This window comes from Pseudoalteromonas arabiensis (genome assembly GCF_001550155.1).
Taxonomy (GTDB): Bacteria; Pseudomonadota; Gammaproteobacteria; order Enterobacterales; family Alteromonadaceae; genus Pseudoalteromonas; species Pseudoalteromonas arabiensis.
Genome location: NZ_LRUF01000007.1, coordinates 57,672 through 115,342 on the forward strand (window position 1 = coordinate 57,672; position 57,671 = coordinate 115,342).

45 protein-coding genes and 1 riboswitch (2 of these 46 cut by a window edge) are annotated in these 57,671 nt (G+C 41.8%); of the genes, 26 read left to right on the forward strand and 19 right to left on the reverse strand.

Annotated elements, in window-relative coordinates; genetic code table 11:
* The 4 genes from PAARA_RS02395 to PAARA_RS02410 all read left to right on the forward strand — a co-directional run.
* On the forward strand, positions 1-391 hold the final stretch of the coding sequence (locus PAARA_RS02395; protein WP_157066157.1) for a PH domain-containing protein. It extends 1,142 nt beyond the left edge of the window; only the last 391 of its 1,533 coding nucleotides appear in the window; its start codon lies off the left edge, out of view; the stop codon is at positions 389-391.
* 78 nt (positions 392-469) lie between these two features.
* Complete coding sequence (locus tag PAARA_RS02400; RefSeq protein WP_062567485.1) at positions 470-712, forward strand: hypothetical protein; 243 nt, start codon at positions 470-472, stop codon at positions 710-712.
* A gap of 77 nt (positions 713-789) precedes the next feature.
* Entirely contained in the window at positions 790-3,612 is a 2,823-nt protein-coding gene (locus PAARA_RS02405) for a TolB family protein (RefSeq protein ID WP_062567486.1), read from the forward strand.
* A gap of 297 nt (positions 3,613-3,909) precedes the next feature.
* Positions 3,910-4,524, forward strand: a complete 615-nt coding sequence (locus tag PAARA_RS02410; RefSeq protein ID WP_062567487.1) for a hypothetical protein — start codon at positions 3,910-3,912, stop codon at positions 4,522-4,524.
* A 50-nt stretch (positions 4,525-4,574) separates the two neighbouring features.
* Here PAARA_RS02410 and PAARA_RS02415 read toward each other — a convergent pair whose 3' ends face one another.
* Positions 4,575-7,085, reverse strand: coding sequence for a zinc-dependent metalloprotease (locus PAARA_RS02415; protein ID WP_062567488.1), 2,511 nt, complete (start codon positions 7,083-7,085; stop codon positions 4,575-4,577).
* Positions 7,086-7,339: 254 nt separating this feature from the next.
* Here PAARA_RS02415 and PAARA_RS02420 point away from each other — a divergent pair, with 254 nt between their 5' ends.
* The 5 genes from PAARA_RS02420 to PAARA_RS02440 all read left to right on the forward strand — a co-directional run bounded on the left by PAARA_RS02420 (position 7,340) and on the right by PAARA_RS02440 (position 15,211).
* Complete coding sequence (locus PAARA_RS02420) at positions 7,340-8,515, forward strand: efflux RND transporter periplasmic adaptor subunit (RefSeq protein WP_062567489.1); 1,176 nt, start codon at positions 7,340-7,342, stop codon at positions 8,513-8,515.
* Between the two features lie 9 nt (positions 8,516-8,524).
* Positions 8,525-11,662: an efflux RND transporter permease subunit gene (locus PAARA_RS02425; RefSeq protein ID WP_062567490.1), complete on the forward strand. Its 3,138-nt coding sequence runs from the start codon at positions 8,525-8,527 to the stop codon at positions 11,660-11,662.
* 123 nt (positions 11,663-11,785) lie between these two features.
* A riboswitch (cyclic di-GMP riboswitch) is annotated at positions 11,786-11,876 on the forward strand.
* 113 nt (positions 11,877-11,989) lie between these two features.
* On the forward strand, positions 11,990-12,559 hold the full coding sequence (locus PAARA_RS02430; RefSeq protein ID WP_062567491.1) for a hypothetical protein: 570 nt from the start codon (positions 11,990-11,992) through the stop codon (positions 12,557-12,559).
* Between the two features lie 109 nt (positions 12,560-12,668).
* Complete coding sequence (locus PAARA_RS02435) at positions 12,669-14,744, forward strand: S9 family peptidase (RefSeq protein ID WP_062567549.1); 2,076 nt, start codon at positions 12,669-12,671, stop codon at positions 14,742-14,744.
* Positions 14,745-14,800: 56 nt separating this feature from the next.
* Positions 14,801-15,211 carry a hypothetical protein gene (locus PAARA_RS02440; RefSeq protein ID WP_062567492.1) on the forward strand — a complete coding sequence of 137 codons (411 nt, stop codon included), beginning with the start codon at positions 14,801-14,803 and terminating at the stop codon, positions 15,209-15,211.
* Between the two features lie 64 nt (positions 15,212-15,275).
* Here PAARA_RS02440 and PAARA_RS02445 read toward each other — a convergent pair whose 3' ends face one another.
* Entirely contained in the window at positions 15,276-16,007 is a 732-nt protein-coding gene (locus PAARA_RS02445) for a LytR/AlgR family response regulator transcription factor (protein ID WP_083515237.1), read from the reverse strand.
* Between the two features lie 216 nt (positions 16,008-16,223).
* Here PAARA_RS02445 and PAARA_RS02450 point away from each other — a divergent pair, with 216 nt between their 5' ends.
* Entirely contained in the window at positions 16,224-19,154 is a 2,931-nt protein-coding gene (locus PAARA_RS02450; RefSeq protein WP_062567493.1) for a TonB-dependent receptor domain-containing protein, read from the forward strand.
* 434 nt (positions 19,155-19,588) lie between these two features.
* Here PAARA_RS02450 and PAARA_RS02455 read toward each other — a convergent pair whose 3' ends face one another.
* Entirely contained in the window at positions 19,589-20,062 is a 474-nt protein-coding gene (locus tag PAARA_RS02455; RefSeq protein WP_062567494.1) for a Dps family protein, read from the reverse strand.
* 371 nt (positions 20,063-20,433) lie between these two features.
* Here PAARA_RS02455 and PAARA_RS02460 point away from each other — a divergent pair, with 371 nt between their 5' ends.
* Entirely contained in the window at positions 20,434-20,643 is a 210-nt protein-coding gene (locus PAARA_RS02460; protein WP_062567495.1) for a hypothetical protein, read from the forward strand.
* 7 nt (positions 20,644-20,650) lie between these two features.
* Here PAARA_RS02460 and PAARA_RS02465 read toward each other — a convergent pair whose 3' ends face one another.
* Both PAARA_RS02465 and PAARA_RS02470 read right to left on the reverse strand, forming a co-directional pair.
* On the reverse strand, positions 20,651-21,253 hold the full coding sequence (locus tag PAARA_RS02465; RefSeq protein ID WP_062567496.1) for a PGAP1-like alpha/beta domain-containing protein: 603 nt from the start codon (positions 21,251-21,253) through the stop codon (positions 20,651-20,653).
* 8 nt (positions 21,254-21,261) lie between these two features.
* Entirely contained in the window at positions 21,262-21,798 is a 537-nt protein-coding gene (locus PAARA_RS02470) for a YaeQ family protein (protein ID WP_062567497.1), read from the reverse strand.
* A 92-nt stretch (positions 21,799-21,890) separates the two neighbouring features.
* Here PAARA_RS02470 and ylqF point away from each other — a divergent pair, with 92 nt between their 5' ends.
* Both ylqF and PAARA_RS02480 read left to right on the forward strand, forming a co-directional pair.
* Positions 21,891-22,835, forward strand: coding sequence for a ribosome biogenesis GTPase YlqF (gene ylqF / locus PAARA_RS02475; RefSeq protein WP_062567498.1), 945 nt, complete (start codon positions 21,891-21,893; stop codon positions 22,833-22,835).
* Positions 22,836-23,571: 736 nt separating this feature from the next.
* Positions 23,572-27,024, forward strand: coding sequence for a PAS domain-containing hybrid sensor histidine kinase/response regulator (locus PAARA_RS02480; protein ID WP_062567499.1), 3,453 nt, complete (start codon positions 23,572-23,574; stop codon positions 27,022-27,024).
* Here PAARA_RS02480 and PAARA_RS02485 read toward each other — a convergent pair.
* From PAARA_RS02485 to PAARA_RS02495, 3 genes are all read right to left on the reverse strand, one after another.
* Positions 27,021-29,993, reverse strand: coding sequence for a DUF3857 domain-containing transglutaminase family protein (locus tag PAARA_RS02485; protein ID WP_062567500.1), 2,973 nt, complete (start codon positions 29,991-29,993; stop codon positions 27,021-27,023). The genes PAARA_RS02480 and PAARA_RS02485 overlap by 4 nt on opposite strands.
* 118 nt (positions 29,994-30,111) lie before the next feature.
* On the reverse strand, positions 30,112-30,768 hold the full coding sequence (locus PAARA_RS02490; protein ID WP_062567501.1) for a response regulator transcription factor: 657 nt from the start codon (positions 30,766-30,768) through the stop codon (positions 30,112-30,114).
* Positions 30,769-30,879: 111 nt separating this feature from the next.
* The gene (locus PAARA_RS02495; protein ID WP_062567502.1) at positions 30,880-33,171 is read right to left on the reverse strand and encodes a TonB-dependent receptor; all 2,292 of its coding nucleotides are present in this window, start codon (positions 33,169-33,171) and stop codon (positions 30,880-30,882) included.
* A 295-nt stretch (positions 33,172-33,466) separates the two neighbouring features.
* On the opposite strand from PAARA_RS02495, the gene PAARA_RS02500 reads away from it, so the two are divergent.
* The 12 genes from PAARA_RS02500 (at position 33,467) to fusA (ending at position 47,284) form a co-directional block, all read left to right on the forward strand.
* Positions 33,467-34,768, forward strand: a complete 1,302-nt coding sequence (locus tag PAARA_RS02500; protein ID WP_062567503.1) for a GntP family permease — start codon at positions 33,467-33,469, stop codon at positions 34,766-34,768.
* Between the two features lie 9 nt (positions 34,769-34,777).
* Positions 34,778-35,965 carry an E22 family MetX-like putative esterase gene (locus PAARA_RS02505; RefSeq protein ID WP_062567504.1) on the forward strand — a complete coding sequence of 396 codons (1,188 nt, stop codon included), beginning with the start codon at positions 34,778-34,780 and terminating at the stop codon, positions 35,963-35,965.
* A 4-nt stretch (positions 35,966-35,969) separates the two neighbouring features.
* A complete protein-coding gene (locus PAARA_RS02510) occupies positions 35,970-36,731 on the forward strand; it encodes a 3-hydroxybutyrate dehydrogenase (RefSeq protein ID WP_062567505.1) in 762 nt (253 codons plus the stop codon).
* Positions 36,732-36,740: 9 nt separating this feature from the next.
* Positions 36,741-37,448 carry a CoA transferase subunit A gene (locus PAARA_RS02515; protein ID WP_062567506.1) on the forward strand — a complete coding sequence of 236 codons (708 nt, stop codon included), beginning with the start codon at positions 36,741-36,743 and terminating at the stop codon, positions 37,446-37,448.
* 11 nt (positions 37,449-37,459) lie between these two features.
* Positions 37,460-38,119: a CoA transferase subunit B gene (locus PAARA_RS02520; RefSeq protein ID WP_062567507.1), complete on the forward strand. Its 660-nt coding sequence runs from the start codon at positions 37,460-37,462 to the stop codon at positions 38,117-38,119.
* Between the two features lie 219 nt (positions 38,120-38,338).
* Entirely contained in the window at positions 38,339-39,580 is a 1,242-nt protein-coding gene (locus PAARA_RS02525) for an OprO/OprP family phosphate-selective porin (protein WP_062567508.1), read from the forward strand.
* Positions 39,581-39,598: 18 nt separating this feature from the next.
* On the forward strand, positions 39,599-40,564 hold the full coding sequence (locus PAARA_RS02530) for a Bug family tripartite tricarboxylate transporter substrate binding protein (protein WP_062567551.1): 966 nt from the start codon (positions 39,599-39,601) through the stop codon (positions 40,562-40,564).
* Between the two features lie 13 nt (positions 40,565-40,577).
* Positions 40,578-41,042: a tripartite tricarboxylate transporter TctB family protein gene (locus PAARA_RS02535; RefSeq protein ID WP_062567509.1), complete on the forward strand. Its 465-nt coding sequence runs from the start codon at positions 40,578-40,580 to the stop codon at positions 41,040-41,042.
* 3 nt (positions 41,043-41,045) lie between these two features.
* A complete protein-coding gene (locus tag PAARA_RS02540; protein WP_062567510.1) occupies positions 41,046-42,584 on the forward strand; it encodes a tripartite tricarboxylate transporter permease in 1,539 nt (512 codons plus the stop codon).
* A gap of 14 nt (positions 42,585-42,598) precedes the next feature.
* Entirely contained in the window at positions 42,599-44,221 is a 1,623-nt protein-coding gene (locus PAARA_RS02545) for an ATP-binding protein (protein WP_062567511.1), read from the forward strand.
* A gap of 36 nt (positions 44,222-44,257) precedes the next feature.
* The gene (locus PAARA_RS02550) at positions 44,258-44,986 is read left to right on the forward strand and encodes a response regulator (protein ID WP_062567512.1); all 729 of its coding nucleotides are present in this window, start codon (positions 44,258-44,260) and stop codon (positions 44,984-44,986) included.
* Positions 44,987-45,196: 210 nt separating this feature from the next.
* On the forward strand, positions 45,197-47,284 hold the full coding sequence (fusA, locus tag PAARA_RS02555; protein ID WP_062567513.1) for an elongation factor G: 2,088 nt from the start codon (positions 45,197-45,199) through the stop codon (positions 47,282-47,284).
* 76 nt (positions 47,285-47,360) lie between these two features.
* Here fusA and hemB read toward each other — a convergent pair whose 3' ends face one another.
* The 11 genes from hemB to PAARA_RS02610 all read right to left on the reverse strand — a co-directional run bounded on the left by hemB (position 47,361) and on the right by PAARA_RS02610 (position 57,099).
* Positions 47,361-48,374 carry a porphobilinogen synthase gene (gene hemB, locus PAARA_RS02560; protein WP_062567514.1) on the reverse strand — a complete coding sequence of 338 codons (1,014 nt, stop codon included), beginning with the start codon at positions 48,372-48,374 and terminating at the stop codon, positions 47,361-47,363.
* 12 nt (positions 48,375-48,386) lie between these two features.
* Complete coding sequence (locus PAARA_RS02565; protein ID WP_062567515.1) at positions 48,387-50,234, reverse strand: sensor domain-containing diguanylate cyclase; 1,848 nt, start codon at positions 50,232-50,234, stop codon at positions 48,387-48,389.
* 1 nt (position 50,235) lies between these two features.
* The gene (locus PAARA_RS02570; RefSeq protein ID WP_062567516.1) at positions 50,236-51,018 is read right to left on the reverse strand and encodes a TatD family hydrolase; all 783 of its coding nucleotides are present in this window, start codon (positions 51,016-51,018) and stop codon (positions 50,236-50,238) included.
* On the reverse strand, positions 51,018-51,554 hold the full coding sequence (locus PAARA_RS02575; RefSeq protein WP_062567517.1) for a hypothetical protein: 537 nt from the start codon (positions 51,552-51,554) through the stop codon (positions 51,018-51,020). The genes PAARA_RS02570 and PAARA_RS02575 overlap by 1 nt, the downstream gene beginning before the upstream one ends.
* Before the next feature lies 1 nt (position 51,555).
* Positions 51,556-52,296 carry a twin-arginine translocase subunit TatC gene (gene tatC, locus PAARA_RS02580; protein ID WP_062567518.1) on the reverse strand — a complete coding sequence of 247 codons (741 nt, stop codon included), beginning with the start codon at positions 52,294-52,296 and terminating at the stop codon, positions 51,556-51,558.
* A 50-nt stretch (positions 52,297-52,346) separates the two neighbouring features.
* The gene (gene tatB, locus PAARA_RS02585) at positions 52,347-52,679 is read right to left on the reverse strand and encodes a Sec-independent protein translocase protein TatB (RefSeq protein ID WP_062567519.1); all 333 of its coding nucleotides are present in this window, start codon (positions 52,677-52,679) and stop codon (positions 52,347-52,349) included.
* Between the two features lie 5 nt (positions 52,680-52,684).
* Positions 52,685-52,927, reverse strand: coding sequence for a Sec-independent protein translocase subunit TatA (gene tatA / locus PAARA_RS02590; RefSeq protein ID WP_062567520.1), 243 nt, complete (start codon positions 52,925-52,927; stop codon positions 52,685-52,687).
* A 78-nt stretch (positions 52,928-53,005) separates the two neighbouring features.
* Positions 53,006-54,607 (reverse strand): ubiquinone biosynthesis regulatory protein kinase UbiB, encoded by a 1,602-nt coding sequence (ubiB, locus tag PAARA_RS02595; protein WP_062567521.1) that lies wholly within the window; start codon positions 54,605-54,607, stop codon positions 53,006-53,008.
* 17 nt (positions 54,608-54,624) lie between these two features.
* A complete protein-coding gene (locus PAARA_RS02600; RefSeq protein WP_062567522.1) occupies positions 54,625-55,230 on the reverse strand; it encodes a ubiquinone biosynthesis accessory factor UbiJ in 606 nt (201 codons plus the stop codon).
* A gap of 12 nt (positions 55,231-55,242) precedes the next feature.
* A complete protein-coding gene (gene ubiE, locus PAARA_RS02605; RefSeq protein WP_062567523.1) occupies positions 55,243-55,998 on the reverse strand; it encodes a bifunctional demethylmenaquinone methyltransferase/2-methoxy-6-polyprenyl-1,4-benzoquinol methylase UbiE in 756 nt (251 codons plus the stop codon).
* A 114-nt stretch (positions 55,999-56,112) separates the two neighbouring features.
* Positions 56,113-57,099 (reverse strand): GGDEF domain-containing protein, encoded by a 987-nt coding sequence (locus PAARA_RS02610; protein ID WP_062567552.1) that lies wholly within the window; start codon positions 57,097-57,099, stop codon positions 56,113-56,115.
* A gap of 401 nt (positions 57,100-57,500) precedes the next feature.
* Between PAARA_RS02610 and PAARA_RS02615 the strand changes: the two genes are divergently transcribed.
* Positions 57,501-57,671, forward strand: partial view of a DUF885 domain-containing protein gene (locus PAARA_RS02615; RefSeq protein ID WP_062567524.1) — the 5' portion only. It continues 1,605 nt past the right edge of the window; the window shows 171 of its 1,776 coding nt (coding positions 1-171); its start codon is at positions 57,501-57,503; its stop codon lies beyond the right edge, outside the window.

Here is a 57,671-nt window from a genome sequence, read left to right on the forward strand (position 1 = left end):
ACTGCCCACCTGCGTGGCTGTTGTATTTCTTCATTCTATGTTTGATTTGCTCGTTGTTCTTTGGGGTCTATTGCTTTTACCAGCTTTAGTATCGATGGTGTATCTTAGCTATCAGAAAACAGGAATTGCCTTGTATCACCATGAAAATCGATATTTTGCTGTTTTCAAAACCGGCATGCTAGGTAGTCAATATCGTGTTTTTGAAGTATATAAAGCGCAAAGTGCTACCACTACGAGTACTTATTTAATGCGCAGATCCGAGCTTAAAAGCTTGTATATACAACTGGCTTCTGGTTCCGTCACAATGCCTTACCTTAAGTGTAATCAGGCTAATCAGTTTGTGGACTTTGTGTTACACGAAATAGAAGCAACACAACGCAGTTGGTTTTAAATGAAAATAATTCTCAATATCATTGACCTGTTTGTGTTTTTGAGTATACTTTCTCAAAGCTACAGAAGGAGGTACGCGATGATATATTTTCTGCCTATTTTAGCCATTACAGGTATTGTCGGCTTACTTTGCTATGCGCGTAATAAGAGGGAGTGTAAAGGTCTTTGCGTAAGCTGTGCAGTGACTTGTATTGCTTTGCTTGTAACAGGTGCAATGGCTCTCGCGGGTCTTGGTGCACTTAGAAGCAGTATTATGTTTGCAGCGACAATATTTATTGTTTACCAATTATTAGGCTTGGTTCGCCCGATTAAAATTGAATAGTTTTTTACATTTTTTAACTACCCACTTGCCAAAAAGCCACGCATACTAATCCTGAAATAACACAGTCAGGGATTAAGATGATAAAAGCATTGTTGATTGGTACTTTACTTGTTGCTGGGCAAGCGTTTAGTCAAGAAGTATGGCAAACAATTCATACTGAGCATTTCAATGTCCATTTTAGTACAGAAAATCAGCAATGGGCTCAATCAGCGGCAACCGAGCTGGAAATTGTTCGCAATAAGGTGTTAAAACAACAAAACCGCGCGTTGGATGAAGTGATTGATGTTGTTGTTTTTGATCCATTTAACGCATCTAATGGCTTTGCTTTACCGGTTACAATCAAGCCTTTAATGGCTTTATTTACGACACCTCCACAATCAGATTCGATGATTGCCAATACAGATAGCTGGCAGCAATTACTCATTTTGCATGAGTACATTCATTTGGTTCATTTGGCTCAGCCTACACGCAGCTTGCCTCGACAAGCAATTAGAAATATTTGGGATCTCTACGATTTATCACAAAGCGATATGCCCCGCTGGGTCGCAGAGGGTTATGCAACGCTATTAGAATCAAAAATGACGGGGCGTGGCCGTTTATACGATAATCTTTCCGAAGCCATACTGGTTGAATTTGCACAGCAAGGCGCACTGCCAAGCTATGGCCAATTAAATCGTACTGAAGACAGTTATATGGCCGGATCAATGGCGTATTTAATGGGCGCTCGTTTTCTCGCTTGGTTAGAAGATAACTATTCTCCAAAGACCCTTGATGCTGTGTGGACACGTATGCAAGCGGTTAAATCGCGCGATTTTAATGACGCTTTTAGCGGTGTATTTGGCGACTCACCTGAGCGGCTTTATCGTCGCTTTATTGCTGAATATACTTATAGAGCAATGGCTAAAGAGGTGAGTGAGCAAACACTTACAAGTGAGCTTTGGTTAGAGCTTGATTTATATGCATCAAACCCCGTTTTAAGTTTAGATAATAGTAAACTCGCTATTGTAGAGCGAAACAAAGATGATGAAACGCGGCTAGTTATTTATAGCACAGCCGATAATCAACAAGCAGCAGATGATTTTGCAAAGCAGCAACAACAGCTGCTTGATAACGATCCTGTTGATATTGCCGATAAAGCACCGAGTGTGTTTAAACGTAAACAAAAGCACGTGCTTCATCAAATCAATAAGCAGGGTATAAAGAATCCGCAGTGGCTAGACGAAAATACACTGTTTTTTAGCGCTACAACAACCGTTGGTAAAGGCTCAATTCAGGGTATCTCGGACTTATATCGCTATGATATTGAAACTGGTGAGATAAGTGCATTAACCCATCATGCGGGGCTGCGTCGCTTTACAATTAGCGATAACGGACAAACTGTTTACGCCGAGCAAACTAGGCATGGCTTCTCGGAGTTGGTGCATTTTGATCTCAATACGGGTGTCTCTACGCCTTTATTTGAGAAGAGCCTAGAAACGGTTTATGACTATCCATTACTAAGTCCTAATAACACTAAGCTTGCATATTTAAAAGTGGCATTGAATGCAAATTGGCAGTTGTATATACAAGATCTAAACTCCCAGCAATCAATAGCTGTGCCTATGCCTGTGGGCTATCAGTATGTGTCACAACCTAATTGGCAAGCAGATGGCAAAGGGCTTTATTTTGTCGCTGGTAAGAATGCCGCTCTCGATTTGTATCATTATGATCTTAATAGCTACTCACTACGCCAATTAACACAAGGGCAAGAAGCCGTCGCACACCCAATGGCAATGAATAATGGTGAACTTTTGTATTTATCGATCACTGCTGAGGGGCCGAATATCAAGCATTTTGCAGAGCAACCACAAGGATCAGAGGTTACTAAATTTGCTAAAAGCGCAGCGCCACCACGAGGGCAGTTAACGAGCGAAGTATTACCTGAGGCGAAGATTTACCAGCAAAGTCCAACCCAGCCAGCCAATTATGATATATGGCAACAAAAACCAACCTTTTCGTTAGCATCTCAATATTATTCGGCTTCATCTTCGCTTCTTACCCTTGGGGTAAAAAGTAGTGATTTCTTGAAGCAGCTCGATTTACAAGCAGGCTTTAGTGTTGATTTACATGATAAAGCACTAGAGGGAGTGTTCGCGGCAGCTAAATACTCAGCGTTTGATTTAAAATTTAAAGCGCTGTTATTTGATTACGACCTTGAATCAGCAAAACAGTACCATTCACAAACGCCGCTAAATATTAGTAACACAGGTGCACATGTTGCCATGAGTTACCCGATGCAGTTTCAGCAGTTAAATATCACACCGACATTAAGTTACAACTACAGTAACTATGCCCAAGGTGACGATCAATGGCTAAAGCTAGGACTTAAGCAACAATGGCAACATGATAGACAGCGTTATGGTGTTAGTCAGTCCTTGAGAGCTGAATGGTTATCCGGTGATGCTGACTCAAATAATTGGCAGGGTTATAACTTTGCGACCGTACTGAGTGGTTATGCCTTTGATATTCCTGTTTATGTCAATTTTGCTCAGCAATATCGTGATGACCATACACTTGCTTTAGGTGGCTATGAGTCAAATTTAATTAATAAAGACACGCAAAGCGGTTTTGTTAGTGCACCTGAATTGCCACTTTTTAGCCAGCTTGGTAACCGTTATAAAGGTTATGGCGGGGGCATTAGTTACAAAGATTCATTACCTTGGCTTTACTACCAACAGCATCAAGTTGATAACCGAGTCTATGCGCAAAGCTACGGTCTCAAGTGGCGAGGAGACTTTAGCTTTGGTCTGGGACCTGCGGGTTTAAATGATGTAAATATTGACTTTGGCGTCGCCCGAGTAGAAAGCGACGACTTTGAAAATGATTTACGCGCTTGGCTAAGCTTTTACTACTCGTTGTAATACTAACAAGATGCGCAGTTAAATACTGCTTGTCCATACGCTAAATATCTCAAGTCTTATTTTATTCTAAATAGACTGTAAACGAAGGCGGCAGTATGCTGCTTTAACTTTACAGTCTGTATGTGTTTCTTGCCACTTACAGCTTGGCAGTTTTTTCTACCTCATTGCTTTCTCTGTGGGCCTCATTAAAATGCCGCGCTCTTTTAAATCACTTAAAAAACAGTTGTTTACATGTTTAGTGACGGTGATTGATAAATTGCTAACTTATTAACTAAATTGTAACGAGAGGGGGTTGTTTTGGCGCACTTTTTGCCGATTATTTCATGTTTTATTCTAGCGTTTAGCTTTTATCCGCTATTAAATAAGATTCGTAAAAATCGTAGTGTGTCGGGCGTATCACTGTTGATGATGAGTTTTGGTGTCGCACAGAGCATCTACTTCATTACTTACAATTTATATTTTCAACGTTTTTACATGGTACTGCCGTTTATTGTAACGGGCATGCTCAGCGGTTTAATTCTCTATTACTTTGTTCGATATAACGCAGCTCGCCAGCAGCGACTGCAGTTAGCAGGATTGTTGGTGCTATGTGTTGTACCGTTTACTTTGTTGCTCAGTCCGACGCTTGATATGGCCACTGTACTTAACTGGTTAACTTATGTTGGCTTGGTGATGAGTTCGATTCGTGTTATGCCGCAAACTTATAAAACCATTAAAAGTGGTGATATTAGTAATTTAAGTGCTCGTTATTTTAGTCTGCAATTTATTGCTGGTAGTTGTGGCCTTGGCGCTGAGCTGTCGATGGTGGCACCGAGTGTATCGCATATTTTAACGTTTGTGATGATCTTACTAACAAATGCGGCACAACTTGGCTGTATCCAATATTATAAATCACGCCCTGCAATGGCATAGGCGAAACAATGAGTAAAAAGGCTGCCAATTGGCAGCCTTTTTACTGTTGGTTAAGCGTCTAATGCTTTGCTAATTAAGCGATTAATATATTGTTTATGCGCTTTAGCAGCAGTATCTGCTCCCCAAGGAGTGCTGATATCAGCAATTTGGTTAAGTTGATAAAGAGCCGCAGCTTTAGCGAGATTATCGTGCTTACTGGCTTTAGTTAAACCGGCAATGGCAATCAGTTGATTCACATACTCAACTTGTAAGTTATGACTTAACGTATTTGCTTTTTTGCCGTCGACAAAAATGCTTGCTGTTAAGTCATTCATAAATTGGTTAAGTGAATACTCATTACCATATATAGCACTGTCTGAAATACGCAGCATCACAGCAGGGTGTAATAGCTGGGCAAGTACCAGCTTTTGCATGCCTAAAATCATACCATGTGGTTTAGGATCTTCATTTTTACCATAGTGATTAAAACCGCGGCGCTGTTGTAGCAGGTAGTTATAAAGTGGTTGCATGCTAGCAAGTACATGTGGAGAGAACACTTTGTCGGCTAAAATCTGCATTGCCTGTTGTTGGCGTTCAAGTGACACAGGAGTCAATGGCGCGCCATTTTTATCATCACCTACGACATTGCGTTCTACATAAACACCACCTATTTGACGCGACACCACGCCTGCTTGTGTTCTATAGCTAGCAAATAAAATATTAGCTGAGGTAACAAGCTGTTGGTATGACTCACCTTCAACGGTGGCTTTATCTTTCAATTCAGAAAACAGCGTATTGATAAGTGCCATGCGATCATCTGCATAAGCTGCAGGGTTAGATGACATATCGCCAATCATTACACGAGGGTCGATATGGCGACCCGGAGCACGCATGTCGTCAGCATCATTACCAAATGCGAGTGCATGCTCTGATGAGCGAGCAAGAATTTTTTCAAGGCGCTGTTGCTCAGCATCTGCATCGGCTAGTGCTTGGCTGTAGCCATATTCAATCGCCCAGTCATCATAAGGGCCTGGCTTAGTTTGGAATATATCGCCTTGTTGCATGCCAATAGGCGCAATGTTGGCTGGCGCATAATCCATCACCGAGCCTGTCACGATACCTTGCGTTTTACTCTTGTCGTGAACTTCTTTTTCATCCCATAAAATCGATGACTTCATGTTGTGGTTTAACCCCAGTGTGTGACCTACTTCATGGAGAATAAGCTGGGTTAAGCCTTGACGTAAAATTTCTTTATCTTCAATACTTGCTCTAGTCCCTAAGCCTTTTGCAAGTAGCATGTTTTCTTGAATAGTGTGACCTAATGAACAGTGTAAGTTAGGATTATTTTCGTCAGAGGTTAATGAGGCTGCGCCTTGCGTATATAAGGTCTCGTACATCCAGCGATTTTTCATAAAAACATACTCTAACATGATGTCAGAGCCTAAGATCTCGCCGGTTATTGGATTAGCAAGGGCAGGTCCATAACCACCAAAAGGTGGGCGTGGAGAGGCTGTCCAGCGTAATACGTTGTAGTTTATATCGCCAGCATCCCAATCTGCATCGTCAGGTTGAATTTTTACTTGAATAGCGTTTTTAATGCCTGCTTTTTCAAATGAGGGGTTCCATGCAAGCACGGCGTCGCGAATCGTGTCACGCCACTCAATAGGGGTGGTGTTTTCAATCCACCAAGTAATTGGTTTGACTGGCTCAGAAAGTGCAGCTGTAGGGTCTTTCTTTTGTAAATCCCAACGTTTGATAACGTCCTCGTAAGGTGCCCAGTCAGCAGAAGTCATATTATCAAATTGGTTTGTAAAGTAACCGATACGCGCATCATCATGGCGTGGCTGATAATTATTTTTTGGTAAAGCAACAAAGGAGTGTTGTACTTTAATCGATACATTACGAGGATCACTTATTGCTGTAGAGCCACGCACGCTTGGATTGGCATTGGTAAACACATAATCGACAGTGATATCTAAATTGTTGGGGTAAGGACGATGCTGAACAATGCGCGATTTTTTATCGTCTAATTTTCCTAATTTGAAACGCTTTTTAGCATTTTTATCGTCTGGATTTGGCCAAGGAGATACCTTATGTAGTGCTTCACTTATAAGCAGTTTATCAACATTAAATGCTATTTTATCGTCTTCTTCTTTCTCAATTTTGATGCTAGCGAGCACTGCTTCACTGATATTTGCATCAGCAGAGCGAGCCAGAGCGGAGTGTTGATCAAATTTATAACGAGGGGTTTTGCTTATAATATCAATACGGTCAAAATACTTTCTAAATTCAATGAGTTTTGTTTCACGGTACGCGCCTCTGAAGTGACCCGCATCGGTCACACCATCTACGGTATGTGCAAAATAGACAAAGGGTGTATCAAGTTGTGATTGGTCTATGACCATTAGGTTTTCACCTGTTTTTTCATCTTGATAAAGAGTAAAAATACCGGAGTATTCGGTTTTATCTTTAATCATCTCAGCCAGTGTTTCAGGCTTTTTGTCCTCTTTTTTGGCTGCAAGTGCATGGCCATTTATGGCAAAAGCAATGCTTAACGCCACAGCAATATTGGTTGTTTTCATTTTTAGTCGTTCCATTTGTTTTTTTCAGGCACGAGTTTAATGAAATTGCTAATTGATAGAAGTTTGTTTGTTAACAAGTGTAAAGCGCTCTCTCTAATGTCATGAAAAGTTGAGAGTTTTATTTAGTAACAAATTATTTTTAGCTGTTGTAGGTGTATTAGGCTCTTTTTGTAACAGTTACTTACAAATGTCACATTAATGTTTCTGTCAGCTTTGGTATGATAGAGGCAGTAAAAATTTAAAAGGTGTAAGTTATGCGCACGAATGTATTGAAATGGATGTTACCATTTGCTGCTTTAGCCCTTGGTATTGCTGGTTTTGTAGGTATTAATGCTATTGCCCAAGAGCCACAAGATAAAGAGGTGGTTGACTCTAGACCCCTTGTTCGAGTGGAAGCTATCTCAAGTGATGACCATCAAGTTATTATTAACAGTTATGGTGAAGTTAGACCGCTTGAAAGTACTCTGCTTGCATCTCAAGTCGCAGGTGAAGTCACAAGCTGGCATCCAAACTTTGTTGCAGGTGGCATTGTTGCTCGTGGTGAAGTGTTATTCACGATTGAAAAAGACAATTACGAGGCCGCTGTATTACAAGCCGAAGCATCATTGGCGAGTGCTCAAGCTGCATTAATTGAAGAGCAAGCACAAGCAAAGGTCGCGCTCGATGAAGCTAAGCGTTATCCAGAACGTGAGCGTACGGACTTATTTTTACGTAAGCCACAAGTTCTAAGTGCGCAAGCTGCGGTTAAATCGGCTCAAGCTGCACTGAAACGTGCAGAGCGAGATTTAGCACGATGTGAAGTTAAAGCTCCTTATGATGCGTTGGTGATAAGTCGTGAAATTGGTGTGGGTCAATATATTAATGTAGGCAGTCAGGTTGCTGAGTTAAACAATATTGAAAGTGCTGAAATTATTGTCCCTATCGCAGGATTCGACAGCGTATTTTTACCTAAACGAATTAAAGGCATTAAGGCTACGATTATCAATAAAGGCCTAAATAGCTTTACCCGTGAAGCGGTGGTGGACCGTGACTTGGGTGTCGTTGATAACGCAACACGTATGAGCAACTTGGTCGTTCGTGTCGATGACCCATATGGTTTAAAGCATGATGTACAACCCATTAAATTTGGCGCTTATGTGCAAGTTAATTTTGCCGGTGCCACATTGCAAAATATCTATCGCTTACCGCAATCATTGGTTAATAATCAAACCGTTTGGGTGGTTAACGATGAGCAAAAACTAGAGCCACGTAAAGTGACTGTTGTTCGCGAAGAAGGTGAATATTTTTATATTAGCGATGGCTTAAATATTGATGATCAGCTTGTACTGACACTGCCTGAGTATCCGCAAGCGGGTATGGAAGTAAAAGTAGCCGGTATGCAAGAAATGACAAGCGATGCAGGTGAAACTGCTGCTGTCGAAAAGCTGTAAGGTGGCTGTATGAGTGATACAACAACACAGAAGCAGCCTGGTTTAATCGCCTATTTTGCTAATAACTCGGTCGCTGCAAACTTAATGATGTTTTTTATCCTTGCTATGGGGATACTAAGTTACTTTACTATTCAGCGTCAGATGTTTCCGAATATTGAGATCAATTATATTGAGGTGCAAGCTAATTACCCAGGGGCATCACCACAAGAAATTGAAGAAAGTATTCTGATTAAAATTGAAGAGTCGCTCAAAGATGTGACCGAAATTAAACGTGGTGTTTACCGCGCATTCCGTAACAATGGGCGTGCTAGCTTAGAAATTAATACCGATGCAGAATTAACCGACGTTCTTGATAAAGTAAAACTTCGCGTTGACGGAATTGCGACCTTTCCTGCGGGGATGGAGCCGGTGACAATTAGTCAGGTCGAGTTTCGTCAAGATGTTATTGGGATGACATTAGTCGGTGATGTGCCACTCACAGAATTAAAGCCAATAGCTAATCAAATTGAAGATGAGTTATTGCAGTTATCCAATGTGTCTTTGGTGCAAAATGATGTGCCGCTTGATGAAATTGCAATTGAAATTGATCCAGATTCTCTGCGCCAATATAACTTAACATTAAGCGATGTTGCTAATGCCGTACGCCGCTACTCAGCGAATATTTCAGCAGGTCAATTACGCACTGATGCAGGAATTATTTCTGTACGTGTTGAAAACCAATATTACAGTGGTGATGAGTTCCGTCAAATCCCTGTAAAGGTGGGAGCTAACGGTGCGAAAGTCTTGTTACAAGACATTGCTGTTATTAAAGACCAGTTCACAGAGGGTGAGCGTTACTTTAAATTCAATGGTGAAAATGCAGTGTATTTATCGGTTAAAGCAACGAAAGAGCAAAATATGATCCCCGTTGCTGACTCGGTGAAAGCATACATAGATAAAAAGAACAAAGAGCTGCCTGTGGGTTTACGTCTAGAACCACTGATGGACATGACGTATTACTTGAATGCGCGTTTAGACATGATGAAAAGCAACCTTTTTCAAGGCGCTATCTTAGTGGCTATCATGTTGTCTATCTTCTTGCGCTTTAAACTAGCACTTTGGGTAATGATTGGTTTACCAATTTGTTTCTTAGGTGCCATGATGATGATGCCTGTTTTTGGTATCACTATTAACATTGTATCCCTATTTGCGTTTATTATGGTGCTGGGTATTGTCGTTGACGATGCAATTGTCATAGGGGAAAGTGCCTACACTGAGATAGAGAAAAAAGGGGGCGGCGTCGTTAACGTTGTGAACGGTGCCAAACGTGTAGCAACTCCGGCAACGTTTGGGGTATTAACGACGATTGCTGTATTTGCGCCATTTACTTTATCAAGCGGCCCTGAGAGTGCTTTTTTCTATGGTATCGCGGTCGTCGTTATTTTATGTCTGGTATTCAGTTTAATAGAATCAAAGCTTATTCTACCTGCGCACATTGCCCATACTCACTTTCCACCTATTAACCCTGAGAGTTGGCGAGCACGTTTTAACAAGCGCTTCTTTAACTTTGTGAATGGCCCGTATAAACGCTTTATTGAGCGTTGTGTTGAATGGCGTTGGTTAGTGTTATTCTCATTTATTGGTCTTTTGATTTTGACATTCGCTTTAATTTCGTCAAATCAAGTACGTGTTGTACCAACACCAAAAGTCCCCCATGATTTTCCGCAAATTAACCTAGAAATGAATGAAAATGCATCTGATATACAGACCATTGAAGCAATTCGTGAAATTGAAGCCATGGTTAAAAAGGTTGATCAAGAGACAGAACGTGAGTTTGGTCACACATTATTACGTGATATTTTGGTCTTTAATCAGGGGCGTACTGAAGCACAAATCTTAGCACCATTGGTAGATGAGGACTTGCGTCCATATAATGCTTTCGAGCTATCGCGACGTTGGCGTGAACAGATGCCAAACATTGCCGGTGTTAAATCATTGCAAATCTACGACGATGTAAATGGCGGCGGCAATGATGGCGAGTTTGGATACCTGCTTTATGGGCCCGATGTTGATACTTTAAATGATGCGGGTCGTCGTTTTATTCAGTTGCTGCAACAGCAAAAAGGCTTATTTGATATTAGCTCGACAATTGACCCTGCTAGTAAAGAAGTCCAACTTAGCTTAAAACCAGTTGCTTATGATTTAGGCTTAGACCTTGCCACAATTGCCAATCAAGTTGGTGCAAGTTTTTACGGCGGAGAAGCCCAGCGTGTAATTCGTCGTGGTGAAGAAGTACGTGTAATGGTGCGTTATCCTAAATTAACGCGTGAAGCATTTGCTTCTTTAAAACATGCGGTAGTGACGACACCTGCTGGCAAAGAAGTACTGCTTGGTGATGTGGTTGAGCTAACCGAAAAGCCAGGGATTAGTTATATTCGCCGTGAAGGTGGCTACCGTACTGTATATATCTACGGCAGCATTGACGAAGAAACCATAGAACCAGGTGAAGTGGTCAAGCAGGTCGACGACGTACTACTGCCAAAGCTTAAAGAAGAGTTCCCATCAGTGAAAACTGAATTAGGCGGTGCCATTGAAGAGCAGCAAGCACAGGCGAATGAGCAATTAATGTTTTTTGCTGCAGGGATGTTCTTAGTGTATATCTTACTTGCGGTGCCACTCAAAAGTTATTCACAACCATTGATCGTTATGTCGGTGATTCCGTTTAGCTTGACCGGTGCTATTTGGGGGCATTATTGGTTTGATTTAGATATTAGCTTAATGTCAGGCTTTGGCTTAATTGCTGCTGCAGGGGTGGTGATCAATGACTCTTTAGTTATGACTGACTTTGTGAACCAAGCTCGACGAGAGGGAATGTCAACTCGTCAAGCTGTTATTGAGGCAGGTTGTGCACGCTTTAGAGCAATTACTTTAACGTCAATTACAACCTTTGCTGGCGTACTCCCTATTATGTTTGAAACGAGTTTGCAGGCAAGGTTTGTTATTCCTATGGCAGTGGCCCTTGGTTTTGCAGTGATGTTTGCAACTCTCATTACATTGGTACTTGTTCCTTGCCTGTATATTGTGATGAGTGATGTAGGCCATGTGTTCTTACGTTTTTTCCGTTCAGTGAAAGAACTCATACCAAATCGACGTGCGGTAAGAGATTAATGACTAAGCCAACCTTCGGGTTGGCTTTTTTATAGCTTATTTGTGACTAGTAATTGCTTGTTATACATATCTTTCGGTTACATTCTTTTGTTTGATTTGTTTTCAACTGAGGATTATACTCATTTCAGTTTTTGGCAAACTAACCGAAAGGTTAGGACGCAAAGTTTCCGGTCTAAGGTTTTGATTACAAAGCTATGATAGCGGGGCCGCTGAAAAGCGCACATTCTTCGTGCTTTGGATCTATTGCCTCAAACTAAAATTGTATTTATTTTGTACGGCTGTTATTGGATAGTACCTACTAGCTGTTCTTAGGGTGTTACTTTGTTTATGCATATGTCACTGGCTTCTGGAAAGTGGTTGCCGATAGGTTGCTTAAATCATCATACTCAGCTTTTTGTTGGGGATAAGGTGGTTGTGACTTTTTATGATGCGCAAGGTGAGTTAGCTGATTTGTCATTTCAGTACCCTATTACTAGCTCTGATGAGGGTGAGCCTCATAATTGGCCTCGTTCAATTGCTGAGCATATAAATGTGCACATGCCCATGATTCGAGCAGGAAAAATAACAGAGCAGGGCCTCATAGTTGCATATCGGCTCAATCAGATTTATGCATTAGAAAGCACGGGTATAACCCATGTAAAAGTGGCATTTAACTGTATTGCGAAGTGCGAAAAGCAAATAAAGGATAAAAATCAAGAGTATGATTATGTTTATCCGCAAGCATGCAATGCTTACAGCTCAGGTGTAAAAGTACTACAACCAAAGACTGGCCATATTTATATGTGTAAACCTTGGCCGTATACAGAGTTTTGTCGTGTGAAAGAATCACATAACCCACTCTATGAACCTGGTGTGGGTAAAAGTTGGCCCATGGCATGGCAGCAAGTATCACATTGATAGTTTCCCCCTAAATGCTATTTAGCATTGTTTGGCCCACTCAATTTGAGTGGGCTTTTTTATTTCTGTGTTAGACTCGGGTCATTCGTTTTTAATCGTGGTTTTTCCTGTGTCGCAAAATTCTTATTCTCTGTCTTTATTAACGCCTACCCCTGTAGCTAAAAAACAACCTCATCAACTAACAGCTCATCAATTAACTCGTACTGATAATTACTACTGGATGCGTGATGATGAACGCGAGAATGTAGACGTGTTGGCACATTTACATGCAGAAAATGAATATTGTGAAAAACAGCTTGCCAGTATTAAACCACTACGAGAAGCGTTATTTAACGAACTAAAAGGGCAGATAGTTAAGGATGATAATACCTTTCCTGTAAAGGATGGCCAGTTCTGGTATCACTCAGAAGTTCGTGGTGATGATGAATATGCGCGCCATTACCGAAGTCGTTCAATTGAAGCCCGTGACAAGCAGTTATTGTTAGATGTAAACCAACTAGCCAGTGATTATGAGTTTTATGAACTAGGTGAAGTCGCAATTAGTCCTGATGAGCAATTACTTGCTTATTCTGAAGATACCGAAGGCCGCTGTATTTACACCGCGCGTTTTAAAAATATTGCCAATGGCGAAGTATTCAGCGATGTACTTGAAAACACAGAAGGGCAAATTGTTTGGGCTAACGACAGTAAAACAGTTTTTTATGTGAAAAAAGACCTACAAACTTTATTGGGTTTTCAGGTGTATCGCCATGTTTTAGGCACCCCACAAACCGATGATGTTTTAGTGTATGAAGAACAGGATAAAAGCTTTTTTCTAGGACTTGGCAAAAGTCGAGATGAAAGCTTAATTATTATTGATCTGGCTACGACTGAAACGAACGATACTTGGGTACTTGATGCTAACAATCCCGAGGGGGAGTTCAGCGCGTTAATGCCGCGTGAAGAAGGCCATGAATTTGATGTTGATAAGCTTGGCGATACTTTTTATATAGTCACAAATTGGCAAGCCAAAAACTTCCGTTTAATGACTGCCACAACCGACACAATTGCTACAAAAGAACAGTGGCAGGAGCATACTGCGCACCGTGATAATGTGTTATTGGAAGGGGTCGAAATATTCAATGACTATCTTATTTTAACTGAGCGAGAGCTTGGTCAAACCCGCTTTGTGGTTGTTGATAAGCAGGAAGAGCGACTCACATTAGAGTTTGATGACCCTTGTTATTATGCTGCAATAGCGATGAATCCTGAGCCTAACACTCGCTCTGCACGTATTTATTACTCAAGTCTAACAACACCAGGTTCATTGTATGATGTTGATTTAAAAACGGGCAACAAAACGTTATTAAAACAACAGCAAGTACTTGGTGAATTTGACCCAGAGCACTATCGTTCAGAACGACTAATGATCACCGTAAGAGATGGTGAGCAAGTACCAGTGTCATTGGTGTATCGTATTGATAAATTCAATCAAGATGGCTCTAACCCTTTGTTGCAATATGGGTATGGTGCTTATGGCGTTACCACGGATCCGAGTTTTTCTAGTTGTTTATTGAGCCTGCTTGATCGTGGTTTTGTTTATGCCATTGCCCATATTCGTGGCGGTGAAATGCTAGGTCGTCATTGGTATGAACAAGGTAAAAAACAGCATAAACAAAATAGCTTTAACGATTTTATTGATGTTACTCGCTCACTCACTGAGCAAGGCTATGCACATCCACAGAAGGTGTTTGCCTCAGGGGGAAGTGCTGGCGGTTTATTAATGGGGGCTGTGGTAAATCAAGCACCAGAGCTTTATTTAGGCGTGGGCTGTCACGTACCTTTTTTAGATGTGCTGACAACCATGCTTGATGAGAGTATTCCTCTTACAACGAATGAGTATGATGAGTGGGGTAACCCAAATGATCCCGACTTTTACGAAGTCATTAACGCTTATTCCCCATACGATAATATTACGGCTCAAGCCTACCCAAATATATTAGTAACGACGGGTTTTCATGACTCGCAAGTACAATACTGGGAGCCGATGAAATGGGTTGCGAAACTGCGTGAGATAAAAACAGACGACAATATTGTTGTGTTTAAAACGGATATGGATGCCGGACACGGAGGCGCTTCTGGACGCTTTAAAAGCCTTGAAGAGAAAGCGCTTGAAATGGCCTTTTTTATGGCTCTATTAGGTTGAAAATAACCATTTTAAAGCTAATATTACCTTAAACGTAGTAAGAGTGATGTTTGGTTATGTTTAAGCCCCATGGGGAGTGGTTTTATAAAATAAGCCCTCCTTGCGTATTTATTGAGTTTAGAGGCTGTGTTAATAAAGAGGCGTTTGTTGACTTCACGAATAAAATAGCAGACGAAATAACAGGCAACTCAATAAAAAACCTTCATCATTTAATAATAAATGTTAAGCAGTTTGAATTAGCCACCGCAGAAAGCGTTCATATAGCAAAAGCTTATTTTGAAACGGTTAAATCACGTGGCTATAAACAAGTTGATTATGTGGCACCTAATAGTGTGGCTCAAAGTTTGATAGAGTCTGTGTGGAAAGACAGTGGACTCAGGGTGACCTTTCATAAAGATATAAATAGCTTCCTTGAAATTAATCCGCAGTGTGAAGAAATGCGAGCTTGGTTAGAGTCAGCAACATAAACTATAAGCCTGCCCATTTGGGTTTTTATTAAATGAGCTTGCAAAGTACCCAATAGGTTATTGCTCAGATCCCCAAAATACCTTCTAGATTCATTTTAAAACGGCGCGATAAATTTAAAATCGCGTTGCTTTTTAAAATGACTTTATAATCACCACAGTCGGTCGGTATCAACTCACTGATTGCTTTTTTACGAACTAAAGTAGAGCGATGAATACGAATAAACCCCTTACTTGCCAGCTTCTCTGTTAAGTTTTTCATCGTTTCGCGGTGTAATATTGGGCGAGGACTATCTTGGCAATGCAACTCTACATAGTTACCAGCTCCATTTATCCATACGATTTCTTCAATATCAACAAGCCTCACTTTGCCTACATCTCGGACGATTAAATAGGAGTTTTCTTGTTCTTGTACGTGTTCTTGATGATGTGCGCTGGCAAGGGGGCATAAATGAATAAGCTTCTCAAAACACTGATTTATCCGCATAGAATTTGCAGTTGTAAGTATAAAGTCAATAGCACCTATTTCATAAGCTAAGTTAGCTAATTGCGCCGAATCAGCAACAATAACAAGCTTTAAATGCTTGGCAAGCTCTGTTAGTTGTAGCAACTCAAGAGAGCTAGGCGATGAATTGAGTTGATAAAAAGCAACGTGAGTATTTTCAAAATTAAAACTGCTCATTTCATTAATGACAGTAATGGAGTGAAAACTATGGTGCCGTGTTATTGCGCTTTCAAGCATTTTTGCAAATTGCGGCTCTGCGATATGTATTATGCTGTTAAATAAAATGCTTTGCATTGTAGCTCCGAATGTAGCGTACCTGTTAAAAACAATAAGACCGTGTCTGTTCCTATTTTTTATTCAAATTATTTTACAATTTAGTTGTCCCTCAAAATATTCCGCTTATCCCTAATTTTAATCCGCTTACAAAATGCAGCTATCTGAAATGCATAAAGCCCAATAATGTGGCGAGCTGTAACTAAGTGGTTACAAATAATTTTCAGGGGAATTACCATGATAAAAAACGAAAAAAATCCACGTCCATTATTTGTCTATTCTGCAATTGCGATGGCAATGATGGGAGGCGTGTCGGTAAATGCGGTGGCACAGGATGAAGAATTAGAAAAGGTTGAGCGTATTCAAGTGACAGGGTCGCGAATTCGCTCTGCAGAAGCTATGTCTTCAGCCCCTATTCAAGTTGTTGATAGCTCGGCTATTGATGCTTCAGGTTCATTAAACATTCAAGACTTATTACTTGAAAACCCAGCATTTGGTACACCGGCAATTAGTCGTACAAACTCAAACTTCAATACTTCAAGTGCAGGTGTTGCGACGGTAGATTTACGTAACTTAGGCTCGAACAGAACGCTTGTACTTGTGAATGGCCGACGTTATGTTGCCGGTGTTCCTGGTAGCTCAGCCGTTGATTTAAATACCATACCAAGTCAGTTTATTGAACGTGTTGAAATTATGACTGGTGGTGCATCGTCGGTGTATGGTTCTGATGCTGTAGCGGGTGTAGTTAACTTTGTCCTTAAAGATGATTTTGAAGGAATAGAGTTTGAAGGCCAGTATGGTGAGTCTAAAGAAGGGGATGATCAATCTAGACAATTCTCAGTGACTTCTGGCTTTAGTGGCTTGGATGATAAAGGGAAAGTAATGTTTCACCTAGGTTATTCTGACCAAGGTGGTGTTTTTGCTCGAGACCGTTCACGTTCTTCTGTTGACCAAATTGCTCAAATTGCTTTTGAAAATAGCGAAACAGGACAAGCGAGTGATATTTTTGAAGCTGTACGTCCATTTTTCTCATCGTTTCCTCCACAGGGACGATTTGATGCGGGTGACACGCGCTTTACGTATAACAGCAACAACGTCTTACAAGACTCATTCAGCACCAATGGTGGTGACGGTGTTGAAGCAAATGGCTTTAACCGAAATGGTGTAAGGGCACTCGCAATTCCTACAGAGCGTTACTTGTTTGCATCTAACGGCAGCTACGATATTACCGATAAACATACGTTCTTTTTTGAAGGTACATATGCATCAACATCAACTCAGTCTGAGCTAGAACCTTTTCCTTTTGCTTCAGATGATATTTATGCTAACGGGCGTGTTCCTATCGAATTTTTGGTTAATGATGAGCTACTGCGTAATGCATTTGTACCGGATGAAATCTATAACGCAGCAACAGACACTGATGGTGATGGCTTAAGAGATATTTTCTTTGCAAAACGACTCTCTGATATTGGTAACCGTGGCGCACGAGCTGAGCGTGATACTTTCAGACTAGCAGTTGGTTTCCAAGGTGAAATTAACGATAGTTGGTTTTATGACACCTACTATGTATACGGTAAAACAAAAGAAGCGCAGCTTTCTAGTGGTTTAGTTAATGTACAAAGCTTTCGCCGAGGTTTAGAGGCTGTTATTGATAGCCAAGATTTAGACAATGATGGAATTACCAACGAAGCAATTTGTTTGGATGCTACTGCGAGAAGCTTTAATTGTGCTCCAGTCAATATTTTTGGTTTTAACTCTATGTCGCAAAGTGCAATAGACTTTGTTCGAGCGCCAAGCATGTTGTCGACTTCTGTAGAGCAAGAGATTATCGGTGGTAATATCACTGGTGATTTATTTGAATTACCTGCAGGTATGGTCGGTATTGCAGCAGGTTTTGAATATCGTGAAGAGTTCTCACGTAGTGAGTTTGATGCACTACAACAAGCTGGCTTAAATGCAGGTAATGCAATTCCTGCTACAGAAGGTGAGTTTGATGTAACAGAGTATTATGTAGAGGCTAATATTCCAGTACTTGAGTCTGTTACCATGAATGCAGCAATTCGTTTGTCTGATTATTCAACAGTAGGAAACACAGAAAGTTGGAATGTGGGTGTTGATTGGGAAGTTACTGAGGATTTACGTCTTCGTGCAACACGTGCTCGTTCTACTCGTGCCCCTAATATTGATGAACTATTTTCACCGCCTTCTCAAACTTTCCCTAGTGGCTTAAATGATCCTTGTGTAGGTGTCTCTAGTACGGGTGATGGTGCTCTGGGTGATGCGTGTCGTGCCGATGTTGGTATTGCAAATAACATCGCGACAAATGGTGAGTTTACGCTAAACCAGTCAGATTTACAGGGTATCAGTGGTTTCAATCGAGGTAATCCTGATTTAAAAGAGGAAGTGGGTGATTCCGTAACCGTGGGTGTAGTGTTTACACCTGAAAGCTTAATCTCTGGCTTAGATATCACAATCGACTATTTTGACATTGAAGTCACGGATGCGATTGTTTCTACACCACGCCAATTTATACTTTCGCAGTGTTATGGTGGCGGTGACGACAGCTTCTGTAACTTTATTACTCGTCGCAGTACAGCAGCAGGTAATAACAGTGCTGGCTCACTTGAGTTTATTGACAGTGGAGTATCAAATAGTGGTGGCTTAGGTACTGAAGGGGTTGATTTGACCTTAACTTACTCTCGCGACATCGGTCCTGGTCAATTCAGAACGCGTTTAGCGTATACTTACCTAATTGATGGTTACACAATTCCACTACCGGGTGCCGATAAAGATGAGTTTGCTGGTGAAGTAGGCTCTTCTGAGCATAAGGCTAACTGGAACTTTGGCTACAAGTATAATGATTTTGACTTTAATTGGAGCTTAACATTTATTGGTGATGCTGCTTTTGATGATCAATTCTTAAATTCGTTTGATAACATTCCTGCAGGGTCTGTAGGGGTTGGTTCCGTTACTTACCATGATGTTCAGGCAAGTTATCATATAACTGACTCAATAGAGTTGTATGCAGGTGCAAATAACTTATTTGATAAAGAACCACCACGTATCATTTCAGGTGTAACTGGTTCAGACACCGGCGCTGAAACTGATGCAGGTACGTATGATCCTATCGGTCGAACTGTCTATGTAGGTTTTAGAAGTAAGTTTTAAATAAGTGATTTAATGCCACTTATACCAATAAAAACGCCACTGATAACAGTGGCGTTGTTGTATCGAATAAGAGGCTTTAATGTAGATCATGAATCGCTTGTTGTTTAACGATTTTCCCTACGTAAAGCCCTCTTTTGAGGGCTTTTTATTTGCTCAAAGCGACTCTATAAATACTCATGCTTACTTAATGTCATTAAGTCATATGAATGATGGCTAATTCATATTTACAAGTTATTTGGTCATCCAGTCTGATTTAAAAAGGATATAGCTAGCAGGCTAAAATGCGCTTTATAAATGCAACCCGTTAAGCCCAATAAAAACGCCACTAATAACAGTGGCGTTGTTGTATTGATACTCAGAGTCTAATGTAGAAAATGAGTTATTCGTTATTTAACTATATTTCCTACGCAAGCCCTCCTAGAGGGCTTTTATACTTAACCTAGGTAAGATTTTAGCATCCAAACTAGCTTCTCTTGCTCTTTAATGTAGTCACTCATCAGCGCCGCAGAGCCTTCATCATCAGCATCACCTGCTTGAGATAAAATATCGCGTTGCATTTGAATGAGTGTACTGTAGCCTGCTAGTAAGTTTTCTACTGCAGCAGTGCCTTCAGTAATATTTTTTGCTTCGCTTATCTTACTTGCTTCAATGTACTCTGAAAATGCGTGTACTGGTGTGCCGCCTAAAGTCAGAATACGCTCCGCAATTTCATCAACTTTTTCAAGTAATAAGTTATAAATTTCTTCAAACTTAAGGTGTAATTCAAAAAAGTTACGACCTTTGATATTCCAATGAAAGCCACGTGCGTTCATGTATTGAATTTGGTAGCAGCTTAATAAAGAGTTTAGTGACTTTACGATATCTTCACTTTTTGCGCTGTTTAAACCAATTGCATTTACCTGTGACATAGATTGCTCCTTAAAAATAGCTGTTAATATTTTACTTTACTTGCTAGTGCGTGAGATTAAGTATTAGCCATTTCCAGTAATCTGTAAAATGGTTTAATTCGAACATGGTGATAGTTTAAACCTATCAATGGCTGTTTTAGTTAATTTTCACACTATCAAATAAGATTGGACGACCTATTACATAGGTTTGGGGCGAGAGAGCAAAAAATCTACCTAAATGCGTGATTATTTTAAAATAAGGCAGATAACATGATCTAAAACAAGGTTTGGATTGGCAAGCAACTAGTCTGATTTAGAAATTGATTTAGGTCAAAAAAACAACATTTCAGAAGCGCATAATGAGTTTACCGCATTTATTTAGGAGAAGAAAAATGGACGGTAAAACAGTGAAAGAAAACAAAGCTGAAATAGTGGTTGTTGTGATTGCATTACTTGCTTTTGTTATTGGTTTAGTAGGGCATTTAGCAGGTGCTAGCTTTGCAAATTTTGATACCTTTGGCTATATCGCTGCGCCTATCCCGCTTATTCTGGGTATTATCGTATTGATTTCATACAAAGTGGCAGCAAGTGCTGAAAAATAAGGCGCAATTAGTCTTTGTTGATAAGCTTTATAATGTAATCCATTACTTGGCGTGAGTAGATCATACTGGTGTGACTTAAATGAAACACCTTGTGCTCTGCCATGCCATTGAGCTTGGTTTCATCTATTAGCACTGTGCCATCAGAGACACTGCCTTTAGAAATTAATGGCATGAGCCCTATAGGTAAATCCCCAGCGATACTGTAAAGCTTTGCTTTAAATGGCCAGTCGCCGTTTTCAGACAATAAAAACTCGACACTATTTTTAAGTAGCATATCGAACCCTTTTTGCTGCATCTGTTTAGCAATATGGCTGCCTTTGTGTGGAGTGCCGAGCGTAATAACTTTTTCTACATAGTTGCTTTGCGAAGAATTCGCTTCAAGGTAAGCGCGTGCGATGAGCCCCCCCAAAGAGTGACACACCATGGCTGTTGGTTTGTCGCCAATGAAGTGATCAATCTTATCAAAAATAGCTGCTCTATTAGGGGATAGCGTGTTGTAGGTCAAATTAAGTATTTTTAACCCAGACTTTTCAAGGCGTGTACACAAGGGGCGCATGACAAAACCTGACATATAAAGTCCATGTAACACTACAACTTGTCTAATTGCCATCGCATACCTTACATCAATTGCTGAGGTTTAATTTCAATATTTGCTGTATCTGAGCTAACCCATACTTCACCATCTTGAATAGTGATTGTGAGCTTAATATTACGATCTGCCAGTGCAGCTAATGCCTGAGTCGCGGCATAATCGAGACTAAAAATACTTAAGTTTTTAAAATCATACAACTTAGGTTGATGCTTTTGCCACCAAATAGTTTGGTTATTCTCGCCGTAAGTATACAAAACAACCTGTTTGGCTTTATTGCAGGCTTTTTTCAGACGTTTTTCATCAGGTAAGCCGAGCTCAATCCAAAGCTCAATTTCTTCGCTGTAGTTTACGTGCCAAAGCTCGGGCTCATCATCAGCGCATAAGCCTTTGGTGAACTCTAAACCTTCACGGGCATTTAGCGCAAAAGCGAGTAAGCGGATCATCAGCCTTTGCTCGGTCTCTGATGGATGCTGTGCAAGGGTTAGATTGAAATCTTGATAAAGGTGGCGGTCCATATCGCTTAGCGATATTTGTGCTTTGATAATAGTTGATTTAAGAGCCATAACTGCTTACTTGAAAAAATTTGCGTCATTATAGCGCAATTCCAAGCTGAGCCAGTTAAAATAGCATGCAATTTATTTTTTAGGAGTAAAATATGGCCATCCAGTGGTTCCCAGGGCACATGAATAAAGCCCGTAATGAAATCAAAGAAATTATGCCACAAATGGATGTGATCATTGAGGTGCTTGATGCCCGTATTCCTTACAGCAGTGAAAACCCTATGGTAACAGCGCTGCGTGGCGATAAGCCGGTCATTAAAATCATGAATAAAGCTGACCTTGCAGATCCTAAATTAACACAAGCGTGGAAAGACTACTTTGAGCAGCAAAGTGGCGTTAAAGCGATTGATTTTGGTAATGATAAAGCAGGTGAAGTACATCGTATTAATGAGCTTTGTAAAAAATTAGTGCCGCATAAAGTGGGTGCTGATAAGCAAATTAAAGCCATGATTATGGGTATTCCCAATGTTGGTAAATCAACGCTAATTAATACACTGGCAGGCCGAATTGTAGCAAAAACGGGTAATGAACCTGCTGTAACCAAAGCCCAGCAACGGATTAAACTTGATGATGGCATTATGCTTTACGACACGCCAGGCATGTTATGGCCAAAAGTAGAAAACGAAAACTCAGGTTATCGGTTAGGGGCAACGGGTGCAATTCGTGATACGGCCATTGATTATGAAGAGGTGGCAAGCTACACCGCCGAATATTTACTGCATGCATATCCTGAGCTTTTAAAAAGCCGCTATAAAATTGATGAGCTACCAGAGTCTGACTGGGAGTTTGTTGAAATGGCAGGCAAAAAGCGTGGCTGTATTCGTGGTGGAAACCAGATCGATACTTATAAAATGTCTGAAATTCTTATTAACGAATTACGAGATGGCATTATTGGTCGCATTACCATGGAAACGCCAGCTATGCGTGAAGAAGAAGAGCAAATGGTTGCACAGCTTCGCGCTGCGTTAGAGGCAAAAAAAGCCGCTAAAGAAGAAGAGAAAAAGCAACGCCGTGCCCGTGCGCGTAAAAACCGTCGTTAAAAATAAAACGTTAATTTTTAGACATAAAAAAAGCCCTAAAAGGGCTTTTTTAGTTTCATATCTACCGTCACCGATATGAGCAATGTAGCAAGTAAAATAAGTAGGGGTACCCACATATTGCCAACATCAAGGGGCGTTGCGGCTAGCAATATGTGAGCTAAGCTTTAGCGTGGCGACACGTGTTTCAGGGTCTTGAAACAATCAGGTTATCCCGTACAAGTCATAATGCTCTTTCGTCTTGTTGATATTGATTATCAGTTAGATTTGTCGATCTGTCAATGACTAAATAAAAATAATTATCATTTCTATGTTTTGTTTTTCGACACGTTGATTACTTTATTTCAGACATAAAAAAAGCCCTGCAAGGGCTTTTTTAGTTTCATATCTACCGTCACCGATATGAGCAATGTAGCAAGTAGGTGATCACCTGTTGCCAACATCAAGGGGCGTTGCGGCTAGCAACAGGCGATCTTAGCTTTATCGTGGGCCACACGTGTTTCAGGGTCGAGAAACAAATCAGTTTATTCCGAACAAGTCATAAAGCGTTGTTGACTTGTTGATAGTGATTATCAATTAGATTTAACTATCTGTCAACAGCTAATTGCAAATAATTCTCATTTCTTTATATTTGTTTTTTAACCCCCTCAAATACAATGCATTAGCACTAAAGTTGGGCTGTAAATTATGACTAATAAAAACTATGCTGAAGCTATAATAATTAAAATAATCAAATACGATGTTCTCAATTTGGTCAATAAGCCTACTTGCGATTGTTTACCTAGCAATTCTATTTGCGGTTGCAGGTTGGGCTGATAAAAGAAAAGTACTGCCTTTTAAAGGTTTAACCTATGGCTTATCGCTTGGGGTATATTGTACATCTTGGGCGTTTTTTGGCACCACGGCACAAGCTGCATATAACGGCTGGTGGTTAGCACCGACTTATGCTGGCACTATTTTACTGTTTATTTTTGGCTGGCAGGTATATTGTCGCATTGCACATATTTGTCGACAGCAAAAAATAACGTCGATGGCAGATTTTATTGCCACCCGCTACGGACAATCTTCAAGTTTATCAGGGCTAATATCACTTATTTCTGTGATTGCGATTGTGCCTTATATCTCTTTACAGCTTAGTGCGACCGCACAAAGTATGAATTTACTTACCGACAGAGCCGTCACACAAAGTCATGAAGTGTGGGCCGATAGCACTTTTTACATCACGCTTGTCTTGGCGTTATTTGCTATTTTGTTTGGTGCAAGACGGCTAAAACCCAGTGAGCATAACCCAGGCCTTATTGCGAGTATTGCTTTTGAATCTGTGGTTAAGTTATTGGCATTTGCTGCAGTGGGTTTATATGTGTGCTTTGCATTATTTGACAGCCCCATGGCACTGTTTGAAAAAGCACAGGCGCTGAATATCGATCAGCAAGTTGCTGTAACACAAAGCCCAACCTATGTGTATGTTGCCCATACATTACTCGGTATTTTGGCAACCCTATGTCTGCCAAGGCAGTTTCACATGAGCTTTATCGAAAAAAATAACGATAAAGAATTGGCTTCGGCACGTTGGCTATTTCCGATTTACTTATTGCTTATCAATCTGTTTATTCTACCGATTGCATACGCCGGATTAATTTATTTTCAAGGTCAAGAAGTCGGTTACGATACCTTTGTACTGGCACTTCCTATGGCAGCTGACAATGCTTTTGTCGCATTACTGGCATTTTTAGGCGGCTTTTCAGCTGCAACTAGTATGGTAATTGTGTCATCAATTGTACTTTCTGTGATGATAACCAATGACTTTATAAATCAGTTTATTTTACGCCGCTCGCAGCTTACATCGAGTAGCCGTGGACTCGATAAAAATAACCTTCTACATGCGCGTAAAATCGTTATCGTACTCATTTTATTACTTAGTTATTTCACTCACCGGGTACTGGGCGAGAGCACAACGCTTGCTAATGTCGGTTTAATGTCGTTTACCTTGGTTGCACAATTTTCACCAGCTATGATTATTGGTCTGTGGTGGCGACAAGCCTCTTGTCGAGGTGCGCAGCTTGGTATACTAAGTGGCTTTATCATCTGGGGTTACACACTATTACTGCCAAACCTAGCAGGCGGCTTAGGTAACGATAGTTTATGGCTCGTGAATGGGCCTTGGGGAATTAGCTGGCTTGCACCCACCAATTTATTTTTATTAGGCATGGAAAGCATCAGTCAAGCCTTGCTGTTATCGTTAGGCGCTAATTGTTTAGTGTATTTTTTGGTGCCGTTGTTTAGTCGTGCAACATTGGCTGAGCGCTTGCAGAGTAATAAATTTGTTTCTCAATTAAGTGACTCACGGATCAGCAACCACCTACATCCACTTAGTTATCATGATTTAGGAGCTTTATTACAGCGATTTGCCGAGAAAGAGGCCGCGCAATCTTTGGTAAACCATTATTTTCCTGATGATAAAGGGAAGTGGAAGCGCCCTGCTAACGTTGAATTAGAGCTACTGGTTGAGCGTGAGATGTCAGCGGTGATTGGCGGGGCATCGGCACGGCTCATTTTAGATGTAGCTAAAAATGAGCAGCGCCAGCCACTAGAACAAGTTGCTGAGTTTGTTGATGAAGCAAGTCAAGTTCTTAAATTTAATCGTGATTTACTACAATCAACCATAGAAAACATCCAACAAGGGATCAGTGTAGTCGACAGTGAACTGCGACTTGTAGCGTGGAATCAAGGTTATAAGAATATGTTTGCTTACCCTGACGATGCTTTATATATAGGGCGTCCGGTGGCTGATATTATTCGTTTTAATGCTGAGCGTGGCCTGTTCAGGGGCGAAAGTATGACCAGCGAAGTTGAAAAACGTTTAGCGTATTTACGCCAAGGCAGTGCATATAAATATCAACGTTCGCACAATGATGGCCGTGTGTTTGAAATGCAAGGTAATCCACTGCCTGGAGGAGGGTTTGTAACAACCTATACCGATATTACTGAATTTGTTAAGCAACAGAAAGCGCTGACAGAAGCCAATGTCAGCCTTGAGGAAAAAGTAACAGCACGTACATTAGCACTTACTCAAGCAAATCAAGAGCTATCAAAGGCAAAGCTGGTGGCGGAACAAGCAACAGTCAGTAAAACACGCTTTTTTGCTGCTGCGAGTCATGATTTACTTCAGCCCTTCAATGCTGCGAGTTTGTTTTGTTCATTAATGAATGAAAAAGCACAAAGCACTGAGCTTAAAGAGCTAGCGATGAATATTAAAAATTCATTAGGCAGCGCTGAAGAACTGTTATCGAGTATTTTAGAACTAACGAAGCTCGATTCAGGTTCGTTTAAAGTACAAATGAGCGAGTTTGCAGCCAGCTCACTTGTAGAGCCGTTGCGCAATGATTATGAAGCGCTCGCAACTGATAAGGGCCTAAAGTTTATAATTGAGACTTGTGATGTGCGTTTGCATACTGATAAAGCGTTGTTACGCCGAGTATTGCGAAACTTACTCAGTAATGCCATTCGTTACACTGAGCGAGGCGAAGTACGTTTAAAAATGCATCATGACGATGATGATCATGTGTCCTTTATTGTTGAAGACACAGGAATAGGCATTGCTGCAAGTGATCAGCAAACCATTTTTCAAGAGTTTAAACAGCTTGGTGCTAAACCAAGTGCTGAAGGGTTAGGGCTAGGGCTTGCAATCACAAAGCGTATTTGCGACCTCTTAAAAATCCCTTTAGTGATGGGCTCTGAGCTTGGAAAAGGGACGCAATTTACCCTAACTCTGCCTTGTAGAGTGAGCGCTGCGCCAGCGCAAGCGAAAGGCGCAGAGGCATCACAAGAAACAGAGCTGGGGCAATTGCGCATTTGGCTGCTTGATAACGACCGAAACGTATTAGAGGCATTAAAGCAGTTACTCGAAAATTGGGGCTGCGAAATATCAACGGCCACTAACTTAGCGGAACTTGAGCAGTTAAAGGCAAGCCAAGCACTACCACAATTACTGATTATCGATTATCAGCTTGATGATGGGGTAACGGGCCTTGAAGTGATTGAGCAAGCAGCCCTTACTGCGTTACCTGCCATCGTTAATACCGCGAATCATGACGAAGGAATACGCGAGTTAGTGCTCGATGCGGGCTATCCATTGCTTTATAAGCCTCTGAAAGCGCCCGCTTTAAAACGCATGATTAAGCGACTGACTTAATCTGCGTTTTGCTCAGTTGCTGGGGGATTGGCTTTAATTAAGCGCTCTACCTCAGCGACAAACTTCTTATCTAAGTCATCTTCATGGCTCAAAAATAACAGCATTTCATCACCATTGTGGTCAATTACCGTTACCGTGGTGGTTAGTAGGGCACTTTTAGCATAATCAACGTTGAGTTCTTTAATGTCACTAAAGCGGCGCTGATCTTTTTCAAGTACACCTTGCTCATTTTCCCAGTAACTAAAAATGGTGTTTTCTGTGATGCCGTTTCCATCAGTTTTAAAATCGATAAATGCGTCACTATAAAAATAATGTACATTCTCGTTGGCGGGAATAATTTCTTTTCTTTTTAAAAAGTTAACCTGATAAGACCAAAGCTTATCACCCGTTACTATGGTTGAACTTGGCAACAAATATAGCTCATAAATTAAGCCATAAAATAACCAAGGCAACATGAATATCGACATGATAACCTGCCTCGCTCGCCATTGAGAGTGGTACTCAAGGGCCTGTTCCGGTTGCTTGAGGTTTTGAATGTAATTAACCAGTGGCAACCATAAAATGGGTGTCACTAAAAACAGCCAAGTACCATATTCCCAGTTATAGCTTAAGACTTCAGAAATGATAATCGCCAGCCATAACACGAACCCAACCGCAACGGGCATGATCTTATTTTTACCAAAGGTTTGCTCGCTGTGCTTGTAAAGCTCAAGTAACAACGGAATAAAAAACAGTGGTGCAAATATCCCTCGGGCAATCGGCATTATATGGCTTTGTTGTTGCTCTTTTATCGCTTTCCAGTTGCGATAGCTCCAGTAGTTAATGAATATTCCTAAGCTCAATAAGCTGTAAATAACAAACTTACTATTACTGACAGGGTAGAACTGTTGCTCAGCAAACACTGGGCGATTACTTGCTTCTATACGCCAAGCCGCAATGAAAAAGATGATTATCGCTAAGTAACTTAAAATAAAAACGCTATACCAATTAGTTTCTTCATCCGCTGATGTGGTTGTTGAGGTATTTGCGCCGTATTTAATGATGCCGTATTGGGTCGCGTTATTGAGTTTTTTGCGTTCGCTTAGGTAAAGGTCTATTTGATCGGCTGGAATATGATCCTGCTTAGCACTGTAATCAAAGAATAAGGTCAACACCGAGTCTTTAAATGTCACGCGTTTTTCGAGATGAAAAAATGGGTTATCGATCGTGACCTGCTCATCATCAAACTGCCAATTAGAGTCCGTAAAAGTAACCTCTATTGTTGTTTCGATATTATTGGGGTAACGAAACCACATTGGTGCATTGTTACGTTCTCGCTGTTCAGGTTTATAAACCGAGCTTCGAATGTCACTGGCGTAAAAGTTGTTTTTAAAATCATTACCATGAGGTCGCCAAAAGTTATCAATAGTATAGTGCTCATTGGTAATTAGCTGACCGGTGTCCTCTGGAGATTCAACCAGCATAGGTTTGGCTGTTTTTAAGCCTTTGTAGGTATCTTGATAATATTCTCGATAATCATCTTCTACGCTTTTTAAGCTGTTTTTAGCGATTGAGCTGCGGCGGCTAATTGCTTCAAAGTCGCCGTATTTATATTGAGTTGAGAAACCAACAGACTCATTGATACCTTCTGGGATCTGATAATTATCAAAAACCTGAACGCGTTTTAGGGCAGGCTCTGTGAACATACCTGTAAAGCCAGTTTCACCTTGCTTAATTATTAACGCGACATCGTAGTTCGGTTGAGCTAAATGTTCTAAATCGCCGCGCTGATACGAAATGGTCGGATCAAGCCAATAGCGTTTACCTTGGTGCTCTAAGGTGACAATCACATGGTCAAATAAACTAGGAGAGACAGGTAAGCTAGCAGTACGTTTTCTGTCTTCAGTGTTAACTAAAGCAGGGTGAGCCTCTACGCCGAGCGCTTTAAGTAAAGAAATGAGCAAGACGGTTTTATCTTTACAGTCGCCATAGCGCAGCGCCAAGGTTTCTGATGCAGGAGTAGGCTGGTGCGAGTTGGTGCCCATTTCTAGGCCTAAATAACGTACTTCTTCTTGACTAAAACGCAGGGCTGCGACAATTTGGGATTCTAAATCGGCATGTTGAAACTTAATTTGACGGGCAATTGTTTCAATAGTAGGGCTCACTTCGATGGCCGATTGGTACAAAGGTAACGACCAATTGACTACCTCTTGCCAATTATTTGCTTCAGAAAAATACACTTCTTTGTAAGGCGAATACCAATGCGGTACTTCGCTTGCGGAGCGAATGGTTGGCTCATTGTGTTGGCTAATTTGGTAGTCAAAACCGGTATCGAGCTTGGTTTTAGTAATTGGCGACTCACCATTCATAAAGTTGATATATAAGGGCGAAGGCTTTTGCCACTTTACTCGCATAAATTGCTGCACTATCGGCACCGACCAGTTTAGTGTGCGCATGGTGCTGAAGTGCTGATAAACCGGATTACTGCCCGAAACCGTATAGCTGTAATCTAAAATATCCATGATCCGCATATCATCAATAATGACATTTAGGCTTAAGGTGCCATTGTATATACGACTTGCTAAGTCGGTCTCGCGTTGTAACACCTGTAGCTCGGCACTATTTAGTTTATCTATATATTGACCGTCACGAATAATGCCTAAGCTATTGAGCGTAAGAGATTGATAATTTGGGTCAAAATCAATATTCAGCTGGCTTATATAATCAACCCCAGACTGATTGACCGCTCGCATTACGGTGCGATTAAAGCGTTGCTGTGGGGCTTGCTCAGATACCTGAAGCTGAGTGTCGAGCATCAGGTAGAAAGTCCCGTCTCGTATTTGGTCTCGAGGAATCTCAGGGATAAGTAACTCATGGTGTTTTACCCAGTTAGCTGCGGGCGCAATCTGATAGTCTTCAGCGGTTGCAAAACAGCTCACAAAGAATAAAAAAACAGCCAGTACCTTAAGTTGTAAGTGCATCCATTTCATTGTTATTTTCTAATTCCATTATATCTATGAGATAAGTTACTGAAATAAGAAGCCGCTGCCAACTAAAACTCATTAAAAAATTAAGCTGATTTGTTAAGTGATAGAGCTATATAAAAAGCTACTCGATTTTGCCAACCTGCGAAAGCTGGTTAAACAAAATGCCCGCTTGGGTACGGTTATAGACATTAAGCTTACGTAAAATCGCTGACACATGTTGTTTGATAGTGGTTTCTTGAATCGACATTTCAAAGGCGATTTGTTTATTCAATAAACCGTCGGCAATCATTACTAATACGCGGTATTGCTGCGGAGTTAGTTTTTCAAGGTTACGAGCAAATTCGCTTTGTTCGTCGTTGATCACCACATCGGTTAAATCAACTTCGGGTGGTAACCACGTATCGCCGTTGAGTACATGGCTAATTGCTTCACTAATAACATCTAAAGAAGATGACTTCGGAATATAGCCTGCAGCGCCAAGGCTCATAGCTTGTTTGATTATGGCAGGTGTCTCATTGGCAGAGACCATAATGACTAGAATATCAGGGTAGTGGTTACGCAGTTGCGAAAGGGCTTGTAGACCATTTGCACCTGGGATGGTGAGGTCTAAAAATATTAGTTCAATCTCAGGGTGAGCGCTTAACAGTGTAAACAAACCATCAATGTCACTGGTTTCTTTAATATGTTCTTCAGGCACTGATGTCGCGGCGGCTTGGCGCAGTGCACTTCTAAATAACGGGTGATCATCGGCGATTATGGTGTTCACAGCTAAAGACATTCCCTCTATTCTCCAATGCGTTATGTTATAAGTGATTTTGCCTTTTGAAACAAGGTTTGCCTGAGGGAAGTTTCAGACAAACCTTTCTCACACAAGGATTTAGATTCTATTTTAGAAACGATAACCAACAGTGAAGGCGACAGTGCGAGGGTCGCCGTAGTAACCAATTAGCGTATTATCACCACCTAAACCTGGGGTATATTTGCTGGTATCTGTTGGGTCTGTTGGATCAGGTGCCACGAACTGGTAACCACCAATCATGTACTCTTCATCCGTTAAGTTTTTACCGTAAAGACCGGCAGTCCAGTGACCATCTGTGCTGTACCAAGTAATACCCATATTAAAAATACCGTAAGCATCTTGCGTTAATAGGCTATCTTCTTCGAATAGCGCGTAGTCGCCTCTGTGGTAATAGTTACCATTAATTACAAAGTCGCCCATTTCTGTGTACATACGGTATGTTGCACCCAGATTAAAGGTTAAATCAGGTGTGTTTGATACCGTAAAACGGTCTGATTTATCGAACTGCTCACCTGTTACAGGGTCAAAATCAATCACGTTATCGAAGTTACTGTCAATATAACCTATTGATGCATCAAAGCTGAGCGATTCAGATGCTACATAGTTAAGCTCAAGCTCAATACCATCAGATGTTGACTCCCCAATGTTACCTAAGCGTTGGTTTAGATCTGCATCTGTTTCACCGGGTAACACAGAAATATATTGACGATCTTTATGGTCGAGTGAGAATAGGGTGACGTTTGCACGTAAGTTATTGTTCCACTCACTCTTCATGCCGATTTCGAATGAATCAACGATTTCTGGTTTTGCAGCAGGCTCTGCTGTACTTGCTCGTGGGTTGAACGTACCTGATTTAAAGCCTTGTGCGTAACTTGCAAAGAACATGATGTCGTTTGAGTACTGATATTCAACACCTGCACGCGGTGTGAAGCGTGACCATTCTTCTTCATCATCGAGTACCGTCGGTACGAGTTGACCTTCAGGGCGAGTGTAACCAGGGATCCAATCTGACTCTGGATAGACCGTATCAAAAATTAAACCGTTATAAACATTCGCTTCTTTTTTGTCTTTGGTGTAACGCGCGCCCAATGTCATTGACCATTGTTCGTTAAAGTCATAACTACCTTGAATATAAGCTGCCTTACTTGTTGAGTTACTACAGCCACCGGTTTCACGGGTTAAGCTTGGGCCACCTAATGCCTGACCTAATACTTTCAAGATAGCTTGGAATTGACCACATGATTCACCGTCATAGTAATAAAGACCCGAAACCAGTTTGTAGTTATCGCCTTGATGGTTTAGCTGTAATTCATGAGTGGTTTGCTCATCATCGTAAATTGCAGGAACATCGAAAATTTGAAGTGAAGTATTATCAAAGTCGATATTGGTTGGTGAGTAGCTCTCACGGCTTGAACCTACATATTTAATGCTGGTGTAGTCAGTCATATCCCAACGAGCAGTCAGGCTGTAGCCTTCAAGTTCAACTTTGTTCCATGTTGGTAAGCTGGTGTATGAGTCATACACACTATCTGGAACCGGTGCATCGGTTAGTAGGCTTGGTAGTAAACGGTAGCCACCTTTTGCGTTTGACTTGTCTTCTGTTTTATCCCACGCTAAGCGAAAGAATAAGTCATCAGTCGGTGTGTATTCGAGTGTAACACGTGCTGCGGTCACGTCTTTGTTGTAGTTTTCGCGGTCTTGGTTATCAAGAGCCGATGTTAAAAACTCACCAAAGCCATCACGGTTAAGCGTTGCAAACCCAAAGCCTACGTAAAGTTTTTCGTCAACAATCGGTAATTGGCCGGTAATCTTTAAATCTTTCTGGTTATAGCTGCCCACAGTCCCCTGTACATTTAACGTGGCATCACCGCTCATTTCTTTGGTGACGTATTTAATTGCACCACCAATGGTGTTTTTACCGTAAAGCGTTCCTTGTGGGCCGCGTAATACTTCGATTTGTTGCACATCAAGTAGGTCAAGCACGGCACCTTGTGGACGAGCAAGATAAACATCATCAATATAAATACCTACGCCTGGCTCATAACCCCAAAGAGGATCTTGCTGACCTACACCACGAATAAACGCAGTAATGGTAGAGTTAGTACCACGACTGGCTTGCAAGGTAGTATTTGGCGAGAACTGCTGAACTTCGGTCATGACGACAATGCCATTTTCTGCCAGTTCTTCAGCACCAATTGAAGTGACAGCAACAGGCACTTCTTGCAGATTTTCAACGGTTTTACGTGCTGTTACCTGAATACGTTCAAGTTCACCTTTTTTTGCTGCAGGTTCGGCTTGTTCTGCCGCTTGAGCACTGACACCTGCCAAAGCAAGTGATACAGCCAGAGTAAGTGGCGCGACTTTTGGGTTAAGCTTTATCATGTTGTATTCCTTGTTATTGTTGTCATTAGTCTTATGGCCACTCACATCGATGTTGCCGAAGACTGAATAAGATTTGCCCGTGTCACCTGTCAGTTAATGTAGAAGATAGTTGCAAAAATTGAATTAGTACCATAGTGCTATACCCACCACAGCCCTTTATTTATCAAGCAATTAAGCTATTTTTAAAGCAGATAGTACCTTAGTGTTATGTATTTTTTGAACGCTTAAGGTAAGACTAAAAGCATTATTCCGATGTCACCTCATCTGTGTAATAACAATAATTATAGGAATGTCTATGCTGAGCATGATAGGACTGTTAGGCGGCTTAATACTGCTGATCATTTTAACGCTGCGTGGGGTAAATTTATTTATCGCTGCGCCAATCTGTGCACTGTTAGTTGCACTTAGTAGTGGCATGGCCATTTTCCCTGTATCGGCAGATACAAACTTTATTAACGCCTATATGGATGGCTTTGCAGGCTTCTTAAGTGCGTGGTTCTTTATGTTCTTACTGGGTTCGTTATTCGGTAAGTTTATGGAAGACACCGGTGCTGCAGACAGTGTTGCAAGCTACATTGTGGGTAAATTAGGTATGAAACACGCCGTTCTTGCGGTTGTGATTGCCTGTGCTGTTTTAACCTATGGTGGCGTGAGCGTCTTTATCGTTGCGTTTTCTGTTTACCCAATGGCATTAAGTCTGTTTAAAGATGCAAACTTACCACGCCGTTTTATTCCAGCAACGCTAGCATTTGGTTCGGTGACCTTTACCATGACCTCAGCTGGCTCGCCAGAAATTCAAAACTGGATCCCCGTTAAGCACCTTGGTACGTCACCCTATGCGGCATGGGAAGTCAGCTTAGTGGTGGCTATTTTCATGGCAACAGCAGGTTATTTTTGGTTAAACAAGATGATCAAAAAGGCCGTTGCTAACGGCGAAACCTTTGAAGCGCGTGATGATGATCCTGTCATTATTGAACGTCGTCGTCCGCATCCAATCACGGGTGTGATCCCGCTAATCGTGGTGCTACTTTTATCATTTACACTACATGATGTACTGCAGCAAACAGCGCTGATTGTCGCTTTACTTGGTGGTGTACTGAGTATTGTGATTATCAACTTTAAGCATTTTCACGATATGGGTAATGCTATTAATGTGGGTACAACCGGTGCTTTAGTAGCAATCGGTAATACCGCTGCCGTGGTTGGTTTTGGCGCTGTGGCGAAAGTGTCACCAGCATTTACCGCCGCTGTCGATGTGATGACCCATATGCCGGGTAATGAACTACTTGGCGCAGCCGTGGCAGTGAGTGTCATTGCGGGTTTAACAGGCTCTGCTTCTGGTGGACAAGCCATCGCATTACCACTTGTCGCACCGGGTTATTTAGATATGGGTGTGAATCCAGAACAACTACACCGTGTGGTGGCGATTAGTTCTGGAGCACTCGATACCTTGCCGCATAATGGCTATGTGGTCACAACGATACGTGCTATCTGTAAAGAAACGCATCAACGAGCGTATTGGTCAATGGCAGCACTCACCGCGGTCATTCCGCTTATCGGTGTCGCATTAGCACTCGGACTCTTTATTTTCTTTTAAGGAACAGCAATGAAAACCAAATTAATAATTTTGCTATGGCTGGTTGTATTTAGTAGCACTGCGTTTGGCGCCGAAAACAAAGCCGACACTATGCTGGTGGAAAAACAGCATTTTACAACAAAAGATTTTACCACTGTGTCTGGTGTGACTTTAGAGCAAGTGGATATTGGCTGGGAAAGTTACGGAAAACTAAATGCCAATAAAGATAACGTGATTTTAATCACTCATTACTTCTCTGGTACGTCTCATGCCGCAGGTAAATATAAAGCGGATGATGCCTTACCAGGTTATTGGGATGCGATTATCGGCCCTGGTAAAGCTATCGATACGAATAAATATTATGTGATTAGCTCAGATACCTTAGTGAATGCCAACTGGCATGATGAAAATGTAATCACCACAGGTCCTGCGTCAACCAATCCCAAAACAGGTCAACCTTATGGCTTGGACTTCCCTGTAGTCACAATTACTGACTTTGTGAATGTGCAAAAACGTTTACTAGAAAGCCTAGGTATCACTAAATTACATGCTGTGATGGGTGCATCAATGGGTTCGTTTCAAGCTCTTGAGTGGGCAACGCGTTACCCAGATAAAGTAGAGCGTTTAATTCATGTGATTGGCGCTGCAACGATGGATGCATGGACAGTCGCTGCACTTGAAAAATGGGCGTTACCAATTCGTTTAGATAAAAACTGGCAGCAAGGTAATTACTACGGCAAAGAGCGTCCGTTAGATGGCTTAGCGGCAACCATGCTTAATATTACGCAAGATGCGATGCATCCAATTATTTATAACGCGAGCTTCCCTGACTTTAACGTATTGGATGAAGGCGCGTTAAAAGACATTCGTACCTTGCCTAAGTTAAATCAAGTATTGGCTGGGCGGGCAATGGCGCGTGCGAAAACGCAAGATGCAAACCATGTACTTTATTTGGTCCGGGCATCACAACTATTTACCGCTGGCATGCAAAGCGATTTAACAACGGCACTTAAAAATATCTCTGCAAAAACCTTACTGCTTCCTGCGAGTAACGACTTATTGCTACGCCCCGAAAACATGCGCGCTGTGTATGAAACCATGAATGCACAAGGTAAAGATGTTGCGATTTCAGAAATTGAAGGGGGCTGGGGACACCTTGATGGCATCTTCTCAATCGCCCCTAAAGCGCAGCTTATCAGTGAGTTTTTAGAGGAGTAGCCCGATGAGCAGGACAGTTTTAATTACCGGTGCAGCCAGTGGTATTGGTTTATATGTTGCAAAGCAGCTGGCGATGCAAGGTCACACTATTATTGTCACTGATTTAAATCAGCAAGCAGCACAACAAGCGGCAGCAGACATTGTTGAGCAAGGTGGCAGCGCCGAAGGGTATGCACTCAATGTGGCAGAAAGCACCGCAATAGAGCAGTTTTTCACTGAGCTTAATCAGCCAATAGATGTACTTATTAATAATGCAGGTATTCAGCACGTTGCAAGGCTTGAAGATTTTCCGGCTGATAAATGGCAGTTTTTACAACAAGTCATGCTTGTTGGCCCTGCGATGATGACCAAGGCTGTACTCCCTCGCATGCGTGAGCAAGATTTTGGTCGCATCATTAATATTGGCTCAATCCATGCCATGGTGGCGTCTAAGTATAAGTCGGCTTATATCGCAGCAAAACATGGTTTAATCGGGTTTGCAAAAACCATGGCCTTAGAAACGGGTGATGCCAATATTACAATCAACACGGTGTGTCCGGCGTATGTGAAAACCCCGCTTGTGGAGCAACAAATTGCCTCGCAAGCCAAAGAGCATGGCATTTCTGAGCAACAAGTGATCGACACGATTATGCTGGCACCAATGCCGAAAAAAGCATTTATCGGTTTAGATGAAATACTGCATACCGTTAGCTTTTTAATGGCCGATGCAGCACGCAATATTACCGCCCAAGCAATCGCCATTGATGGCGGTTGGACTGCACAATAGGAGGAGCCAATGGCAGGTTTTGATAAAGTAGTTACAAGTTACAACGAAGCGATGGCTGGCCTTGAAGATGGCATGACAGTGATAGCGGGTGGTTTTGGTTTATGCGGTATTCCTGAAGGCTTGATTGCGCAAATTAAACATCAAGGCACCCGTGGTTTAACTGTGGTATCGAATAACTGTGGTGTTGATGGTTTTGGTTTAGGTGTGCTGCTTGAAGACAAACAAATTAGCAAGATGGTTGCCTCTTACGTCGGTGAAAACGCGTTATTTGAGCAGCAGCTATTAAATGGTGAGCTTGAAGTTGAGCTAACACCGCAAGGCACTTTAGCGGAAAAAATGCGTGCTGGCGGTGCGGGCATTCCTGCATTTTATACCGCAACGGGTGTCGGTACACCGGTGGCTGACGGTAAAGAAACCCGCAATATTAATGGTCGCGATTATTTATTAGAGCCAAGTATTACCGGCGACTTTGCGATTGTTAAAGCGTGGAAAGCAGATCGCTACGGTAACTGTATTTATCGTCATACGGCGATGAACTTTAACCCGATGGCAGCAACCGCAGGCAAAATTACGGTTCTTGAAGTTGAAGAAATTGTTGAGCCAGGGGAGCTGGAGCCAAGCCAAATTCACACGCCGGGTATCTATATTGACCGAGTGATTAAAGGTGAATTTGAAAAACGCATCGAGAAAGTTACCACTAAGCAAGAGAATCAATAAGGAGCACGCTGATGGCATTATCACGAGAACAAATCGCTAAACGCGTGGCAATGGAACTACAGGATGGTTACTACGTTAACTTGGGCATAGGTATTCCAACCTTGGTCGCTAATTATATCCCTGATGGCATCGAAGTGATCCTGCAATCAGAAAATGGCTTACTCGGTATGGGACCTTACCCAAGTGCAGACCAAGTTGATGCCGATATGATCAACGCAGGCAAAGAAACGGTCACCGCAGCAACAGGCGCAGCTATTTTTAGCTCCGCAGAAAGCTTTGCCATGATCCGCGGTGGACATGTAGATTTAACCGTGCTGGGTGCGTTTGAAGTGGACCAAAACGGCAACATTGCCAGTTGGATGATCCCGAAAAAGTTGGTTAAAGGGATGGGTGGTGCGATGGATTTAGTGGCCGGTGCTAAAAACATTATTTGTACTATGACCCATGCCAACAAGCATGGCGAGTCAAAACTGCTGACCGAATGTAGTTTACCGCTAACTGGGGTTGGTTGTATCAATAAAGTGATCACCGATTTGGCATTGTTAGAAATTAAAGACGGTGCATTTCATTTATTAGAGCGTGCCCCAGGAGTCTCAGTCGATGAGATTATAGCCAAGACACAAGGTAAGCTTATTGTCTCTGAAGATGTACCTGAAATGACCTTTAGTTAGCAATTAAGCTCCTAATTTGACTGAATTTTATACTAAACCCTAGTAATGTGCTTTTTGTTCATGAATTTTATGAGCAAAAAGCCATTTATTATCATCAATGCAACTTACCTCCTAAACATTTCGTTAATCTATCGTTAACACTAAGCTCCAAACCAGATCGCCATTTGCAGTCGGCCGATCAACGACAACAAATAATTATAATCTGGTGTGGAGTAATTCATGAAAGCAAGTAACACACAGCTCGCTTTAGCCGTTGCAGCGGCGTTAGCAAGTACATCAGCATTCGCACAAAGCGACACTGAACAACTACAGCAACAACTCGACGCACTTCAAAAAGAAGTGGACTCATTAAAAACATCTAGCGGCTTTAACCTAGAATTTGGTGGTCGCGTACAGCTTGATTACAACTATTTCGACGGCGCTTACAATGCCGACAATGATGGCGCTGGAGGCAGCGACTTCTTTCCTCGACGTATCCGTACTTATGTTGAAAGTGAACATGGTAACTGGGATCACAAACTATTACTCGAATTTGCAGAAGGCACAGCTGAAATTGTTCTAGCCCGTGTTCGTTATGCATTCGACAACGGCTTAAAAGTAAAAGCCGGTAAAATTCGTGAAGACATGTCGCTCAATGCGCTAACCAGTTCTAAGCACATTAACACTATTGAGCGCAGCACCCTTGCTAATACCTTCTCACCTTTCTTCCGTTGGGGTATTTCAGCTTATCAATACTTTAAGGACTCAGGCTTACGTTATGCCGTAGGTGTATACAAAAACGATGCGTTTGGTGCATCAGGCCATGACGAAGACGACAAACTCACATTGGCTGTAACAGGTCGCTTAACGTGGTCAAGTGCGGCGCCTGGTGATGTGATTCATTTAGGTGCTTGGCACTCCTATCGCGATATGGGCGGTAATGATTTAAGCGCTCGTTTTGCCCGCGGTGAAGTGCGTGAAACCAATGTGCGCTTAGTGGATTACGCAGTAGGCGGTGAAACGGCTGCACTCGATAGTATGTCGCAAACAGGTCTTGAATTTGCCTACCAAGCAAATGCTTTCACTCTAGAGGCTGAATATGCCAGCCGTTACCTCGATACGATTGATAGTAGCAATGCATTAGATGGTGAGCGCTTTGATGGTTTTCATGTTTCTGCCAGTTACTTCTTAGGTGGTCAGCAGCGCAATTACAAAGCGGGCTCTGCGTTATTTGTTCAGCCAAAAGGGATTAAAGACGCATGGGAATTGGTTGCCCGTGTTTCACAAATGAATGCCAGTAGTAAAGATCAAGGCACTGACGTAACCACTTATACGTTAGGCACATCCTATTACCTAAGCAGCGATATTAAGTTTATGGGCAACCTGATTTACAGCGATGTTGATGGTGCAGGCGCTTCTTCGCTGGTAGGTGATGAAGATTCAGGTATGGGCATCAGCGCTCGTATGCAGTACTTATTTTAGGAGTCGCGCATTATGACTATGTTTAAATCAATTAAGAGCTCTTTATTAGCAGCCTCGTTATTAGTAACCAGCCCGTTGGCGTTAGCTGACTTACACTTTTTAGTACCCGGTGGTCCAGGTGGCGGTTGGGATACCACTGCCCGTGGTGTGGGTGAAGCCATGGTAAAAGCGGGGATTGAAGATAATGCGTCGTTTCAAAATATGTCGGGTGGCGGCGGTGGCCGTGCGATAGCTTATTTGATTGAGTCGGGTACTAAAAAAGGCGATATGTTGATGGTGAACTCAACGCCTATCGTACTGCGCGCATTATCAGGCAAAATTCCTTACAGCTATCGTGATTTAACGCCAGTTGCCAGCATGATTGCCGATTACGGCGCGTTTGTTGTACGTAATGATTCGCCTTATAAAACATGGCAAGACGTTATTGATGCTATGAAAAAAGATCCAAGCTCAGTCAAAGTGGCGGGAGGGTCAGCGCGCGGCAGTATGGATCACTTAGTGGCAGCACAAGCTGTAAAGGCGGCGGGTATTGATGGTCGTCGATTACGTTACATTCCCTATGATGCGGGTGGTAAAGCGAAAGCAGGTTTGTTGTCGGGTGAGGTCAACTTACTTTCAACGGGCTTAAGTGAAGCACTCGAAGTCGCCAATGGCGGTCAAGCGCGTATTTTAGCAGTGACTTCAGCAGATGCTTTACCGGATTATCCTGAAATTCCAACCTTAAAGTCGCTAGGTTACGACATGGAATTCGTAAACTGGCGCGGCTTTTTTGCAACCCCAGATTTACCCGCAGACAAACTAGCTCAGTACACAGAAAAGTTGCGTAAATTACAAGCAACACCTGAGTGGGAAGCGGTTCGTGCGCGTAATGGTTGGTTAAACCTGTTTCAAGAGAAAGAAGCGTTTATTAAAGCGCTTGAGCAGCAGGAAGCACAGCTAAAAGTGGTCATGGAAGAGCTTGGTTTTATTCGTAGACTAGGTTAGTTGGGACTTTTTAATGTTAAACCGTGAACTAATTGGACCAAGTTTATTCTTGGTCCTCTTTACCCTTTACGCCCTTGTGGCTTGGCAAATTCCACTCATGCCATTTGAAGAGTATGAAAGTGTTACTTCTGCAACCTTACCAAAAGTGTATGCCGTATTTGGTATTGTGGTGTGTGTACTATCGATTGGCGCCAACTTATTAAAGCAAGCGCCAACAGAAAAAGCAGAGCTACTCAGTAAGGGCAACTTACTACGTACCTTTGCACTGTTAGTGCTAATGGTTGCCTATAGTGCCATGCTCGAGCCGTTTGGCTTTTTAATTGCCACCAGTGCCTTTTTAATTGCTGGCTTTTTTATTATGGGCGAACGCCGTAAAACGGTGTTGTTGTTTGCCTCTGTGCCTGTCGCTGTGGTTTTTTGGTTTTTAATGACACAAGTACTGGGCATTTACTTAGTACCTGGCAACCTGTGGAGTTAAGTTATGCTTGATGGAATTATGTTAGGTTTGTCGACCGTACTCGACTGGAACAACTTGTTATATGTGATTGTTGGCTGCTTTGTTGGCACCTTCATCGGTATGCTACCTGGACTTGGTCCAATTACTGCGATTGCATTGATGATCCCGATCACTTACAGCATTGGTGCTGATTCGGGTATGATTTTAATGGCGGGTGTTTACTACGGCGCTATATTTGGTGGCTCTACGTCTTCTATTTTGATTAATGCGCCAGGGGTTGCAGGGACAGTTGCTTCTTCATTCGATGGTTATCCTTTAGCTAAGCAAGGCAAAGCTGGTAAAGCCCTTGCCATTGCAGCCTATGCGTCCTTTATTGGTGGAACAATTGGCGCCATTTTACTGATGGTGGCTGCGCCATTATTAGCGAAAGTGTCGTTAAGTTTCCAATCACCTGATTATGTTGTACTAATGTTTTTAGGCTTAACGGCCATTGCCGCGTTCTCTAATAAAGGGCAATTTTTAAAAGCGATGATGATGACGGTATTTGGTTTAATGCTGGCAACGGTAGGGATTGATCCCTCTTCAGGTACTGAACGTTTTACCTTTGGCCAAGCCGATTTATTAGATGGCATTAGCTTTTTATTAGTGGCAATGGCGACGTTTGCATTAGCTGAGGCACTGATTAATGTGGCGCGCCCTGAGGCTGAGCCAGATAACAAGTTGGATGATCCTAATACGCCAAAAATTGGTTCAACAAAATTAACCAAAGAAGAAGTAAAAGACATGGCTCCTGTGGTTGGCCGTTCCTCTTTACTTGGTTTTATTGTCGGTGTTTTACCAGGGGCAGGGGCGACGATTGCCAGCTTTATGGCCTATGCCACGGAACGTAACCTTGCTCCAAAGGCACTGAAAGATAAATTTGGTAAGGGCTCGATGCGTGGCTTAGCAGCCCCTGAATCGGCTAATAATGCAGCCTGTACGGGTTCATTTGTACCGCTACTGACGTTAGGTATTCCTGGCTCTGGCACGACAGCGATTATGTTAGGCGCCTTAATCGCCTACGGCATTCAACCAGGTCCTATGTTAATGCAAGAAAACCCAAGCGTGTTTTGGGCTGTCATTGTCAGTATGTATTTTGGCAATATCGTACTGCTTATTCTGAACCTGCCGTTGATCCCATATTTTGCTAAAGTGCTGGCTATGCCTAAATCGGTGCTAACCGTGATGATTTTGTTCTTTAGCTTAATTGGCGTGTATTTAGTGTCATTTAACACCTTTGATTTATTTATGATGGTGGGCTTTGCGTTGGTGGCATTAGTCCTTAGGTTGCTAGCTTTCCCGATGGCACCTTTGTTACTTGGCTTTATACTTGGCGATATGATTGAGCGAAATTTCCGTCGTGCGATGATGATTTCAGATGGCTCATTGAGCTTTTTATGGGACCGCCCATTAACACTCAGTATTTTCGTAATTTCAATCTTAGTGTTGTTGTTCCCATTGAAAGACTATATTGTCCAACGTCGAAAAGAAAAAGCAGCCACGCAAGCAGAGCAGCATGCGTAGTACAAGGCGATAAGATGAGATACACCAATAAGCTAAACCCATTTCAGCATATGGTTAAAAAGCCAAAGCGCTTAGAAACGCGACTCATTATTTGGGTTACCGGTCTATGTGTTTTACAAGCTGTGTTGTTTGGCGCTTTGGTGTATCAGATCACAGCGCAGAGTCTACATAGCCATATGGGTGACAAGGCACTGGCGTTAGCAACGAGCATCGCATCGCGAGATGATGTACAAAAAGCGTTACTAACACAAAAAGACCACGCAAAGCTTAATATTGAAATAGAGCAAATTCGTGAATTAACGGAAGCAAGTTTTATCGTTATTGGCGATAGCCAAACAACACGTATTGTTCATCCTGATGCTAATAAGCTGGGTAAGCACATGGTTGGGGGTGATAGCCAAGCTGCACTAAGAGGTGAGCGCTACGTATCTATTGCGAAAGGCAGCTTAGGTGAGTCAATTCGCGGAAAAGTGCCAGTCTATTCTGAATCAGGTGAGATAATAGGGCTTGTTTCAGTGGGGTTTTTGGTGCAATCGATTGAGCCGCTCATTCGTGCTCGAAGCGCCGAAATCATGCTTTGGGGCTTATTGTTAGTGGGGTTGAGCATTTTGGCTGCGGTGTATATTGGTCAACGGGTTCGTAATGCTATTTTTGGCTTGCAACCAGATGAAATAGCACGGCTCTTTTCTGAGCAAGATGCTATTTTGAATACGGTTCGTAGCGGTATTATCGCCCTTGATCCAGAAGGCAATGTGCGTAACTTAAACCAACGTGCCTGCGAAATCCTTGGCAAACCAACTAGCTGTATCCATCAGCCACTTAAGCTTGAAGACTTACTTCCTGAACATACCGAGTTTTTAATGCATAACCAACAGCGACCGATTGTTGGTTTTGAATTGTTTGCTGCCGATAAGCGTATTGTGTTGTCGCGATATGCATTGCAAGTGCAAGGTCAGGCGGATGGTATTTTGTTGAGTATGCGCCCTGCTGATGAGCTTGAATATTTATCGCAGCAATTAACCAAAGTGCAAGCCTTTGCTGAGTTATTGCGGGTGCAAACGCATGATTACTCAAACAAGCTAAACTTAATTGGTGCGTTAATTCAAATGGGGCAAACGGATCAAGCTATTGAATTAATAGGTCAAGAAAGCAAAGGCTCACAAGCGCAGATCCATCATTTACTCGAAAGGATCCAAGATCCGGTACTTGCTGGGTTACTGGTCGGTAAATACCATAAAGCCCGTGAACTTAATGTAATCCTTGAGCTCAATCCTGATAGTTTACTGGGATCGATCACCCGTAAAGATATGCTGGAACGGGTTGTCTCTATACTCGGCAATTTGATTGATAACGCAATTGAAGCTGCGATTAGAGCCAGCGATACACGTATACCCAAGGTGCGAGTTACGGTCGATGAAACCAGTAAAACCTTGCTGTTCGATGTTGAAGACAGCGGCTTTGGTTTGGGCGATGACAAGGATGTGATATTTACACCACAATACAGTTCTAAGTCAGGGGCAGAGCATGGCATAGGTCTTTATTTAGTTAAAACCAACTTAGATTCGTGTCGTGGTAGTTTAGAAATAGGTGAGTCTGATCTGATGGGGGCACGCTTAAGTGTCTACATTCCAAAATAATAAAAATGATCAGCCTATAAATAAAAGGTAAAGAAGATGACTTATTCGGTTGTCATAGTTGAAGATGAAGTCGAGGTTGCACAGCTGTTAGCGCAATATTTATTACTTCCTCATGGTATTGCAGGTCAACAAGGAGCGCGTCAAACATTACGCCAAGGGCAATATCAAGTGGTGGGTATTGCCGGTAATTTAGCGACAGCCAAAGCATTATTACAAGCAGTTGATGCAGATTTAATTCTGCTTGATATCCACCTTCCTGACGGTAATGGTCTTGAGCTGTTAAATGAGTTGCGACGTAATGAGCTTAAAAGTGAAGTGATGCTGTTAACTGCGGCAAAAGAAGTCGAAACATTGGAAAAAGCCATGCAACTTGGTGCATGCGATTTTTTAGTTAAACCACTTATGCTTAATCGTTTAGATCAAGCTTTAGCGCGCTTTGAAGCAAGGCAGCAATGTTTGTCAGATGCAAATGAAGTCACACAATCTATGGTTGATACCCTTTTTGGTTCACAAGAGCAGCAAAAAGCGCCTGTTAGATTACCTAAAGGTGTCGATCAGCTTACTTTGCAAAAAATTCTAAAAGCATTTGAAGCGAACCTAGGAACGGATTTTACTGCCCAGCAGATGGGTGATTTAGTTGGGGTAAGTCGCTCAACGGCTCGTCGATACCTTGAATATTTACTGGAAGCAGAAAAAGTCAGTGCTGATCAAAGCTATGGCAGTATTGGTAGACCTGAACGCTGTTATAAAATGCTTACTGGTTAGATAGCGGTGTTTTATTAGTGTGTTCGCGGATTTTATGTGATTTTTACAGCGTAAAATCATTTCAAGCTACTTTAAAAAGTACCACTTATCTTTAGCATAGAAAAATTTTATAAAATTGATTGCATTTTAAGCGACTTCGATGGTGATGTTCGCTTTAAGTAATGCTATACTCCCGCCGAATAATTTTTCGACTTTATTAAGAGTAAAATAATGGCAGATTTATCGAAGTACAGAAATATTGGTATTTTCGCCCACGTTGACGCGGGTAAAACTACCACCACTGAGCGTATCCTTAAGCTTACGGGTAAAATTCATAAGACTGGTGAGGTACACGACGGTGAGTCTACTACTGACTTCATGGAACAAGAAGCTGAGCGTGGTATTACAATCCAATCAGCAGCTGTAACTTGTGAGTGGAAAGGCCACCGCTTAAACGTTATCGATACTCCGGGACACGTTGACTTCACAGTAGAAGTATACCGTTCACTTAAAGTACTAGACGGTGGTATCGGTGTATTCTGTGGTTCTGGTGGTGTTGAGCCGCAGTCAGAAACTAACTGGCGTTATGCGAACGAATCAGAAGTTGCACGTGTTATCTTCGTAAACAAACTAGACCGTATGGGTGCTGACTTCTACCGCGTTGTAGGTCAAGTTGAGAAAGTACTTGGTGCTAACCCACTAGTGATGACTTTACCAATCGGTATCGAAGACCAATTCTGCGGCGTTGTAGACGTACTTGAGAAAAAAGCATACGTTTGGGATGACACTGGTCTTCCTGAAAACTATGAAGTACAAGACGTTCCTGCTGACATGGTAGACAAAGTTGATGAATACCATGAAATGCTTGTTGAGTCTGCTGTTGAGCAAGACGAAGACCTAATGATGGCGTACATGGAAGGTGAAGAGCCTTCTTTAGAAGACATCAAACGTTGTATTCGTAAAGGTACTCGTGACCTTGCGTTCTTCCCAACGTTCTGTGGTTCTGCATTCAAAAACAAAGGTATGCAATTAGTACTTGATGCTGTTGTAGATTACCTACCTTCGCCTACAGAAGTTGATCCACAGCCTCTAACTGATCCTGAAACAGGTGAGCCTACTGGTGAAGTTGCTACAGTTTCTGCTGATGAGCCACTTAAAGCGCTTGCGTTCAAAATCATGGACGACCGTTTCGGTGCACTTACGTTCATCCGTATCTACGCTGGTCGCATGAAAAAAGGTGACACAGTACTTAACTCAGCAACAGGTAAAACTGAGCGTATCGGCCGTATGGTTGAGATGCAAGCTGATGACCGCAACGAGATCTCTGAAGCACAAGCGGGTGATATCATCGCTGTTGTTGGTATGAAGAACGTTCAAACTGGTCACACTCTTTGTGATCCTAAGCACGAATGTACACTTGAAGCGATGATCTTCCCTGATCCAGTAATCTCAATCGCTGTTGCACCTAAAGATAAAGGTGGTAACGAGAAGATGGGTATTGCGATCGGTAAAATGGTTGCAGAAGATCCTTCATTCCAAGTTGAAACTGACGAAGATTCAGGCGAAACCATCCTTAAAGGTATGGGTGAGCTTCACTTAGATATCAAAGTAGATATCCTTAAGCGTACTTACGGTGTTGAGCTAGTTGTTGGTCAACCTCAGGTTGCTTACCGTGAAACTATCACGAAAGAAATCGAAGATAGCTACACGCATAAGAAACAATCTGGTGGTTCTGGTCAATTCGGTAAGATTGATTACCGCATCAAGCCAGGTGAGCCTAACTCAGGTTTCACATTCACATCTTCAGTTGTTGGTGGTAACGTTCCTAAGGAATTCTGGCCTGCAGTTGAGAAAGGCTTCAAGTCTATGATGGAAGAAGGTGTTCTAGCTGGCTTCCCAGTATTAGACGTTGAAGTTGAGCTTTTCGATGGTGCTTTCCACGCAGTTGACTCATCAGCAATCGCGTTCGAAATCGCTGCTAAAGGCGCGTTCCGTCAGTCTATCCCTAAAGCGGGTGCACAACTTCTTGAGCCAATCATGAAAGTTGACGTATTCACTCCGGAAGACAACGTGGGTGACGTAATCGGTGACCTTAACCGTCGTCGTGGTATGATCAAAGACCAAGAAGCAGGCGCAATGGGCGTTCGCATCAAGGGTGAAGTACCACTTTCAGAAATGTTCGGTTACATCGGTCACTTACGTACTATCACGTCTGGTCGTGGTCAGTTCTCTATGGAGTTCTCACACTACGCACCATGTCCACAGAACGTAGCTGAAACTGTAATCGCTGCAGAAAAAGAGAAAAAAGCTGCTAAATAATTAGCCTTTTGACCTTTATAAAAAAACCCGCACTCGTTGCGGGTTTTTTGTTTATTAGGTTGCTGATATAAATAACTTACTGGTTATTCTTTAACCATGTTGCTGCTTGCTTGGCAAAGTAAGTCAGAATACCGTCTGCACCCGCTCGTTTAAATGCAAGTAACGATTCCATGATGATTGCCTCTTCAGCAAGCCAGCCGTTGTCGATAGCCGCTTTATGCATCGCATATTCACCACTAACTTGATAAGCAAATGTCGGAACACCGAATTCATCTTTGACGCGGCGAACTACGTCTAAATATGGCATTCCTGGTTTTACCATAACCATGTCTGCACCTTCTTGAAGGTCTAGTGCAACTTCGCGAATTGCTTCGTCTGAGTTGGCAGGGTCCATTTGGTATGTTTTCTTATCTGCACCTTTTAAATTACCCGCAGAACCAACAGCGTCACGGAATGGGCCATAGTAGCTTGAAGCGTATTTCGCAGAGTAAGCCATAATACGTGTGTGGATATGACCTTCAGCTTCCAGTGCTTCACGAATCGCACCAATACGACCATCCATCATGTCTGATGGGGCAACTACATCAGCACCTGCTTCGGCGTGAGATAAGGCTTGTTTTACTAAAATCTCAGTCGTGACATCATTAATGACATAGCCATTTTCATCAATAATACCGTCTTGTCCATGCACCGTGAAAGGGTCAAGCGCAGCATCGGTGATAACGCCGAGCTCTGGGAATGCTTCTTTGAGTGCGCGTACAGTTCGTTGCGCAAGTGCATCAGGGTTGTAAGCTTCTTCAGCGAGCAGAGATTTTTTATCGCTTGGAGTCACAGGGAAAATAGCAACCGCGGGAATACCTAAATCCACTAGTTCTTTGGCTTCTTCTAGTAATAGGTCAATTGAGAGGCGATCAACACCAGGCATCGATTCAACCGCTTCACGACGGTTTTTACCCTCTAATACAAATACAGGGAAAATAAGGTCATTGACGGTAAGTTGGTTTTCAGCCATTAGGCGACGAGAGAAATCATCACGGCGCATACGGCGCATGCGTGTATAAGGAAAGAGGTCGAGTCCTGATTGGGCCATTCTTTAATGCTCCTAGTCTGGTAGAGGATAACTAACTACACGATTTCGGCCTGATTGCTTGGCATGATAGAGGGCTTTATCGGCATAGTCAGTGAATAAATTTGGGTTATTTATATCTTCAGCAATTGCGCTGTAAACGCCTGCACTTAATGTAAATTTAATCGTTGTTCCGGCGACTATTATATCAGTGTTCTGAGCCGCTTTGCGTATTTGCTCAGCAATTTCTAATGCGCCTCTATGAGGGGTGTTGGGCAACAGCACAACAAATTCTTCCCCGCCATATCTTGCTACATCATCAAGAGGACGTTTTAAGTGGGCTTTTATAATATTTGCAGCAGCCTGAATTGTTTGATCCCCTGTTAAATGTCCATAGTTGTCATTAATCGCTTTAAAGTGATCAATATCGAACATAATAATACTTAAGGGGGTTTGTTCGCGTCTCGAGCGGCGTATATCCATCAATAGCTTTTTATCAAAGTAACGACGGTTTTTTGTTTTTGTTAATGCATCTTCCATATTGAGCTGCTCAAGGGCTCGGTTTTTCTCTTCAAGCTCTCTTAACGTTACTTGTAACTCAAATGTACGTTCTTCGATGTTGCTTTCTAAGTCTTGCCTCGCTTGCTCTTGTATCGCTAAACGCTCACGCATGAGGGTGTCTTGGGCTTTACTTTCGGCAAGGGCATTTTGTTGAGCACTTACTTCAGCGTCTCGCTGCATTAAAAACATTTTTATCACGGCGTAACTCAAACTAAGGCTACATATTAAGAAGCACACAAAGGTGAGTGATAACACGCCAATGTTTAAATCAAAGGGATTAAATACACCTAAGGCACTGTAAATAATGGCACAGAAAAAAGCGCTGATTGCAATCAAGTAAGCGATAGAAGGCTGCGTGTACTGATAATTATAGTGTTTAACTGATATGGCAGCAATTAAGCTAAGAAAAATGGGTAAACTTAATAAACATAGCGACAGAGCGATATGAACGGGTACAAACCACGTGAACAGGGTGAGTAGCATTATTGCATACCCTAACCCATGTATAAGCCGACGCTTAGCTGGACCAAAAATAGCCTGTTGCAGTGGTGCAAATAAAGCGCTACTTATAAACAGCAAGCTAGGAATAGCGAGTTGCTGGAATGAGATGCCATCAGGCTGTAAGTAGCGATAACCATAGCCGTATAAGTAAGCGAGTGTGAGCCAAAGCAAAGTGAGTAATATGCCTGTATAAGCAAAATAATGTCGCCTAGAAAACCCATATAAAACAAAGCTTGTTATGGCGAGCGACAAGATAAAACCAACCAGCAAACCATACAGTAAGTTAAACTTCGTTTTATGTTTTAGATACTCGTTTGGTGACCATAAACTTAAAGGGATACGCAGTCCTGCATCATTCTTTACTTGTAAATAGACCGTAGTATGACTTGCTTTAGGGAGTGTGAGCGATACTAGCAAAGACTCACTCTTTATTTGCCGATTAGCAAGCGGTAATGCATCGCCTATCTTTGTCACAAAAATAGTTTTAGTGCCTTGAGTATGAAGTACATTAACTTCATCTAAGAGGGGGTTATCAATAGATAAAATAACGGGTATATCTGTAAGGGAAGTATTATTTATTGCGAGTTTTACCCAGACAGGAGTTAAGTTCATACCTAAATTAAGGGATGTTCCATCACTGTCTAGCCACTCTATTTGATTGTTATTAAGAATCTGTTGTTCAGTGCTAGGCGCAAGGGTGTACTCAACATTTAAAAGCTGCTGAGACTTGAAATCAATGCCAACATTAATAGGATTAGCCACTAAATAGGGACTGAATAAAACAACAAAGAGTACGCTACACAGTGACCATAGGCGTGTCATTTTAGCCCCTAATGGAAAATAATTGCTGAAAGTTGAGTGTAGTTTGTTTTGCCACCTCAGTAAATTCGCAGCCTTTTAAATCAGCAATTTGCTGACAGATATAGGTTAAATAACTAGGTTCATTACGACGCGATTTTGGTTTCGGTTTTATTGTTCTTGGAAGTAAAAAAGGTGCGTCTGTTTCAATCAACAAGCGCTCTAAAGGTATGCTAGGTATTAATGATTGTAATTGCTCTCCTCTGCGCTCATCACACACCCAGCCAGTAACGCCAATATAAAGACCTTTCTCTAAGTAACGTTGTAGTGCAAACTCATCACCAGTAAAGCAGTGAAGCACTCCTTTTACACTATACTCACTAAGTATTGCGAGCATATCCTTGCTTGCATCGCGCTCGTGTAAATAGACTGGCATATTAAGTGTTTCAGCAAGAGCGAGTTGTCTTCTGAATACAGTACGTTGTACATCGCGAGGTGAAAAATCACGGTTATAATCGAGTCCACACTCACCAATAGCAACGACTTCTGGGTGACTTGCTAGTAAGGTTAGCTGCTGTTCTAAAGCTGTATCAGCCGTTTTTGCATCATGGGGATGAATACCTGAGGTGCACAGCAGGGAGTGGCGTTTTGCAAGTTCTAATGATGCTTGGCTGCTCTGTAAATCACAGCCAATCAATAGCATCTGTTTTACTCCGGCTTGAGCTGCACGTTGTAACACTTCATCATGATGCTCATCAAATTGATGATTGCTTAAGTTGACGCCAGCATCAACAAGCTCAATAGTCATTAGTTAGTACGTTTTACGCGAATAGAGCGATTTTGGCCTTTGATTTTCAATAAGAAAGAGTTGAAAACACCACGTTCAATTATCACTGTGTCATTTGCTTTTAAGCGCATACGATCAGAGCCTACTTGACGCCATTGCTGACCGTTATCAAGCTCAATAATGAGTTCACCATAAGCAGCCTGTTCAACACTTTTAACAACCGCGCTGATTTCGTCATCGTTCTCTTTTGTGACTTCTTTGTGCTCTAAACCAAAGTTGTCATTTTTCGCTTGGATAGGTTGTTGAGTAGGTGCTGCCGCTACAACCGCTTTAGTATCCGTAGCAGAAGAGCTGGTTGCGGCAGGTTTTTCTAGCTGTTTTTTGGCTGCAGGCTTTGTTAGTGATTTACCTGCCATGATGTTGTCGTAGCAAAGTAAACGATTAAAATCATTTTCAACGAAAGTGCAGGCTTGAAGTGCTTGGATATTTACTTCGTTAGCGTGCGCAGTGCCAGTAATCGTGAAAAGTGCAACGATGGGAATGAGTTGTTTTTTCATTTTATTCCTCTGATTCCTGTTGAGGCTTAGCAGTGTAAAATGCAGCCAAAATTAAGCCTAGTTCGAATAATAGCAGCATAGGTAATGCTAGTAATGTTTGTGACAGTACGTCTGGCGGTGTTAAGAACATGGCAATCACGAATACACCAACCACAATATAAGGCCGTTTTTCTTTTAAACTTTTTGTTGTTGTTGCGCCACTCCAACATAACAGCATAATAGCCACCGGTATTTCAAACGCAATGCCGAATGCAAAAAACAGTTTTAAAGCAAAGCCTAAATAGCTACTAATATCAGGCGCTAATGTCATCATATCAGGGCCCGTGCTAGTAAAAAATCCTAAAATAATAGGCAACACCACAAAGTAACAAAATGCGATTCCACTATAAAATAGCAAAATGCTAGAGGCTAGAATAGGCATGAGCATACGCTTTTCATGTTGATATAAGCCCGGTGCTATAAAACTCCAAACTTGATGCAATATCATTGGGATAGCAGCAAATAACGCAACAAATAAAGTGAGTTTAAACGGTGCAAAAAACGGTGATGTTACATCCGTTGCGATCATGGTGGCTGTGCTAGGCAAATTTGCGATTAATGGTGCTGCAATAAAATCATAAATATCGTTGGCAAAATACACCAAGCCGATAAATATTAGCAAAATGCTTAACAACGCTTTCATGAGTCGATTTCGTAACTCAATTAAGTGGCCAACAAAGCCTGTATGAGCTTGCTCGGTCATAGTTTATTATTCATCTTCATTATCATTGACCACAAAAGCAGAAATTAAATTCACTTTTTTTCATCATTATTCTTCGTTTCTAGTTGTTCGGATGTACGTTTCTTGTAACTGTGAGTTACTGATTGGGCTGCTTTTTGAAGCTCGTCCACAGAGCTTTTCAATTCAGGAGAAAGCTCCTGTAGGTTTTGTTGCTCTGCTTTTTTCAAGTCTTCATGAAGTTCATGGATACGAAGCTCTTCATTCACCTCAGCTTTGACTGAGTTAGCCACTGACTTTAGTGTTTTTATCCAGCGGTTTACCGTACGAATCGCCACAGGCAAGCGCTCAGGCCCTAAAACAATTAGACCTACTATCATTACAACAACGAGTTCCCACATCCCCATGCTGATTAAACCTTATGGTCGTCTTTGCTTTTCTCTGTGGTTTCTTTGTTTTGCGTAGTATTCGACGTTTGCTCTATTTTTTCGTTTTTTGAATTTGCTTGTTCATCATCAGATACTGCTTTTTTGAAGCCTTTAACAGCACTGCCTAAATCACCGCCGATGCCACGTAATTTTTTTGTGCCAAATAATAAAACGATGATTGCTAAAATGATGACTAATTGCCAAATACTGATACCACCAAAACCCATGGGTTACTCCAATTATTGTCAAATTTAATGAATTTACTTGTTTAGATTATACTCGCCAAAACATAAATAGCACTTAGTTTATGCGCTTCGCCATGCAGCAATAAAACCAATAACTGCAAGTGCTGTTGTGATACCAGCAGCAATTAGGTCATCCTGCAAATAACACAGGCCTGATACAATAAAGCAACTCCCCGCAAAAATACTTAAAAGTAAAGGTTTTGACGATGGCTGTGGCGGCAATTGTACAGGTTGTTGATGACGCTTTAAGTTTTGATAGATTAAATCCGGTAACTCGGGCATTTTTTCAGCCCAAAATGGTAGGTTTGCGTACATTTTTTTCATGACAGCCAGCGGGCCCACTTGTTCTTTGACCCAGTCTTCTAAAAATGGTTTAGCGGTTTTCCACAAATCGAGTTGAGGATAAAGTTGCCTACCAAGCCCTTCAACATACAACAGGGTTTTTTGTAGTAACACTAATTGTGGTTGAACCTGCATATTAAAGCGACGAGCTGTGTTGAACAAATTGACCAACACATGGCCAAATGAAATTTCAGCCAATGGTTTATTAAAAATAGGCTCACAGACAGTACGAATTGCAAATTCAAACTCTTCAATACAGGTATCGGCGGGCACCCAGCCTGAATCAACATGCAGCTGTGCAACTTGGCGGTAATCGCGGTTAAAAAAGGCGATAAAGTTTTCTGCAAGATAGCGTTTATCTTCGCGGTTTAAAGTACCCACGATGCCACAGTCAATGCCAATATATTGTGGGTTGTGCGGGTTTTCTCGCGAGACAAAAATATTACCTGGGTGCATATCTGCATGGAAAAAACTGTCACGGAACACTTGTGTAAAAAATACTTCAACGCCTCGCTCAGCGAGTAATTTCATGTTGGTATTTTGTGCAAGTAGTGCCTCTGTATCAGATACAGGAATACCATATATGCGTTCCATAACCAGCACATTACTGCGACTATAGTCACTGTAAACAAAAGGGATATAGAGTGAGTCAGATTCTTCGAAATTACGGCGCAGCTGAATCGCATTTGCACCTTCACGCATTAAATCAAGTTCATCAAGCAGTGTTTTTTTGTATTCGTTTACGACTTCGATAGGACGTAAGCGTTTTGCTTCTTTGAGTAGCTTGGCAACCAGTCTTGCCACTTTTTGCATGAGCATTAAGTCGGCATCAATTTGCTCTTTGATGTTAGGACGGATCACTTTGATCACCACATCTTGTGGCGCACCTTGCTCATCAATTAAGGTGGCAGTATGTACTTGTGCAATGGAAGCGGATGCCAGTGGTGTTTGCGAGAAATCGCTAAATAATTCACTAATATCGTTAATGCCAAGTGCTTTTTCAATCAGCTGTTGAGCAAGCTCACCTTCAAATGGTTCGACTTGATCTTGTAATAACGCTAATTCTAGAGCGACGTCGTGAGGGAGTAAGTCACGACGGGTTGAAAGCATTTGTCCAAATTTAATCCATACAGGGCCAAGTTTTTGTAAGGCTAAACGCAAACGCATCCCTGCAGGTTTATCTTTATGTTGGTTACGCAACCAAAATAAACTGCCGCGGGCTAGTTTGGCAAACCAAGGTACTTTTTTTTGTGGGATGAGCTCATCAAGGCCGTAGCAAAGTAATGTTTTGGTGATGAAGTATAGACGTGTAGTAGACACACAATATCCTTAGCAAACTAGCATGATTTCAATAGCGCATTGACTCGCATCTCCAGTTGAGATACTTGGCTTTTTAATTGACGGTTTTGTTGTTTAAATTCTGCTAATTCAAGCGGGTGGATTGTAACTGCTAGCTCATCTTGGCATAACGTTGTGAGTGTTTTTTCAAGTTTGCCTTTCATTTGCGCGCCACGTGTTTTGAGCGTTTGTAATGAAAGCCATAGTTGTTGAGCCGGCGCGTCGCCAATATAACGTGAGAAATGCTCTGGCCAATCAATATCAAGCTCTGCAAACGCATTACTGAATCCTTGCGCTATATTTAAATCGCCCTGTAAATCTAATTTATCTTGGCGAATTAGCTGAGTCAGCATTGCGGGATTTTTGAGTGTTAAAAGCGTATTTATATCAGCACTGATCATACAATCAAAACTCAGCTCTTCAGTGCTGTATAAATGGATTTGCTCGTTGCTGTAAACGCACAAAATGCGCTGTTGCCAGTCGCGGATCTCTATGAGTAATTGCTTATCGGCAATAGCAGCTAATCTATCCTTTAAAGAGTTATCTAGCTGCAAGACATGATTAACAACTCGTTCTACCAGTGATAATAGAGCATTTGCTAACATAATTTATGCCTTTTAGTACTTAAAGCCGCGGTGCAGGGCGACAATGCCACCGGTTAGGTTTTGGTAACTCGTTTGCTCAAAGCCTGCGTCTTCCATCATATCTTTGAGTGTTTCTTGATCTGGATGCATGCGAATAGATTCTGCAAGATATTGATATGACTCACTATCATTAGCAACAAGTTGACCCATTTTAGGGAGGATGTTAAACGAGTAGAAGTCGTAAGCTTTGCTGAGAATTTCTTGTTCAGGCTTTGAAAACTCAAGCACTAATAAACGGCCACCAGGCTTAAGAATTCTATACATTGAACGTAGTGCTTTATCTTTATCGGTCACATTACGAAGGCCGAATGCGATAGTGATTAAATCAAAGCTATTGTCAGGGAATGGCAGTGCTTCGGCATTCATTTGCACATATTCAATATTGCCAACGTGGCCTAGGTTTCTTAGCTTTTCACGGCCAACTTTAAGCATTGAAGAGTTAATATCACCAAGAACGACTTGTCCTGTGTCACCAACAAGCTGGCTAAATTTAGCTGTTAAATCACCCGTGCCACCGGCTAGGTCTAATACACGATGACCCTTGCGAACACCTGAACTTGCTATAGTTTGACGTTTCCATAAACGATGAATACCAAACGACATGAGATCATTCATTACATCATATTTTGCTGCAACTGAGTGGAATACATCTGCAACCATCGATGCTTTATCGTTTTCAGCAACGGTTTTATAGCCAAAATGCGTGGTCTTTTCTTGATTCTCGTTCATGATTAATCTCTATCGTGGCAATAAAGTCTAGTGTACTTGATTGTGGCTGTAGGGTGCAATTTGATTATAACTAAATCACCAGATTAGCGATTATTTTTATCATTAAGCGCAGGGTTACTGGCCTGCGATGAAACTGCTTTGGCCCAGAGATTTAGCTTTCGCCGCTGCATGAGATGCTTTGCGGGCAAGGTTGGTAAAGTCACCCTCGTTTTCATATTTGGCAATACCAAGGGCTAAGTGGATTGGAGGTAATTTAGTGCCATTTTTTGAACTAACAAAGCGAAGTTTCTCAACGCCATTACGGACTTTTTCAGCAATGACATTGGCCGTTTCAGGCTCTATGTCGGCAAGTAAGATGGTAAATTCATCTTTGCCTGTACGGCCAGGTAAACCACTTTCAAGTACATATTTTTGTACTTGCTTGGCGACCTTATTCAAAATAACCTCGCCAATGACATCACCGTAATTATCAATAAAATGGTCAAGGTTTTCGATATGAATCGCAATTGCACATATCGCTTTGTTTTGGCCGAGCCATAACTGTGTCTGTTGGTTTAAATAATGACGCTTGTATAAACCTGTTTGCTGATCAGTTATGTGTTGCTTACGTAATTGCGTGAGTTGTTTTTGTGTTTTCTCTTGTAACGACTTGGCTTTGGCTATTTCTTGTTTAAATTGACGATGCTGAGCAAGTAGTTGCTCAGATTGCTTGCTCAGCATTTTTAACGCGTGGCGTGTTTGTTCTTTGTTGTTCTCATCAATTGCATGAACACAATCATTTATATGCTCGGCAAAACGAACAATGTGTTGTTCATTATTATTTGCGCCGCGAGATAAGGAATTAATAACAGAGTCAACGTTGCGAACAATGGCCGTTTTCATTTTGTGGCCTTGCTCAATGAAATCAAAATAAAGCTGTTCTATATAAACTGAATCGATAGAGACTTTTTGGGCTATTGCACGGTCGAGAGTGGCATTGAGTTTAGGATTTACTTGGCTGACGTAAGTGTAAACTACTTGGTAATTTAGCGGCGACGGCGGTAATGCGTGATGTTCTAAAAAGATACACACCTTCGTCATTTTTTCTTGGGCAATTACCATGGAATCATGGAACATCATTTTCAATACCACTAAATACGCATAACAACCATAAAATCATCTCCTCCGTAAGGTTTCTTTTGCTTCCAAGCAATAATCCGCAAATTATATTGATAATTTGTGTTCAATTAATTTGGGTATATCAGTCTACAGTAATCTGTAATGAGTCTATTTAAAAGCAAAATCGCTAACTTTGGAACATAAATTTGTTTCGTTTGGGTTCATTAGTTGATTTTATCGGCAACTTTAACAAGTGTAACTGAAAGCTGTATAAACACTGTGCATTGTTGATTCTGCAATGGTGTTTATTTGACCGTACTTTAGGTGAGCTTGGTCGCATTTGTTTGGGTTTTTTTACATGCTACGTTACTTTATCGATAAAGATTAAAATGAATAAGAAGCCCATGAGACAAACCCTATCTAGAACATTAAATCATTCACTGATTGCTGTTGCACTCGCCTGTACCTTAAGCGCATGTCAAATAACAAAAGTGGATGCTGATCAGCAGTTTACTCAAGTTGCGCAACACATTGTTGATTATCGAGCGAGTATTAATCCATATGGTAAGGCCGAA

What these genes read in the sequence shown, in the direction of transcription:
- PAARA_RS02505 (WP_062567504.1), top strand. Translation starts at nt 34,778, where the DNA reads ATGAAAACCAAATTAATAATTTTGCTATGGCTGGTTGTATTTAGTAGC.
- PAARA_RS02540 (WP_062567510.1), top strand. Translation starts at nt 41,046, where the DNA reads ATGCTTGATGGAATTATGTTAGGTTTGTCGACCGTACTCGACTGGAAC.
- PAARA_RS02405 (WP_062567486.1), top strand. Translation starts at nt 790, where the DNA reads ATGATAAAAGCATTGTTGATTGGTACTTTACTTGTTGCTGGGCAAGCG.
- PAARA_RS02430 (WP_062567491.1), top strand. Translation starts at nt 11,990, where the DNA reads ATGCATATGTCACTGGCTTCTGGAAAGTGGTTGCCGATAGGTTGCTTA.
- PAARA_RS02445 (WP_083515237.1), bottom strand. Translation starts at nt 16,007, where the DNA reads ATGCAAAGCATTTTATTTAACAGCATAATACATATCGCAGAGCCGCAA.
- PAARA_RS02550 (WP_062567512.1), top strand. Translation starts at nt 44,258, where the DNA reads ATGACTTATTCGGTTGTCATAGTTGAAGATGAAGTCGAGGTTGCACAG.
- PAARA_RS02530 (WP_062567551.1), top strand. Translation starts at nt 39,599, where the DNA reads ATGTTTAAATCAATTAAGAGCTCTTTATTAGCAGCCTCGTTATTAGTA.
- PAARA_RS02400 (WP_062567485.1), top strand. Translation starts at nt 470, where the DNA reads ATGATATATTTTCTGCCTATTTTAGCCATTACAGGTATTGTCGGCTTA.
- ylqF (WP_062567498.1), top strand. Translation starts at nt 21,891, where the DNA reads ATGGCCATCCAGTGGTTCCCAGGGCACATGAATAAAGCCCGTAATGAA.
- ubiE (WP_062567523.1), bottom strand. Translation starts at nt 55,998, where the DNA reads ATGAACGAGAATCAAGAAAAGACCACGCATTTTGGCTATAAAACCGTT.
- PAARA_RS02415 (WP_062567488.1), bottom strand. Translation starts at nt 7,085, where the DNA reads ATGAAAACAACCAATATTGCTGTGGCGTTAAGCATTGCTTTTGCCATA.
- PAARA_RS02500 (WP_062567503.1), top strand. Translation starts at nt 33,467, where the DNA reads ATGCTGAGCATGATAGGACTGTTAGGCGGCTTAATACTGCTGATCATT.
- PAARA_RS02570 (WP_062567516.1), bottom strand. Translation starts at nt 51,018, where the DNA reads ATGACTATTGAGCTTGTTGATGCTGGCGTCAACTTAAGCAATCATCAA.
- PAARA_RS02510 (WP_062567505.1), top strand. Translation starts at nt 35,970, where the DNA reads ATGAGCAGGACAGTTTTAATTACCGGTGCAGCCAGTGGTATTGGTTTA.
- PAARA_RS02490 (WP_062567501.1), bottom strand. Translation starts at nt 30,768, where the DNA reads ATGTCTTTAGCTGTGAACACCATAATCGCCGATGATCACCCGTTATTT.
- PAARA_RS02600 (WP_062567522.1), bottom strand. Translation starts at nt 55,230, where the DNA reads ATGTTAGCAAATGCTCTATTATCACTGGTAGAACGAGTTGTTAATCAT.
- PAARA_RS02545 (WP_062567511.1), top strand. Translation starts at nt 42,599, where the DNA reads ATGAGATACACCAATAAGCTAAACCCATTTCAGCATATGGTTAAAAAG.
- PAARA_RS02535 (WP_062567509.1), top strand. Translation starts at nt 40,578, where the DNA reads ATGTTAAACCGTGAACTAATTGGACCAAGTTTATTCTTGGTCCTCTTT.
- PAARA_RS02460 (WP_062567495.1), top strand. Translation starts at nt 20,434, where the DNA reads ATGGACGGTAAAACAGTGAAAGAAAACAAAGCTGAAATAGTGGTTGTT.
- hemB (WP_062567514.1), bottom strand. Translation starts at nt 48,374, where the DNA reads ATGGCCCAATCAGGACTCGACCTCTTTCCTTATACACGCATGCGCCGT.
- PAARA_RS02485 (WP_062567500.1), bottom strand. Translation starts at nt 29,993, where the DNA reads ATGAAATGGATGCACTTACAACTTAAGGTACTGGCTGTTTTTTTATTC.
- PAARA_RS02610 (WP_062567552.1), bottom strand. Translation starts at nt 57,099, where the DNA reads ATGGTAATTGCCCAAGAAAAAATGACGAAGGTGTGTATCTTTTTAGAA.
- PAARA_RS02470 (WP_062567497.1), bottom strand. Translation starts at nt 21,798, where the DNA reads ATGGCTCTTAAATCAACTATTATCAAAGCACAAATATCGCTAAGCGAT.
- PAARA_RS02520 (WP_062567507.1), top strand. Translation starts at nt 37,460, where the DNA reads ATGGCATTATCACGAGAACAAATCGCTAAACGCGTGGCAATGGAACTA.
- PAARA_RS02495 (WP_062567502.1), bottom strand. Translation starts at nt 33,171, where the DNA reads ATGATAAAGCTTAACCCAAAAGTCGCGCCACTTACTCTGGCTGTATCA.
- PAARA_RS02480 (WP_062567499.1), top strand. Translation starts at nt 23,572, where the DNA reads ATGTTCTCAATTTGGTCAATAAGCCTACTTGCGATTGTTTACCTAGCA.
- tatC (WP_062567518.1), bottom strand. Translation starts at nt 52,296, where the DNA reads ATGACCGAGCAAGCTCATACAGGCTTTGTTGGCCACTTAATTGAGTTA.
- PAARA_RS02465 (WP_062567496.1), bottom strand. Translation starts at nt 21,253, where the DNA reads ATGGCAATTAGACAAGTTGTAGTGTTACATGGACTTTATATGTCAGGT.
- PAARA_RS02455 (WP_062567494.1), bottom strand. Translation starts at nt 20,062, where the DNA reads ATGTCACAGGTAAATGCAATTGGTTTAAACAGCGCAAAAAGTGAAGAT.
- PAARA_RS02450 (WP_062567493.1), top strand. Translation starts at nt 16,224, where the DNA reads ATGATAAAAAACGAAAAAAATCCACGTCCATTATTTGTCTATTCTGCA.
- tatB (WP_062567519.1), bottom strand. Translation starts at nt 52,679, where the DNA reads ATGGGGATGTGGGAACTCGTTGTTGTAATGATAGTAGGTCTAATTGTT.
- PAARA_RS02575 (WP_062567517.1), bottom strand. Translation starts at nt 51,554, where the DNA reads ATGAAAAAACAACTCATTCCCATCGTTGCACTTTTCACGATTACTGGC.
- PAARA_RS02515 (WP_062567506.1), top strand. Translation starts at nt 36,741, where the DNA reads ATGGCAGGTTTTGATAAAGTAGTTACAAGTTACAACGAAGCGATGGCT.
- PAARA_RS02525 (WP_062567508.1), top strand. Translation starts at nt 38,339, where the DNA reads ATGAAAGCAAGTAACACACAGCTCGCTTTAGCCGTTGCAGCGGCGTTA.
- tatA (WP_062567520.1), bottom strand. Translation starts at nt 52,927, where the DNA reads ATGGGTTTTGGTGGTATCAGTATTTGGCAATTAGTCATCATTTTAGCA.
- PAARA_RS02440 (WP_062567492.1), top strand. Translation starts at nt 14,801, where the DNA reads ATGTTTAAGCCCCATGGGGAGTGGTTTTATAAAATAAGCCCTCCTTGC.
- PAARA_RS02565 (WP_062567515.1), bottom strand. Translation starts at nt 50,234, where the DNA reads ATGACACGCCTATGGTCACTGTGTAGCGTACTCTTTGTTGTTTTATTC.
- PAARA_RS02420 (WP_062567489.1), top strand. Translation starts at nt 7,340, where the DNA reads ATGCGCACGAATGTATTGAAATGGATGTTACCATTTGCTGCTTTAGCC.
- PAARA_RS02425 (WP_062567490.1), top strand. Translation starts at nt 8,525, where the DNA reads ATGAGTGATACAACAACACAGAAGCAGCCTGGTTTAATCGCCTATTTT.
- fusA (WP_062567513.1), top strand. Translation starts at nt 45,197, where the DNA reads ATGGCAGATTTATCGAAGTACAGAAATATTGGTATTTTCGCCCACGTT.